The sequence below is a fragment of the Microcystis sp. M144S2 genome, from assembly GCF_020246065.1.
In the GTDB taxonomy this organism is placed as follows: Bacteria; Cyanobacteriota; Cyanobacteriia; order Cyanobacteriales; family Microcystaceae; genus Microcystis; species Microcystis ichthyoblabe_A.
Window position 1 is genome coordinate 1 of sequence record NZ_JADBTR010000102.1, and the last position, 57,671, is coordinate 57,671.

The following is a 57,671-nucleotide window of genomic DNA, read 5'->3' on the forward strand; positions in this document are numbered from 1 at the left end:
ACAGACATGGCTTTTTTTCTCCCCTCGCTCTACGGCACTCACTGCTTTCTGTCTTAAATCATCACTATAGGGTGCTGCCATGAAAGCTTCTCCTCATTTCTTTTTCTCTATTATGTCCTAACTATCCCGCTCTTTGCTATATTGGGTTATCTTCTCCACTGACCATCCATAATGCCTAAGTCGAATGATTTCGGCTCTCTCCTTGACCCTATAAGGAATTCCTGCAAGTTTTTGCAGTTCTAGCAGGTTTTTGTCTTCTTCTTCACTTAAATCAATTTTTAGAGGGGCTGGCAAGGTTTGATTCCTCCTCCACAAAGGGTTCTCTACTATTTTATAAGTTTTTTCGCCTACCTACTTAATTCGGCATTAACTAAAGACTTGATCGGGATTAATTTGACGGCACAAGCTTTTAATTCTGGTTGCAGGGAAATCGGACAAGCGGCCGAATGGGTGAGACTATTGGCCTCAGCATTTTCTGCCCATAAAGCCCCCCAGTGCATCGGCACAAAGACACAATTAGGAGCAATTGCTTTGGTAATTAAAGCGGGAAAACGGGCAGAACCGCGACGGGAACGCACCTCCACCCATTCCCCAGCTTCTATGCCCAATTTTGCCGCATCTTGGGGATGAATTTCCAGAAAAGGTGCGGGGTGCATTTTGACAATTTTCTCGATGCGGCCGGTGCGGGTTTGGGTGTGCCAGTGACCGTACAAACGCCCCACGGTCAAAACTAGGGGATAATCATCGTCCGGGGGTTCCGCTAGACCTTTACTGTGGTAAGCGGCGAAAACAGCACGACCATCGGCAGTATTAAATTTACCATCGGTATAAAGGCGTTTTGCGGCTGTTTTTTCGCTTTTATTTTCATCTTTAACTAAATTCCCTAGTAATTCCCCAGAATTAGCGGTTTTAGGGGCGGAAATTTCATCGATGGAATCGGGCCACGGTCGGGGAGTCTCGGCCAGGCGATCATAATTAATCGCCGTCATATCACAAGGACGTTTATATGTCAACCGGATAAACTCGGAATGTACCTCGGCCGAATCCTTAAAATTAAATTGTGCCTGAAAACCCAAACGGCGACCAACTTCGGCAAAAATTTGCCAATCGGCCTGAGCTTGACCGACGGGAGGACGAAAAGCCTTATTTAAAGTCACCATACGCTCAGAATTGGTCATTGTTCCGGTTTTTTCACCCCATTGGGCCGCTGGCAGTAATAAATGAGCGTAGGCGCTGGTTTCTGTGGGATAGTAGGCATCCTGATAAACAGTAAAAGGTGATTTTAACAGGGCCGCCTGGGTGCGTTTTAGATCAGGCATACTAACAGCCGGATTAGTGGCGGCAATCCAAAGCAATTTCACCTCTCCCGTCTCCAAACCAGTAATCATACTCCAAGCGTCGCGACCGGGGACGGGAGAAATCCGACCGGCGGGTAAACCCCAAGCTTGTTCCACTTCGGCCCGGTGTTGGGGATTTTTGACGGAACGATAACCGGGGAGAAGATGGCAGAGGCCGCCGGCTTCCCTTCCTCCCATGGCGTTGGGTTGTCCGGTTAGGGAAAAAGGACCGGCCCCGGGCTTACCGATATTAGCCGTCATTAGGTGTAAATTGATTAAAGTGCGGGCTTTGGCCGTGCCTTCGCTAGATTGATTAATACCCATCGACCAGAGGGAAAGCACTCTTTTCGATTCGGCCCAGTAGCGGGCAGCCTGTTCTAAATCCTCAATGGGGATACCGCATTTAGGGGCGACTATTTCGGGGGGATAATGGCGGATAATTTCGGCGTATTTGCGGAAATCCCGGGTACATTTATCGATAAAATAGGTATCGATCGCCCCCCAATTCAGTAACAGGTGAGCAATACCGTTAAATAGGTCAATATCGGTCCCCGGGTTAATGGCGAGGTGGAGATTAGCGGCCTCGGCGGTTTTTGTCCTGCGGGGATCGACGACGATTAATTTCGCTTGTTGGTTGCGTTTGAGATACTTGTGCAGACGGTTAAAGATGATGGGGTGACATTCGGCCGTATTTGTCCCCACCAAAAAGGCACAATCGGTTAATTCTAGGTCATCGTAACAGCAGGGGGGACCGTCGGATCCGAAACTGTCCCGATAAGCGGCCACGGCCGAGGACATACAGAGACGGGAATTAGCATCAAAGTTATTGACTCCCAGACAGCCTTTGACCAGTTTTTGGGCGATGTAGTAATCTTCGGTGTGAAATTGTCCCGAACCGTATAGACAGATACTTTCCTTTTCCCCCTGAGCGATTAAAGTTTGGATGCGGTTAACGATGCGATCGAGGGCTTCTTCCCAAGTACAAAGACGGAATTGATCTTGGAGGGAATCGCGGATCATCGGGGTTTTGAGGCGATTTTTATCGATTGATTCCGCTACGGTGGCCCCTTTAACACAGACCATACCTTGACTGGAGGGGTGGGACTTGTCCCCGAAGACTTTCCATGCTTGTCCGGCCGACGCGGGGGGGGTGACTGTCAAACCACAACCTACTCCACAGTAAGGACATTGGGTTTTTGTAGATTCAGTCATAAGCAGTTGGTCTGATTAGTGGCGCTGTCTTTAGGCATACTAAGATAGTCGTCAGGTTTTCTCGGCCAAATTGTAGTTATTAATACAATTTATTAGAAGCCTTAGCTAAATTGCCATTCTTGTGATGCAAATCGCGCATTACAACTGGCTAGATCAAAAGCATACACTTGTTCTCGTGTTGAAAAAGAATCGGGATAGGATAATAGTAGTCTCTAGGGTGCGGAAAAAGTTTTCAGCCAGTCATGACCTACGAACCTCTACATCATAAGTATCGTCCCCAAACCTTTGCCGATTTGGTGGGACAATCAGCGATCGCCACGACCCTGAGTAATGCCTTAATCAGTGAGCGAATCGCTCCTGCATACCTATTTACTGGACCCAGAGGCACGGGGAAAACCTCCTCGGCGCGAATTTTAGCCAAATCCCTCAACTGTCTGTCTAGTGACCATCCGACACCGATTCCCTGCGGTAAATGTTCCGTCTGTCAAGCGATCGCCAATGGTTCGGCCCTAGACGTGATCGAAATTGATGCCGCTAGTAATACCGGTGTGGATAACATTCGGGAAATTATCGAGCGATCGCAATTTGCCCCCGTCCAATGTCGTTATAAAGTCTATGTCATCGATGAATGCCATATGCTCAGTACGGCGGCCTTTAATGCTTTGCTGAAAACTCTAGAAGAACCGCCAGATCGAGTGATTTTCGTGCTTGCTACCACCGATCCTCAGCGTGTCTTGCCTACTATCATCTCCCGTTGTCAACGCTTTGATTATCGCCGTATTGCTCTCGATGCCATGGTGGCACACCTGCAAAAAATCGCCCAAATAGAAGCGATCGATATTAACCTAGAAGCATTAACCCTAGTGGCTCAGATCGCTAACGGTGGTTTACGCGATGCCGAAAGTCTCCTCGATCAATTAAGTTTACTCGCAGGAACGATTACGGCCGAGCGAGTCTGGGATTTGGTCGGTGCAGTCCCCGAAAGAGACCTCTTAACCCTACTTAAAGTCATTCATGGCAATATTCCCGATCAAGTTATCGAACAATGTCGCCATCTGATGAATCGCGGGAAGGAACCTTTAATCGTCTTGCAAAATCTAGCGGGATTCTATTTAAACCTACTTTTAGCCAAAACTGCCCCTAATCGTCCAGAAATGGTGGCTGTCACCGCTCCCACTTGGCAGGAATTATGTACGGAAGCGCGTACTTGGTCTTTAGAGGAAATTCTCCGCGGTCAACAACTTCTTAAAGACAGCGAAACACAACTAAAAAACACCACTCAACCCCGTCTCTGGTTAGAAGTCACTCTATTAGGACTGTTACCGCAAGCACAGGTGATTCCTCTAGTTGCCACGGCAGTGCCTTCCCGTCCCCAAACCAGCGCCGAGAGGCCCCCTGAAGTGATCACAGCGCCGGCGCCGGTTAATGAACCGATAAAACCGCCAGTTATTACCCCGACAACTAGCGTCGCAGTGCCGAAAACTGAGGTTAAAACTGTTGCTAGTGATGACAATAATGAACAAATTTGGCAGCAGGTTTTAGAAGTAATGGAACCCCCCACTACTCGCACTCTCCTACGTCAGCATGGCAGTCTTTTTAATATGGAAGAATCGAGTGCTTATTTAAGCATATCTTCGGAACAATTATTAAAAATGGCCCGGCTGCGCTTGACTAATATTGAGTCAGCTTTCGAGGCAGTTTTTCAGCGCCGGATTAAAGTTCATTTACAGGTAGGTTCCGCCACTGCTGCCATGGCTGCGGAAGTTTCCCAATCCCCGGCGGCTAGGATACAACCACCACCAGAAACCGCAGCAACTCCACCAATAACTCCCGAAAATAAAGTTATGACCGTGGTGGATATTCCCCCGGTCAAAGAAGCAATTATCGATAAAAAAGAAGCAAAGATCACTGCATCGGGAACCCCAAAAACTCCTAGCACAGAACTGCCCCAAAAAATCTTAAATTTTGATTCATCTTTAGAGACATTAGATCAAGATCTAGATATTAGTGAAATTTTGGCGGCCGCTCAAAAGTTAGCGAAATCTTTTGATGGTGAAGTGGTCAATATGGGTTATTCACTGCCAGAAAATTCGGCCGTAGAAACTAAAGTTAATAAGTCTCTGGAAAATATGACTATCGTGCGCGGGAGACCTGATGTTAACGAAATTTTAGAGAGTTTGGAGGAGGACGAAGACCTTCCTTTTTAAGGCTATCTCAACGGCTTGTGCTAAACTGATAGGATATGCCACGTCTCAGGATTGGCTATTCTTGCTCAAATTCTAGCTACTAGACCTATGACACCCGAAACTAAGGACAGAATCGATCAATTAGTTCAGAATAACAAAGTTCTTGTGTTCATGAAGGGCAATAAATTAATGCCTCAGTGTGGTTTCTCGAATAACGTCATACAAATTCTCAATATTCTGGGGGTTTCCTACGAAACTGTCGATATTCTCCAAGATCAGGAGTTAAGACAAGGAGTTAAGGAGTATTCCAATTGGCCGACTATTCCCCAAGTCTATATCAACGGTGAATTTATTGGCGGTTCCGACATTATGATCGAACTCTATCAAAATGGGGAACTACAACAAATAGTCGAGGTAGCCTTAGCTTCCTAAAAATTTTCTAGGTTAGGTTAGCTATCCTAACCTAGTTTAAATCTACCAAACAGTAATCAGTGATCAGTAATCAGTGAAAAGACGGCAATTTTCTACTTAAGACTGTTGGGTACATCTCAGTTTTGTAGAAATATCTATATGACATTTTTGTCCGACGCAGTTCGATAAACTCACTGACCACGATCATTGGTGTCAACTTAAGCAAGAGGCTTAATTATAAAGAGTACCTGATAATCCAAAAGGAAGATAGTAAAAAACGGTAAAATAACGAGAAGAAATCAGAGGTGAGTCGGTGAAAACGCGCTCTAAGCAACGACCTAGAAAAAAGGGGAATCCCGAATTACGCTGTCAATTTCAGTCGCCAGCCTTGCACATTCGGATATTCTCGACGCTGTGTGATAATCAGTGCTTATCATTCGTAGGAGTCTTGCTAGGCAAGGCTTTGAAGACTATATTTCCGAAAAATTATCCCTATTCTTCTTCTTTCCACACAGAAACAAGAAGAGCCGTTTTTTTACGGTTACTTCCAAGTACCTTCGTACACGACCAAATGAGGGCGGCAGTCAGTTTATGGAGTTGATGGAGTTGGAGGGAAATAAACCCAAATTTCAATCTTCCCATTAGGAGCATTCCAGTCCAGTAATTCTAGTAGATCCGATTCTAGTAGGTCTTTAGGTAAATTTATGTTTTTATTATTATTCACATAACTTTGAGTGAGTTCCTCTAGATTTTTAGCTCGTTCTCTATCCCCAGCATGAAAATATTTGATCCTACTGATTGGCTGATCATTCTTTAAAGAATATGTATTTTGAACATTTTCTTTTTTAATCGGGTTTAAACTAATTGCGTACTTTTTGCCCTGTAGATATTGCTTAAATTTATTCACTTCTTTCTCGTTCTCGTTATAGTAAATATCAACAACAAAATCAAAATTGTTAGTTATTTGTTCAACAATTTTCTCTCTAGGATCCTTGCTATTTTTGTAGCCTTCTTGAAGTTTTCTAAGCTCTTTAATAATCCCATTAGCTTGATTCGGATCCCTTTCGCCAATAATCATAAGAGCCGTAAAAGTATCTTGAAACTCTGGTGTTTGTCCTATAAATTCTTGATCTGTATTCGAGGGTTTAGACATTAACTCTTTAAATCTTGATCTATAAATTTGCGTTGCTATCTCAGCAATCATCTGCTTAGAGCTTTCATCATTGTCAGCTATCGTCCGATTCAAAGCAATTAAAGCGATATCTTTTTTTAATTGAGGGCTTTGTAAATCTCCAATCAATTTTTGAATTAATTCTGCCGTTTGAATGTTGGTTTTAAATCCTTCTAATTGATTCTCAATATTTTCGGTTTTCTGTTGCAGCTGAGAAGTCTGATATCCTATAAACCCATTGAGAATGGCAATAATCATTAAAACAAATGTCGATAAAGATGAGACACCTATACTTATTTTATCCAAGCTATCTTTAGGCTCATTATTCTTGTCAGACATAGTTAACTCCTTCCTTGTGTACTCACTTAAATATTCACACCACACCCCGCATCACCTGCACCAATTCCCCCACTACCTAATCCTGCTTACTCCTTGCCTCAACCAGTTGGTCATTCAACCCTGACTGCCTGACACATCTCAGTGAAGTCTAGGTCAATCGGGGGTGGCAAGTCAAAGAGCAAATGTGAGAAAACTAAATCCGTTCCTAGAAATATTCTCGGGCTAGGTTAGAGACAAAACAAGGCTGAGGAGCTTTGGGAAACAGAGGAATAGGGGCAAAAAGTTCTCGTCCTTTAGATAGAATACCCCAGACCTAACACAAGTCGATTCTAACCCACTTTCCCAGAAACATTGAATCTCCTAACAAAACTTTACATTTAAGGACATAACAACCCCAAAACGCCATTTTTCAATAGGTTATCACCATAAGTGGGAGAGAGTCGCTCCCCTTTAAAACTGTCCCTTGAATTGAATCTCCTAACAAAACTTTACATTTAAGGACATAACAACCCCAAAACGCCATTTTTCAATAGGTTATCACCATAAGTGGGAGAGAGTCACTCCCCTTTAAAACTGTCCCTTGAATTGTTCTCTATCTTGTGCTATCAGGAAACTTTGTTGGGGAATACCGATGTGAATTCCCTTCTCCTCAAAAGCAATTTTTAGACGACGACGATACTCTCTTTCTATGTCCCATTGTCGTAATCTTTTGACGACAATTCTGAGCATAATTTCCATTCCCGTGTGAGAAACCCGACTGACACCAGCAACCTGCACGGGATTGATGATATCTTCTTGCCATTGTGGATCTACAGCCATATTTTCAGCGATGGCTGCCATTAAAGCGATCGCCAGATCTGGCTCGGTCTGATAGGCGACTTCGATGGTAAAATCGACCCGCGCCCAATCTTTACTGAGGTTGTGTGCGGTGATAATTTGGTTATGGGCAATAGTGATTAAACGTCCGTCGGCGGCCCGCAATTGAGTCGCTCGCAAACTCATATTTTCCACCAAACCGATAAACTCCTGAAACTGGATCATATCACCGACAGTGTATTGGTCTTCAAAGATAATTAGAAAACCGTTAATCCAATCTTTTAAAAGATCCTGAAAGGCAAAGGTGAGCAATGCTCCCACTAAACCGGCTCCCGTGAGTAAAAAGGCGAAAGAAAGGCCCATCCAACTCAAAAAAACCAAAATTCCCAGAAAAATAGCGATAAATGTGATAATTTCTCGCCAAACTTCTAATAAAGTGGGAGCGCGCAGAATCCTCCTTTCCAAATTTTCCGAAAAAACCGCTCCTTCCTCTACCCACTCGCGTAGTCTGGAATTAACGTAGAGATTAACCATATTGCTCACTGATGTCATCAGCAACCAGATGATAAAAATCTGTAAAGGAATACGGATTATTCCGCGTCCTTCTAGCCTAGTTTCGGGAAATACATACAAAATCGCCGCTATTCCGCCAAACCAAAGCAGTATCAGTCCAATAAGAGCCAGTCTTTTCCAGAGAATATTTAACGTCAGTTGTCGCTGAATATCAGCCTGTTGACGGAAATTAGAGGAATCTTCTAGAGAGGCTAAAATCGGTTCTTGGGAGCGATCTTTTCTGGGGGGGGAATTTATGGGTAAATTTTGATCTGATTGCCTTTTAGCTTGTTTTTTGAGGAGATTGAAGCGATTTCTTAGGTGTTTCTGCCACCAAATTGATACCCAGCTTAAGAAAGTTAGCCCCAAAATAATTATAGTGGCAGTCATTACCTGTTGCCGACGAGGGGCGGGCTGACGTTCTTGCCAAGCTTGGAGCAAAGCTGTTTGGATGATTTTAACCCATCTGTCCGCTAAATCGCCAACCGAAGAAGAATCGATCAGGGCATCAACTTCTGTTACTGTCAGAATTACCTGTTGCGGTAAATTCTGGTTATCCTTGGCCACAATCACGGTTAAATTATTGAGAGTCGCCGTACTTACTTGCAGGGTTGTCGGATCGAAACCCCGATTGATAATATTATTTAAGCCCCTTTCAATGCGGCTAGCCCGTCTTTCTACCGGGGAGAGTTCCCGGGCTTCAGAAGCGGTAAAATCTTGGGAGGCAATCTGAAATAAGGCAAATCCATCTAGATGCACGGAAGCATATTCTATATCCCCGGCTACAAAAATCCTTGTTCCCGTGGGAGATGCAAATGGAACTAGAAAATTTTGGGCTAGGGATGGCAGGGAATTAAGAACAAATATACTAACCAAGAGGCAACCCGCCAATCCTTGAATGACCAGATTGAAAATTTTTCTCCGTTGCCGTCGTCCCATTGCCCAAGTTTCCTTTTTGATTAACAATGATCTTTACCCGCTTTCTCAGCTTATGGCAGTTATCTTAAGGGTGAGATCAAAAGTTTTCGTTTTGGGGAGTCGGTCGTCTCTCTCCCTTGTCCCCTCTCCCCACTGATTACTGATAACTGGAATCCCCAACCCCCAACATTAGTTAACTTCTCATGTCCAATATACCCCCACAGTGGCGCGAGGAAATAACCTCTTTACCTCCTTGGTTACGGCGTTCACTCGGCAAATCTAGCGAAATTTCCACGGTTCAGCGCATTATCAAACAAAGGAACATTCATACTATCTGCGAGGAGGGTCGCTGTCCCAATCGCGGCGAATGTTATGCCCAAGGTACGGCGACTTTTTTGTTGATGGGTCCCACTTGTACCAGGTCCTGTGGTTTTTGTCAAGTGGATAAGGGTCATGCACCCATGCCTCTCGATGTGGAGGAACCGCAAAAAGTAGCCGAAGCGGTGCAATTGTTAAATTTAAGTTACGTTGTCTTGACTTCTGTAGCTAGAGATGATATTGAAGACGGCGGGGCCGGTTGGTTTGTCCGGACGATGACGGCCATTCGCGAACTCAATCCTCACACTTTAATTGAAGTGTTAACCCCGGATTTTGCCGGAGGTAAGGGAAGTCAACAGGAACGGGTGGCGACGGTGGTGGGGGCAAAACCTGCCTGTTACAATCACAATATCGAGACGGTGCGCCGTTTGCAAGGACCAGTTAGACGCGGGGCTAAATATGATCGCTCTTTGGCGGTTTTGCGTTATGTTAAGGAAATCGATCGCTCAATTCCGACGAAATCTGGCTTAATGGTCGGTCACGGTGAGACAAAAGAGGAAATTATCGAGACTTTGGCAGATTTACGCGCGATCGACTGCGATCGAGTTACTATTGGTCAATATATGCGTCCTTCTCTGGAACATTTGCTCGTACAGAAATATTGGACTCCCGCAGAATTTAGCGAGTTGGGAGAAATTGCCCAAAAAATGGGTTTTTCCCAAGTTAGATCCGGCCCTCTAGTCCGCAGTTCCTATCATGCGGGAGAGTAAATCAGTTATCAGTTATCAGTTATCAGATGTAAGTTTTAAGTTAATTTTTGTAAATCTACCAAGTTGGGATTTTTACGGGGAAACTCTCGGCTAAAATTGGGCGTTACTTTCGATTTTATCACTCAATCCAAGCCTTTGGGGGGTTCTACCCCCCAAACCCCCCGTTGGGGGCGTGGCGCGGTCACTGAGCGTGTCGAAGTGCCGCCCCCAAACCCCCCGCGCATTAGTTTTTCGGTGGGATGCTTACACGCAGCTGCTGATACGTCTGTAATAATTTAAGAGTCACTGATAATTGCTGATTGTCGGTATTTTTGCAAATGTTAGATGCACCCTTCCTAATTCCCACTTCCTAATTCCCACTTCCCATTTCATAATTCCTAATTCCCACTTCCCATTTCATAATTCATAATTCATAATTCATAATTCCCTGATCAAAATGAATTTAGAAGCAATCATCCTAGAGGAAATTAAACAATCAGCGGCGGGTCGAATTAGCTTCGATCGCTGGATGGATTTAGCTCTCTATCACCCTGATTATGGCTATTACACCTCTGGAAAAGTAGAAATTGGCTCAAAAGGAGATTTTTTTACTTCCTCGTCCCTAGTGGCAGATTTTGGCCAATTGTTGGCAGAGCAATTTGTCGAGATGGCGGAATTTTTGGGCAATTCGCCTGGATTTACTTTAGTGGAAGTGGGAGCAGGTTCGGGAATTTTAGCGAAAGATATCCTTGATTATTTAAGTCATAGCTATGCTGATTTTTATGAAAATCTCAGTTATATAATTATCGAACAATCTCAGAAACTCAGGGAAAGACAAAGGGCAACTTTAGCGGGATATTCCCCGGTATCTTGGCAAAGTTGGCCGAATTTAGCCGATAATTCCCTTGTGGGTTGTGTGTTTAGTAATGAGTTAATCGATGCTTTTCCTGTCCATCGAGTTGTGATCGAGTCGGGAGAATTACGAGAAATTTATCTGGGATTGGGGGAACCTTTTCAGGAGATTATCGCAGATTTATCCACCGACAGAATCAAAGACTATTTTGATTTAGTGGGGATAAATATTCCCTCCCCACTTTATCCGGAGGGTTATCAAACCGAGGTAAACTTATTAGCTTTAGACTGGTTAGAAACGGTTAATCGGAAACTCGATCGAGGTTATATCTTAACCATAGATTACGGTTACACTGCCGAAAAATATTATCATCCCCAAAGAAGTCAAGGAACCCTACAATGTTATCGACAACACCAGCGTCATGATCATCCTTATTTGTGGGTAGGAGAACAAGATATTACCACTCATGTGGATTTTACTGCTTTACAACGTCAAGGGGAGAAATTAGGCTTAAAAAATCTCGGTTTTACTCAGCAAGGATTATTTTTAATGGCTTTAGGATTAGGGGATAGATTAAATCAACTTTCTCAAGGAAAAATCGATATATCAACTATATTTCAGCGCCGAGATGCCTTACATCAATTAATCAATCCCACTGGTTTAGGAGGATTTGGAGTGTTAATTCAGGGAAAAGAAGTAGAGGAAAGAATACTTAAGGGATTAAGTAGATAACTAAAAAATAGGGCTGAATGCTGTTAACTTTCAGCCCCAAAAATAATTAAGCTCCTACAGATTCTTTAGCGGCATACATTACCTCTAAAGTTATTTCACCAATACCTCGCTCCCGGGCAAATTTTTCGGTATTTCGTTTGACTTTCCCGCGCACAAAACCGGGTATTTTCTGCAATTCTACCGTAGCTTCCTTATTCCAATTTAGGTCAGAATCTGCCGAAATACCCTTAGTAATTACCTCTTTGGTATCATGACCACCGAATATCTCTAATAGGTGATCTTCCATACCCAAAGTAAAGGAATTATAGACCAAATCGGCGATCTGATTAGTGCCTTCGTAACCTAAGAAAGGTTTATAACCGAGGGGGAAATTTTGGATATGAATAGGTGCGGCAATTACTCCACAGGGAATATCTAAACGTTTGCCCACATGACGTTCCATTTGAGTACCAAATATCGCCGCTGGTTCTAATCGAGCAATAGCATCCCCTATCGCCCCATTATCATCACTAATTAACACTTCATCGCAATATTCACTCACTTGTTCCAGGAACCAATCCGCATCATACTTGCAATAAGTCCCCGCTAAAACCACATGAATTCCCATCTCCCTGGCAAGAATTTTTGTCATAGCGGCTGCGTGGGTATTATCACCAAAAACCACCGCTTTTTTGCCCGTTAAATTCTGACAGTCAATGGAACGAGAAAACCAAGCAGCTTGGGAGATATGCAGAGTTTGTTCATTGATAAAATCTTCGTAATCTACTGCCGCACCTTGGCCATTAATTACCTCTTGAATTTTGCGAATACAGCGGGCTGTTTCCACTACTCCCATGGGGGTAATATCAACGTAGGGCATGGCGAATTCACTTTCGAGATATTTGGCTGTCATTAATCCCACTTCTCGATAGGGAACCAGATTAAACCAAGCGCGGGGCAGATTTTTTAAGTTATCCACCGAGGCAGCTTCGGGGATAATTTCGTTAACTTCAATGTCCAAATCTGCCATTAACCGCTTTAATTCCGTGCGATCATGTTGGTTATGGAAACCGAGGGTGGTAATACCGATAATATTAACCGAAGGTTTAGGGGTTTTCTGGGAGATAATTTCCCCTTTTCTCTGGGCCTTATCGAGATAATATTTGATAATTTGATAGAGGGTTTTATCGGCCGCTTGTAGCTCATTATAGCGATAGTGGTTAACATCGGCCAGCAGCACATCCCCCTCGGCATCCTGTCGCGCTCTTTCGACAAAGTTTTGTAAATCCTCTTGGAGAATGCTGGAGGTACAGGTGGGGGTTAAAACGATTAAATCGGGACTTTCTTCGCGATCTTTGCGAACAATATTATCGACGACTTTTTCTTGGGAACCCCGGGCTAAAACATTACGATCGACAATACTAGCAGTGACGGGGGTAAAATTACGCTCCCTTTCCAACATCGAGCGCATGACGTTAAAATAATCGTCTCCCAGAGGAGCGTGCATGATAGCATGAACATTTTTAAAGGAACTGGCGATCCTTAAAGTGCCAATATGAGCGGGACCCGCATACATCCAATAGGCCAATTTCATAGAGGGTTCTCCTACAGTCAGACTTTTTTTGATTGTCTCAGACTTTACGGATTTAGGAGTGAACACTTAACGGAAGATTACAAAAAGTCCCCATGCAGATTAAGTATCTTTTCGGGGAAAAATGACACAAATATTAATGTTAACTTTTTTAACAATTTATGTCATTAGGGCAAAAATTTCTTTACCGACCGCTTGGTAACAAAGCCAACCGAAATTCGACCGGGGGTCGGGATAATCTTTGACGATGACTCCCTTTTCGGCCGCTCGTTCAAAAGCAACTAAACGGGGAATTTCTCGCTTAAATAGCGGTAATTTCGCTTCTTCTAGAGCTTTCCGCGCTTCCCGTCCTGTTTTTGTCCGTGAATCCACTTGGGTTAACAGAACTCGATAATTATCGGTCATCGTGGACAGCAATTCTGCCGCTTTAATGGTGACATCGATATCGAGATGATTGGGAGTGGTGGGTAAGATTAATAAATCGCTGCCCTGAGCTAAATCTTTTAACTCGTCTGGCTCTGGCCGGGCCTGGGTATCGACAATAATATGAGTGTATTGTTTCACCAGTCCCGTCGCTCCAGCTTGGGACGCTACCATAAAAGGAAGGGTATCTTCCCGGGACCAATGGAGAGCCGAACGATTTTTATCCGCATCAATCAATAAGGTGGGCGCTTTTTCTTGAAAATAGGCGGCCAAATGAATCGATGTGGTGGTTTTCCCGACCCCTCCCTTCAGTGCTACGACGGAAATAATCATGAACGGCTCGATCGAATAAGTGAGTATTTTCTAGTGTAATCCCAGACGGACTGAAAACCGTTTAAGTTTCCCCCCGGAAAGGCTATCTGTCGGGATTCTTGATTTTTGAGCCTGGCTCTCTCGAAATTATGGTGTAAAGTGTTTCTTAATGTTAGATTTTATGTTAGATTTTGGGCTTATGCTCTCCCGATCGATCACTTTTTCTGCTCACCACAACTACGGGAGCGTCTTCAATGTTGAAGCAATTCTTAGCAATAGCGATCGCTTTCATGATTGGGTTAACTGGTCAATTAGTCCTCTCTTTACCCACTACTCGTTTATCCGATCAAGAAATCTCCCAACAATTACAGACTATCCCGGGCTGGCAGTTACGAGATCAACGGATTGAAAAAACTTTTAAATTTAACAATTTTATCGAAGCGATCACTTTTGTTAATCGCTTAGTTACTCCGGCTGAATTACTAGGTCATCATCCTGATATTACCATCAATTACAATCGCGTTACTCTTTCCCTCACTACCCATGACGTGGGAGGTTTGAGTAACTTAGATTTTGATTTAGCTCAACAAATTGATCGTCTGATTCCCTAGTTTTAAATCAGCTTTAACCCACACATCTATTATCTTGGCGAATATCCCAACTACCATCAACACGGAATAAAAATAAACAGCGTTTGTCGGGTGTACCGGAAGCAACTAAAGTAATTCTGCCTAACTGTCCCCAAGAACCCCCTAAACCCCCCTTTGTATCGGCCCAACTAGCGCGATAAATTGTACCTTGATTACCCACAGGTCCACTAACTCGGCGTAGGGTAGAATTATTAGTATCGATGCTAACACCGCGAGTGATGGGAGTCCATTCGGTGACATTTTCACATTCGTCCCCCTGCACTTTGGCCACTTTAATCTGTTCGGTTTCACTTGCTGCCATGCACAAAGATAGGGGATAAGAACCTTCTCCCATGGCTTGGTAACGGGTATTTTTCCACTGCTGTGATATTTCAAAGGTGGCGATATTTAAGCGAATCCAAGCCATTAAACGCTGATAAACAGAAAGGGCAATGGTTAAGAGAATTCCTAATAAAATTAAGGTAACTAACATCTCGACTTGAGTTAAGCCAGAGGTGGATTTTTGCCGATGAAAAAGCTGTAGATTGCCAAAATGTTTTCGAGAAAGGTCGAAGATATTCATGAGCCTCATCTTGCCTTTTTATTTTCAATAAATTATGTAATTACAAAGGAGCAACAATTAATTTGCTCTAGGATAATCCACATAATTTCTTGCTGTTATTACGGACAAGATTGACTGCGATCACTATTTTTTCTGATATGGGCAAAAATCAGCTAAATAAAAGCAATTTTCTGATTTTTTGCTCAATTTAGTTTATTTGCTCTGTTTATATAGCCAAATGTCCCGCTAACGAGTAAATCCCAATTGTCGTCTGGCCTCGAATAATCCGATCGCCACACTAACGGAAAGATTTAAACTTCTCACCCCCGGTTCTGCCATGGGAATATAAACCGTGTCATCGCACTTATTTAATAAATCTGCCGGAATACCGTCGGTTTCACTGCCAAAAAGTAGCCAATCTCCGCTTTGATAGGTGTACTGGACATAACTGCTGCTGCCGCGCACGGTAAACCCGATCGCTCGTCCGCCGCTCTTTTGTTGATATGCACAGAAATCATCTATTGTCAAGTGGTACATAAGTTTTACATAGGGCCAATAATCTAAGCCGGCCCGCTTCAGATAGCGATCGCTAATTTCAAAACCCAAAGGACCGACTAAATGCAATTCTGTCCTCGTTGCGGCGCAGGTACGGGCAATATTCCCCGTATTTGGCGGAATTTGCGGATTAATTAAAACCACTCGTAAAATTGCTTCAGTCATCAGTTATCAGTTATCGGTTATCAGTTCACTGTTCACAGCAAAAAACTCCCCACCTCTCAATTCATAATTCATAATTTATAATTTATAATTCCCACTTCCCTTGGGTGAGGACTAACTATACCGGATTCTGCCCCACCCTAGTCAAACTTATTTTAAATTGGTATAACTATCCATACTCAACGGGACTAAATCGCCATAGATAGTCAAACCTAACAACATTGTTTCATTAGCGGGGATTAACTTGCCTGTGAGAGCGCAAATCTCATTTTTTCTAGCTGTAGCGTTAAATACTGCCCTTATATCACCAGCACAAAACTGAGGTCGATAATCTCCTGATTTCTGCTGAACGAAATTCCATAAGACATCGCGAATGAGTGCTTGATAACCTTGATTGCCGGAAATCTCTTTCAGCTTGTCTTTGAGGACTCTTTCCAGACGAATGCTGGTGACTTCCATCTCGGTAGTGGTGGTGCGTGTGATTGTCCGCATAATTTTTTCTCCCGAATACTAAACCTATTGGTGTTACAAGTGTAGTACAAGGAAGATACCTTTAACAAGCACAACCGGCGAAACCATCACCTCTGCTGCTCTTTGATTGTTACCTCATGGCTATTTTTCCCATTTTTGAACTCTCGAAAATTAATTATGCAACAAGTCCACTGTTATACTAAATCCGTTGAGTATGGGCTATGTATGAGAACAGGCAAAAGGCAATAGGCAATAGGGAGAATAAATAATCAGTTGTTAATAACCAGATTTAGTATTAATCCAGTTAGAGTTGAGCCTAAACAGCGAACGTATCGTTCCAATAATAACTATTCTTGATATACCCAAACCCCTAGAAAAAATTGTTATTGTTCCTCAGATTGACAATAACTCTAATTGTCTCCCCTGTAGGTCTTTAGCCCTGATATTTTCTTGAGAATCTCTGGATAAATCTAAAGCTTTAATCACCTCCTTTGCCACCGCTTTTACCACGGGAATGGCCACAGAATTACCGAACTGTTTATAAGCTTGGACATCGCTGACAACAATCTGAAAACTATCGGTAAATCCCTGTAATCTTGCCCATTCTCTGGGGGTCATTCTGCGGACGAATAATTTATTTACCTCTCCCTTAATGCGAGTAACGGGAGTAAAATTAGTCAGTCTTTGATCGATAACTAAATTTCTTTCTTTTCCCATACCTCCCACCACAATAGCATTAGCGATACCATCGGGAGAAATAATCTCATAACCGAACCCATTACCTTTATTTTGGTGTCTGGCCTTGTGTTTAAACAAAGTTTCTAAATACTGATTAGAGAGATAATATTTAACGCTGACTTCCTTTTCTTCTAGGATATCTTTGAGACAAGTTTCTTGATGGGTTGGTTGAGGATAGGAAAAATGGTAAATATTTAAATCTTCTCGAAAACCGACGATAAAAATTCGGGGACGGTTTTGAGGAACCCCAAAATATCTGGCATTTAAAATCTGGGGACTAGGGACAAAATAATGCAAATCCTTTTCTAATATATCTAAAATAGTTTTTAAAGTTTTACCTCCATCGTGGTGGACTAAACCCTGAACATTTTCTAAGATAAAAGCTTTCGGTTTCTTTTCGTGCAGGATCCGGGCAACTTCAAAAAATAAGGTTCCGCGTGCATCTTCAAAACCGTGTTTTCTGCCGGCGATACTAAAGGCTTGACAGGGAAAACCGCCACAGAGTATATCATGATCGGGGACAGTTTTTACCTCTAATTTTCTGATGTCTTGATTATCGGGTAAATGACCATAGTTAGCTAAGTAAACCTTTTGGGAGTGAGGATCGATTTCCGAGGAAAAAACGCATTGACAACCGAGATTTTCTAGGGCGATTCTAAATCCTCCTATACCAGCAAATAAATCAATAAAAGTCCACATATTTTATCTATTCTAAGCTTTTGTTTTGATCCCAGAGACGATATTAAACCGGCTACCTTAGATTTTAGTATAAATGCTCGCATCTTTCTCCTCGCCAAAAAAAATCAGGAGCAGAATTTCCACTCCCGATAACCTATTCACTTTAGACTTGCCAATTTATTGGAATATACTGGCAACTTTGGCGCTTACGTCGGGTTGAGTTTCAGCGTAGATATTTTGACGAGTAGCGGCGATTTCTGTGTAAGCTTGACGCACTTCCGAGTTAACTGCCACCGTTTTCACATCGTAGATACGGGTAGCGAGTTGGGGATAAAAACCGATAGCGACAATCAAAGCGAGGAAAGAGACAGCGATAAAGATTTCTCTGGGTTTAGCGTCAATATATTCTGATTCGTCAGGAAGGACACAGCTAGTACCAAAACAAACTGCTTGTTCGTTGCTTTTGTTGGGGGTAATGTTAGTAATATCGCAGGAAGAACCATCTCCGTAGAAAACTTGACGAAGCATGGAGAGTAGATAAATCGGGGTGAGGATTAAACCAACGGAAGCGAGGAAGACAGTCACAACCCGGAAGGTTTGGCTATAAACGTCACTGCTAGTGACACCGATGAATACAGTAATTTCGCTGGCAAAACCGCTCATTCCGGGTAAAGCTAGGGAAGCCATGGCGCCGGCAGTAAAGAGAGCGAAGACTTTCGGCATCGCTTGGGCAATCCCACCCATCTCGTTTAAAGCTAAGGTATGGGTGCGGTCGTAGGTGACACCAGCAAGGAAGAATAAGACGGCGGCAATTAAACCATGGGAGAGCATTTGTAACATAGCACCGCTAATACCCACATCGGTAAAGGAAGCAATCCCTAAAAGGACGAATCCCATGTGTGAAACCGAGGAATAAGCGAGACGGCGTTTCATGTTTTGTTGACCGAAGGAAGCGAAAGCACCGTAGATAATATTAACGACACCGAGAATCGCTAGAATCGGGGCAAAGTAGATGTGTGCATCGGGTAGAAGACCCATATTAAGACGGATTAAACCATAACCACCCATTTTAAGGAGAACACCAGCGAGAATCATCGATACAGGTGCAGAAGCTTCACCGTGAGCATCGGGGAGCCAAGTATGGAGGGGGAAGATAGCGAGTTTGACACCGAAAGCGATTAATAAACCGGCGTAAAGGACTAATTCTAAAGCGAGGGGATAATCTTTAAATCCTAATTCCGCCATATCAAAGGTCATCGCACCACCACCGTAAAGGGCCATGGCTAGACCGGCAACGAGGATGAAGATAGAAGCGGCGGCGGTGTAGAGTAAGAATTTAGTGGCGGCATAACGACGTTTTTGGCCACCCCAGATGGAAACGAGTAGATAAACGGGAATTAACTCGATTTCCCACATTAAAAAGAATAATAATAAATCTTGGGCGACGAAAACACCAATCTGAGCGGCGTAGAGCAACAGCATCAGGAAGTAGAATAAACGGGGTTTACGGTCCACTTGCCACGCGGCCAAGATAGAAAGGGTTGTCACCAATCCTGCTAATAAAACTAACGGTGCCGAGATACCATCCACCGACACCGCCCAACTTAAACCAATTTGGGGAACCCAATCGATTTTTTCCACTAATTGTAGGTTGGGGTTGCTTAAATCATATTTTTGTAAAAAGACGTAGCACATTAATATAAAGTCTGCTAGTCCGACTCCAAGAGCAAACCAACGAACGGTTTTTCCTTCCTTGTCGGGGATTACAGGGATTAGGAAAGAGGCAAGCAAGGGGAGCAAAATGATGGCAGTGAGCCAGGGGAAGTTAGCCGTTAGCATGGCAGTAAGAAAAAATACCTATTTCGTTATGTGTTCATTTTATGCGACTTTGTAAAATTTTGTGAATATTTTTTCTCCTACCTTTACTATAGAATTTTATCTATAGTTGCCGCATCATCATCGATTAACCCAAATAGGCCTGTTTGACCCGCTCATCCCTGAGTAAATCCCCGGCTTCTCCCGCAATAGTCAAGCGTCCCGCTTCCAAAACATAGCCGCGATTGGCAGTTTCTAGGGCTAAATTAGCGTTTTGTTCCACTAACAGGATAGTTACTCCCGATTCGTTTAATTTACGGATAATACTGAATATTTCTCGCACTATCTGCGGCGCTAGTCCTAAACTGGGTTCGTCTAGTAACAATAACTTGGGACGACTCATTAAAGCTCTAGCGATCGCAAGCATCTGCTGTTCCCCACCGCTTAGGGTTCCCGCTAACTGCTCTCGGCGCTCCGATAGTCGGGGAAAAAGTTGCCACTGCTCTTCGATATCGCTTTTTACTCCTAGGCGATCGCTTCTCGTATAAGCACCTAACTGCAAATTTGTCAAGACTGTTTGACGAGCTAAGATTCTTCTACCTTCCGGACTATGGGCAATTCCCCGTTTAACGATTTCATGGGGCGGTAAATGGGTAATATCTTGACCCTGATAAATGATTCGCCCCGTCTTTGCCGTTAAAATCCGAGATATCGTCTTTAGAGTCGTCGTTTTTCCTGCTCCGTTCGCTCCAATCAGGGTGACAATTTCCCCCGTTTCTACCCTTAAACTAACCTGCTGTAATGCCTTTATTCCGCCATAATTAACCGATAAATCGTTAATTTCTAACATAAACCCTGTCAAATCCCAATAGGATCACTATAGCAGTGATCACTGCCATAGTGATCAGTGATTATCTGCCTAAAACTTCCAAGACCACCGGGGCAACTCCCGATTGGAAGACACCGATAATCGCTGCCGCACCTCTGGAGAGGTCGATGACGCGACCACCGGTAAACGGACCGCGATCGTTAATTCGCACCACCACCGAGCGCCCGTTACGCAGATTAGTTACCCTAACCTTGGTGCCGAAAGGTAGATAGCGATGAGCGGCAGTTAAACCACCAGAGTTAAAAGTCTCACCACTAGCGGTGCGACGACCATGGAAACCGGGACCATACCAGGAGGCCATTCCCTTTTTACGGGGGCGACTGCTGGTTTTTACCGCTGGGCTTGTTTTCGGCTTCTCTGCTGGTGTCACCGAGGCAGGATTGCTGGCCGGGGCCGGCTTGACTTGATTGGGTTGTGATTGGGGTTGTCCCGTGGAAGGAATGGCCTCTTGGGTCCGGGGTGTAACGCTTGCAGGGACGGTATTTTCTTTGTCCACTAGGGACTCCAAAGTTTTTAGAATTTCGTTAGCATTATCTTGAACCGAACGTGATACTTTAATATCTGAATCGGATGTTCGACTATTAGAAAAAGCGGACAGAACGGTTTGAGTAGTTGACTCGATAACAGTTTGACGACCTACGCTAATATCCGTCAGGCTGTTGCTGTGTCCTGCTGTCTGGGAACAAATTATCGAGGCTGTAGTCCCCACTACGGTAAGGGCAGTTACAGCTTGTAGTTTGTTGATCAGTTGTTTATTCATAGACTTTCTTATTGTGCGTTAGCAAGTTCCCAATGCAAAGCTGAAGGAATTTGCTAACATTCCTTTTTGCTTGCAAAGCTAACTTGGTTGCGTTCTGTTCAACCCTATCACGGAAAATTGGTTGGTCATTACAAGAATTTATATCGTTATCGGGCAAGAGAATCAAAAATTTAAATAAAGGGTTGACTGGCGCTAAAAACCAAGTTAAGATAAAAGTTTTTTAATTTTTTGTCTCCTAGAGGGGGGCAAGGTTAGGAAAACTTGGGGAATTAGTGAAATTTCGAGAGGTAATAATGCTAGTATTGACAAGGCTTTCAAGGATTATCAGCCCTCCCCGATTTCCCTCTATAGCAGCAGATAATGGTTAATAAAACTGTTATCTTTGCTACAAAAAACCAGATTTTTAAGATCAATGTCAAATCGGGCTAAAGGTCAGAGATTAAAAATTATAATAGGGGATTGACAAGCAACTAAAAATAAGCTGTTATTAGCCAAACTTAACTATAGAATCAGAAATGCTGATACAGGCTAATACTAAATCCTGTTTAAAAGGTATAGGGGATTGGGGAAGTGGGGAAGTGGGGAGTATTTTGCTGTGAACAGTGAACTGAAAACCCGCATCTGAATACTGACTCCTAACCCCACGAAACGCTTTTTCGGCAAACCCTATATATATAGATGGCCGAGGTCCGAACGGGTGTGGGGTGTAGGGAAAGAAACCTCTTTCATCTGTGGTGGTGAAAATTTTTTCGTTGGGACTGACTGGAAAGAGGGTGTAGGGTGTAGGGTGTGGGGTGTAGGGAAAGAAACCTCTTTCATCTGTGGTGGTGAAAATTTTTTCGTTGGGACTGACTCCTAACCCCACGAAAAGCTTTTTCGGCAAACCCTATCTAATGTGTGTTGGGTTTCCTTGGGTCAATCCAACCGACAAGAGCGGCTATAAAATCTAATATAATCAAGACAGCAGGTCATCCCATAGGTAATTCTCAAATGAATTATAAGATTGAAATAGAACAAGAAGAAGATGGACGATATATTGCTGAAATCGTCGAACTTCCGGGAGTTTTAGTCTATGGCAATAGTCAACAGGAAGCTATTGCTAAAGTTCAAGCACTTGCCTTGCGTGTCTTAGCCGATCAACTTGAACAGGGAGAACTTCCAGAAAATCACCTAAATTTATCATTTGTTGCTCTATGAGTCAATGGTCAGCAACGAAAGCCAAACAAGTTTTAAAAGCATTAAAAAGCATAGGTTGGAAAATTAAACGACAGACAGGCTCTCATAAAATTTTAGAAAGGTCTGGCTGGAATGATGTCGTTTTTGCTTTCCATGATGGCGATGAAATTGGACCGAAAATGTTAGCAAGAATTGCTAAATTAACAGGATTAACTCCAGATGACCTCTAAGTATTATAATCATAACGCACCAATTTAATAATAAATTTGCTGCGTGGGATGCAGATTGTTAATTTTGGTTTTTCATCAAAATTAGTAACCGCCTAACGCAGCCTACAAGATTAGGCGATTGCAAGATGATGCGCTCACACTCAACTTAATATCAGCATACTTTCTGTTTCACTATTGTAAAATTTAATAACGATTAAAAAATTATCCCTTAAAATTTCGATAATCTTTGCAGTGGGACTATTGCCAATACGAAGATAGATAAATTTTGGTGGATGACCATATAATAGACTGCGCTGATGAAAATCGGCATCTTTAGAGACAATTACAAAATCGTTGAATTTGGCAAATTCCCAGATAAGTGCATCATCAGTATTGATCAGTCCTAAAGTCTTGACGTGCTGAGAATCAGAATATAAATCAATTATTTTATCAATAATCCGATCTAACAAATTTTCATCTAATAACAGTTTCATAAAGAGGTGATAAATAATTTTTTCTCTCGATCAGCAGCAAAAGCCAAACAAGCTTTGATATCCTCGGAAGTTAATTCTGAAAAATCCTCAAGAATTTCTGCTTCTGTCATTCCTGCTGCTAAATATTCTAGAATATCGTACACAGTTATACGCATTCCTCGAATGCAGGGTTTTCCGCTTCGTTTTCCAGGTTCAATGGTAATAATGTTTTGGTAACTCATAATGCTTTAACTATTTTTACCTTCCCAATTATATCTTATTCGATGACAGAGATCGCACTCCACCCCACCGACAAGAACGATCACCCTTCAACTTCGTACCACTCTTAGGGTGTGAAGTGCGAAAGCATAATGCACCAATTTAATAATAAATTTGCTGCGTCGGGTGCGGATTATTGATTTTGGTTTTTCATCAGAATTAGTAGCCGCAAACACGCACCCTACAAAATTAGCAGATTAGCTATCTTAATCGGGATTTCTCCAATCTCTGAAATTACTATAGTAAAGAAATTCTTGAAAACCTTCTTTGATTTTAGCATCTACATCCGTTCTAGCTAATATTGTTTCGATAATTGCTCCTATTTCCGAGTCAATTGTTATTCTAGCTAATGCCGTCAAAAGTCCAATAATTTCCCCTTCAGCCTTATTAGCTAGTTGTTGAATAATGGGTAAAGTTTGAGCGTGATCTCGCCAATGGTTTGCTAAAGCTTCAATTGCTCTATGTTCACCCTTATTAGCTTGTTGTTGAATAATGGGTAAGGTTTGAGGATTATCTCGCCAATGGTTTGCTAAAGCTTCAATCGCTTTTGATTGACCCTTGTTAGCTTGTTGTTGAATAATGGGTAAAGTTTGCGGATTATCTCGCCAATGGGTTACTAAAGCTTGAATTGCTAGACTTTTACCCTTGTTAGCTTGTTGTTGAATAATGGGTAAAGTTTGAGGATTATCTCGCCAATGGGTTGCTAAAGCTTCAATTGCTTCTGATTTACCCTGTCTAGCAAATTCCTGTAGATAAACTAACGCCTCAGAATGAATTTTAGCAATTCTAGATAATTGAATAACAGCTTGATCTTGAACATACCAAACATTTCTTTCAGTTGCTATAGCTTGAAGAACACTCCATCCTGTCCGATGATCTTGCCAAATTGCTCCAATTTTAGCAACTGTTTTTTCCTTAAAATCAGTATCAGCATACCTATAAGACGATTTAGTTAATGATTGAAGACTATCTAACAATCGCTGACTTAGTTTAACATAAATAGACTGATTTCGCAATTCTCCATAACAATCTGCTGCCAAAAAAAGATAAGCAAATTCCTGATCTTTTTCCTCCATATCAATGAGATAGTTAATTAATTCTTCAGCAACTTCTTTGGGAAATTCTGCACTTAGCATCCCCATCAATAAACATAAAACTTCTTTCCAAACAGGATCTGAATAATGTTCTCCAAATACTTTGGTTTTCAATTCCTCAAGAGTAATTCCGTCTGGGAATCCTCGGTTTTTAAATCTTTCATAAAACTCGCAAGCACAAAAGTATTCTAAAAAAGTTCGATGAACAAAAGCAAAAGCATTGCCACCTAAAGAACAAAGAATAAAATTACGATAGCGGAGTTGTTTGATAATTAAATCAGTCAGATCACTAGCATCTCGTTTGTTAATTCCTGTTTTTTCAAGATATTGAGTCAAAATATTTTCTAATTCTTCCTTATAGATTAAATTAGCATCTAACCCTTTTTCTCCTGCTTGCATGGCACTTGCGACTAAACGCAGAATGTCCCTTTTATCTCTTAGATCAATATTGTAAAGATATTTTTTCAGTTCAGGATCAATTAATCCTTCCTTGGTTTCAAAATCCCATTGATGTAATAACACCTCTGACGCTTTTTCATAAAGTTTTGAGCGATCTCTTGGTAATTCTTGAGTTCGATTTAGAATAGCCATCATCGTTAATAATAAAGGATTTCCTGCTAATTGCCGAATCGCTTTTGACTCCTTAATTGCCTTTTGTAAACGTTCTTGTTTTTGGGTTTTATCATCTCGATTTTCAAAAGCTAAATCATGCCAACGTTTGATAAAATCTTCAATCTGATCTTTATCTAAATCTTGGATCATAAAATGTTCAAAACCAGCATGATTTAATTCTTCTGCTTTATATCCTAACCAGCGAGAAGTTACTATAATCTGCACTTGAGGATATTGAATACTAAAACGTTTGATATCCGTGACAATTTCTTCTCTTAGTTGAGGATTAAAAACTTCATCTAAACCATCAAAAAGCACAAGAGCCTGACCTTTTTTAAGCTTATCATCTAAAGCAAGTTGATTGAGATGACAAATCAGATTACCTTGATGGAAAAATTCTAGAATATTCTTACACTTTTTTTCATCCTTATCTCTGGCATAAATACGCAATTCTATCAAAAGAGGAAGGGGAAGCAAAACACGCTGACTGAGTTCTTTTTCAGCCCAATTTAAAGCTAAATACTGCAATAAACTCGATTTTCCCGCCCCCGGATCGCCTAAAATTACAGTTCGTCGGTATTCAGAAGAATTGACGATATTCAAAACAGGATATAATTTTTCATTGACATATTCTTGCCGTTTTCGTTCTAGTTCTGCTTGAGTAATTTCTCCCCTATCTACAAGTTCCTGCAGCACTTCTTTAGGTAATTCATAAAGTTGAGGAATAAACTGTTTACATCGTCTCACATTTTGCGGCACAAACATTCGCCAGAGTTTGATTTGCTCATAAGTCGTTGTGTCTAAACATTCTAATTTAAGATGGCCATATTCCTTTTTTAAGCCTTCCGCATAGTTATCTAAATTATAATCTGTTTTAACTCCTGCTATTTCTTGAATATTTTGGCTATCTTTATTCTGTAACTTAACTAAAAAAACGGCTCTTAGCTTTTCAGAATTTTCAATAATTTCCTGAGTTTTTCTCAAATAAAATTTACCTAGTTTTTCCCAGTTAAATTCAGCAGGTAACGGGGGTAAATTAAGTCTTTGCCAAGATTGAGCTAACGTCAAAGTATCAAGAACTTGACAATCAATATCAAAAGCATCCCCTAAAATAGGTTCAACTTGTTCATCTTTAATAAAAGTATTGAGGGGTTTTTCAAAGTTTTTAATTTGATCATCCTCCAGATCCGCCATTTCTAACTGTTGCTGAAAGAGTGCTAAAAACTCCTTCATTGCTTTTCCATAAGCTTTTTTTTGAACATCTTTTTCAAGTAAGTGTGACACTTTACCTAGACGGTTTTTAAAAAATTCCTTTCCGTAATCTTTTGCACCCTCTTTTGCCAACTCTTGCATTACTGAAAGAACAAGCGAACCTGCGGATGCAGTAACCTCCCAGACAATTAACCAGTCAACCATGGCGATAAACTTAAGATTCTGTGGATACTATCTAAGCTTACCAACTTTAATCGTTTTTCGTCTATCATTCCGACAAATGAAGAGAACGATTTAAAATATCCTCAATACCGTAGGGACAAATGGGGGGAAACTCTAATCCCGTCTCTCTAAAGGCATCGCAACAAGCAACAGCATAGAGTTTAAATAGGCTTTCATCGGTTAAATATCGCTTTAAACTGGGGCTATCGTCCAAATAAAGCCTAATATTAGCTCTTTCTCGCTGAATAGTTCCCAACCAACCCCTGGATCGCCGTTGAGGTTGATAGTCCCACTTTAATAAATGATGCAAAATTAATCTGAGACTAGCAAGTAAGCGATCGCGCTCCCGTTTCGACAAATCCCGCACCTCTTCGACTAAATTCTCAATATCTAACTCGGAAAACCGACCGGAGGCTAATAAATCGGCCATTTGTTCGGCCCAAAGTCCAAAGTCTTGCTCATAGGATGCCGTCATCGATTTATCTCCTTCTAAGCTCAATTAAAATTATATTAAACCTCTTGCATAATTAATTTTTGATGGTTCAAAAACAGCAAAAACAAGGATTAAATTACCCAAAATCTGTAAATTATGATTCATTGATGACTGAGAAACCGGCATCGTTTCAAAGATTGCCGAACCATTAACGGGTTTTGCGTCTTCGGATGACATTATTAGAATAACGAGAAGGTTTTGGCCGGGGTTCTTTTCCCCCTCCCAATTCGCGACTAACTTGCTGAAAAATATCCCGTCGCAGCACAGGATATTCCCCTATCCACTGGTCGAGTTGGGGAAGATGGACATCAGAAAGCTGATTGATATCCCCTAAATCGGGGTCTCGAGACATTAACAAAGCTTCGGCCACCATCCCGGGACGGATCGATTTATGGATGCGTTTGAGGGGAGCGCGAACGATCGCCGAAAAGCCAGTTTGATCACCGATTTCTAGATTAATACAGCGTTGGCGATTTTCGATAATCTCTAATTCCCCGCGTTTATTGACCCTTTCTTCTTCCCCGATTAATTCCTCGGTGACAAAAGCATCGAAAACGCGACCGCGCCAAAACCCCCCATAGGGAAGACGACGATAGGTATTATTGCGAACACTGGCCCAGTAAACCGGACCCCAGAGCCAATATAAACCGGCGATAATGTCGAAAATCAGTTTAATTGTTAAACCACCGGGGCCGAATAAATTACCGATTAACCAAGCTGCGGTGAGAGCGATGATAGAAATGAATAAACGGCGCAGAAAATCAGACCATTTACCCCAATAGTGAGCGTACTGGGGGCCGGTGGCGATAATCGGGACAATTTGCTCGATCGATTGACGGGTAAGGGGAACCAACATTATCAGTTATCGGTTATTCGTGAACGGGTAGGCTCTAGGAGAGGACGTTTACCTTTCATTTAGGCTCGCTATATCAGTTATGACAGCGTTTCTCATAACTAGATGAAGTGTAACCTAATTTGGTATCGACCACCGACTTCGCAAAAGGAAAACTTTGTACCTCATCACTAAGATAAATGCTATAGTTTTGGGGAATTGTCTATCTGTTGGTCGCCATTCATTCCATCGCTAAAAGCTCAGGACTTCTGGCGAAATTTCAGCTAAAAGTTAAATCCCGCAAGAAGTCCGATGAAACAATCTATAATAAAATCAATGCTGTTTTGTTTTCAAAGACTGCCACCATGACTTCTTCCCCGGTTAAATACTTAAATTCTCAGGCTGTAACCACTCAACATTTACCCCCGTTAGAAAATGGGGATCGCTTAATTCGTACCGAATTCGAGCGCCGTTATCAAGCTATGCCAGGATTAAAAAAAGCCGAACTGATCGAAGGAGTTGTGTATATGGCATCCCCATTAAGGTTTAAATTTCATGCTGAACCCCATGGCAATCTTGTGGGTTGGCTATGGACATACAAAGTTGCTACCCCCCAAGTACAAATGGGTATTGAGCCAACAGTCCGCTTGGATATCGACAACGAACTACAGCCGGATGGGGTGTTATTAATCAGTCAAGAAAGCGGTGGAAAATCAACCCTAACTGTAGAGGGATACCTAGAAGGAGCGCCGGAATTAGTGGTAGAAATTGCCGCTAGTAGTGCCGCCATAGATTTAGGGGATAAAAAACGCGCTTATCGACGCAGTGGCATTCAAGAATATCTTATTTGGCAGGTATTTGACCAAAAAATTGATTGGTTTAGTTTACAAGATGGCGATTATATTTCTTTGTTACCCAACCAAGAAGGGGTGATTTGCTCTCTAGTATTTCCGGGTTTGTGGTTAGATATTTCAGCTTGCAGTGAGCTTGTCGAATCTGCCATGCTCAACGGCAATATGTCACGGGTGTTGGACATCTTAAAGGCTGGAATTAACTCGGTAGAACATCAAGAATTTATCCAAAAGTTAACCGCAACGCAGTCGGGGGAAGCCAAATGAAACCTCCAGCTATTCTGATTTTAGGAGAAACCAGTATCCCCGTTGCTCGTCAAGTGCAAATGGCCCTACCGGAAGCAGTGGTTTATGGGTTAATAAAGCGTACCCATTCGGCTGATTTTACCTATACTAATTTTGGTGAAACGGTGCGAGAATTTTTCCAGACGGGAACGCCAATTATTGGCATTTGTGCGGCGGGTATTTTGATTCGCACTTTAGCACCTTTATTAACTAATAAATGGCAAGAACCACCTGTATTAGCAATCGCAGAAGATGGCAGTGCCGTAGTGCCTTTGTTGGGGGGTTTACAAGGGGTTAATGATCTCGCTCGTCAAATTGCCTCGGTTTTGCAAATTTCCCCCGCAATTACCACCACTGGTGATATTAGATTTAAAACGACTTTATTATCGCCACCACCGGGTTATCAGTTAGTTAATCCCGATGATGCTAAGAAGTTTCTTGCCGATTTATTGGCTGGTGAAAAAGTAAAATTAATCGGTGAAGCGGACTGGTTAAAAAATAGTAATTTACCGATTTCATCAGCAGCAAAACTGAGCATTGAGATTATCGATAAAAGTAACTTAAACTTAGCACAACCTAGCAATACCTGTTTAGTTTATCTCTGGGAAGAAAGCCAGGAAATTAAGGAAAAATCTGGTTTACTACTGGGGGATTTAGACCTGGAAAGTCAAGGTAAATTAGCCATAGTTGGAACTGGACCGGGTGCGCTAAATTGGATGTCGCCGGAAGTTCGAGAAGTGTTGGAAAAAGCCACGGATTGGGTGGGTTATAAAACTTATTTGGATTTGGTAGAATCCCTGAGAAAACCAGAAATTGTCCGCCATGAATCGGATAATCGGGTGGAACTTGATCGCGCAGAAATAGCCCTAGATTTAGCGGCTAAGGGGCGATCGGTTGTCTTAGTTTCCTCCGGAGATCCGGGAATTTATGCCATGGCCGCGGCCGTGTTTGAGGTATTAGAAAAAAAAGCAAAACCGGCATGGGATGCGATCGCAATTCAGGTCTGTCCGGGGATTTCGGCGATGCAGGCGGCGGCGGCGAGGGTTGGCGCGCCTTTAGGCCATGATTTTTGTGCGATTTCCCTATCAGATATTCTCAAATCTTGGCAGGTGATTTCTCAGCGCATTGAGTTAGCAGCCCGAGCAGATTTAGCGATCGCATTTTATAATCCTGTGTCTCAAGAGCGCACTTGGCAATTGGAGAAGGCAAAAGAGATTTTATTACAATGGCGATCGCCGCAAACTCCCGTGGTACTAGCGCGTAATTTAGGACGAAAAGGGGAAACAGTGACGGTGAAATTCCTAGAGGATATGACTATTAACGATGCGGATATGCGAACCATAATTTTGATCGGATCTAGTAAAACTCGCCTGATTGAGCAGGGTAAAACCAAGCAATGGGTTTATACTCCACGTCACTATTAAAAGGATTAATGATACTCATACTAAATCCGTTGAGTACAGGCTAGTTATGAGGAGAGGCACTCATGCAAGAGGCAAAAGGGAATAAATAATCAGTTTTTAATACCAATTCTCCAAAGTCTGACTACAGAAGTTTAATCCCCCTAAATCCCCCTTAAAAAGGGTGACTTAAATTCGATGTGTAGTTTTCATTTAGAGAAATGGTATAATAACTGGATTTAGTATCAATCCCCCCAGCTACGATTGAATCATCTTAATCTGTAAGGGAAGTTGCCAAAAAGGAGACGATCGTGCGACGGGGAAGACATAAAATTTTTATCGGTATGGCTCCGGGGGTCGGGAAAACCTACAAGATGCTGGAGGAGGGGCATAGCCTCAGAAAGCAGGGAACCGACGTAGTGATCGGACTTCTCGAAACCCACGGCCGGAAAGAGACCGCCGAAAAAGCCGAGGGATTGGAAATCGTACCGAGAAAAATCCTAGAGAAAGAGGGATTCACTCTCTCGGAAATGGATACAGAAGCGATTATCGCCCGCTCGCCGCGGCTGTGTCTGATCGATGAATTGGCCCACACGAATGCACCAGGTTCGGAGCGAGAGAAACGTTTTCAGGATGTGGAGATAATTTTATCCCAGGGAATCGATGTTTACTCGACCGTGAATATCCAGCATATCGAGAGTTTAAACGATCTGGTCGCCCGAATCACTGGGGTGGTGGTGCGGGAGCGAATACCCGATCGAATTTTGGAGGAAGCTGATGAAGTGATCGTGGTAGATGTTACCGCCGAAACCCTAGAGGAAAGATTATTGGCGGGAAAAATCTACGCTCCCGAAAAGATACAACAATCTTTAAATAATTTCTTTCAACGGCGCAATTTAATCGCCCTCCGGGAACTGGCCCTGCGCGAGGTGGCCGATACGGTAGAAGAAGAAGCGAGTAATTCCACAAAATTTATCGGTCAATCCTGTCCCGTTCACGAACGGGTATTAGTCTGTGTTTCCACCTATCCCAACTCTTTACGATTATTACGTCGGGGAGCGCGGATAGCGGGGTATATGAACGCCGAATTTTTCGTCATTTTCGTCGATAACCCCGATCGCTTTCTCACGAAAGAGGAGGCTTTACATATCGAAACCTGCGAACGTTTATGTCGGGAATTCGAGGGGAAATTCTTACGGGTTAAAAGCTATCAGGTGGCGGCAGCGATCGCCGAAGTGGCCGAGCGCGAACGAATCACCCAGATTGTGATCGGGGAGAGCCTTCAATCGCGCTGGAAGCATTTCATCAAAGGTTCTTTCACCCAAAAACTCATGCGCCTGATCTGGCAGAAAAATATCGATCTTCACATCATCGCCACCGACCCGAAAGTACCGATTAAAAACGCGCGAGCCAAGGGGGTGAAAAGATAACTACCGCTCCGCTATTTACCAAGGAAGTTCTGGTGAAAGAATTTTCCTTAGTATAAGCTGTTGACTATCTAAATTATTGGTTAAGACTGTCTATGATCGGGGAGAAGGAGGCTGGGTCGAGGAAGTTCGATCATTTGTACTAAAATTTTCAGGACGCGGTTTAAATATAGTACAGCTTATCTATAGGAGGATTTCGGCAAAACATGAAAATTATCGCCTACACCTATACCAATCCCCTGCTCGATAGTCCCCCCGATGCCTCGATTTCGACCTATTCTCCCGAACAAGTGTATCAGGATTTTGGTGATCGCTCACAAAGGCAGCAACTGCTCCGCGATTGTCAAGGGACCCCCCCCCGACTGCTGATCCTGCGTCGCTTAGCAGAATTGGGAGACAATGGCACGGAAGTTAGCAAAATTTTACAATCTTTAGAAGCCCTCGACATAGATATAATTGCCCTAGAAGACCCAGATTATAAGCTGAATTTTGCCAATATTCTGCAAGAAATATCAAAAAACGAACTAAGTAATCGTTTAAAAGCAGGTCACGCTCACAATCGTCTGCAAGCTTTGCCTCCTCCCGGAAAAGCACCCTACGGTTATCGTCGTGGCAAGGAGCGTTATATACTCGATCGCAGTACCGCGCCAGTAGTCAAAGACTTTTTTGATCGCTTTTTGATTTCCGCTTCCCTGCGTTCCACGGTGCGCTATCTAGAAAAACGCTACGGTAAAAAGATATCGGTAGCTACTGCCCATAAATGGCTGACCAATCCCGTTTATCGCGGCGATTTGTGCTATCTCGGTCAAGATATTATCCCCGATACCCACACCCCGATTATCTCCCGGGAAGAAGCAGCCCAGATTGATCGCATCCTGAGAAATAATCGCAAATTACCCCCCCGCAGTGCCAGCGCCCCGCGTTCCTTAGCGGGTTTAGTCGTTTGTAGTCAATGTCAATCGGGGATGACGATTACCAAAGTGACAGCGCGAGGAAAAAGCCCGGAATACCTCTATTTGCGACCTTTGCAATGTCCCCGGACGAAAAAATGTTCGGCGATCGCTTATGAGAAAATTCTCGACAGCACAATCGAGCGCATTTGTCAAGACCTACCACCGACGATCGCCCAGATATCTTTACCGGATTTAGAGGGGATCAAACGGGGAATGAGCGAGGAAATAGGGCAAAAAAACGATATTTTGTCGCAATTGCCCTCCCTAGAAGCGGCGGGAATTTTAGATCAAGAAACGGCTAATCTACGGGCCTATAAACTGAAAAACGAGATCGCGCAGATTCAAGGACGTTTAGACCAATTACCCCCCGATAACCTGACTATTATCGCTCGTGCCGTTGCTTTTCCGCAATTTTGGCGAGATTTATCGGAAATAGAGCGCCGTTTTTATTTTCGTGAGTTTATCCGTCGCATCGAAATCGAGAGAGAAACGGCTAATAATTGGCATTTACGTTTAATCTTCGTTTTTTAACAGTCTTGGACAATCTTAAAGTTAGCTAAAAATTGAGGAATTTGTGAGGGATCAATGCTAAGAAAAAGGCCAACAGCGATCAATCTCAACTATGAGCAATAACAAAAGATTAACTAGGTATAAAAAAGGGCGAAAATCCTCCCAGACAAAACCCCACCTTTACGATTATCACTATAATCAACCCGGGACGATGCCGGGGTTAATCACCATCGATGAAAATGCCGTTGCTACCGAGATATTTTTAATTAATTATAATTCTCAACAAGCCACTATAGTTAATAATCTCTTACCTCAAGACTGTCTTAAATATTTATCCAATGATTCCATCTCTTGGGTTGATATCGTCGGTTTGGGTAATGAAGATAAACTGCAAGAGTTGGGGGAAATTTTTCATTTACATCCCTTAACCCTTGAGGATATAGTCAGTATTCCCCAAAGACCAAAAGTAGAAGAATGCGAGAATTATATTTTAATTATAGTGCCAATGGCTATCCTGATCGATCATCAGGGTTTTTTGCTAGAACAAATCAGTTTAATAGTCGGGAAGAATTATGTTTTAACCGTGCAGGAAGAAGGACAATACGATTCTTTAGAGGGAGTTAGGGAAAGAATCCGTTTAAATAAAGGTTCCATCCGGCAGCAAAAATCGGGTTATTTAGCCTACTCGATTTGGGATGCCATTATTGACGGTTATTTTCCTGTTTTAGAGTCCTACGGAGAAAGAATCGAGGAGTTAGAAAACGAAATTTTAGCTAGTCCCACGGAGCAGACTTTATCAAAAATTTACCAACTACGTCAGGAATTACTCTCCCTCCGACGAGCAATTTGGCCGCAAAGAGACATCCTCAATGCTCTTTTACGCGATGAGTATATTGTCATCGATATAACCATTAAACCCTATCTAAGGGACTGTTATGACCATGTGGTACAAATCCTCGATGTTATCGAAAATTACCGGGAATTTGCCAATGGTTTAATGGATTTTTACCTGTCTTCCGTGAGTAATAAAATGAACGAGATTATGAAAACTTTAACGGTAATATCGACGATTTTTATCCCTCTCACCTTCATTGTCGGTATTTATGGTATGAACTTTAATACTGATAAATCCCCCTATAATATGCCCGAATTAGAATGGTATTGGGGCTATGTGTTCGTCTGGGTATTGATGCTAACCGTTGCTTTCAGTTTAATCATTTTCTTTTGGCGACGCGGCTGGTTTAAGAACCTATCGACAGTGAAGAAAAGATAAACTGTTAAGCAGATTAGACAGACTGGATCTCATTGCTGGCATCTAGCAAGAGAAAATGGCTATTGCAGAGAAATCAATAATTTAGTGTCTGCGGTATTTTTTAACACTTTCAGTTGATGGCTTCTAATTTTGTCCAACCAACTATAGTGCTGGTTGCGACATTGATAGACGATATCGATGTCACCAATCTCTGACTTAACTTGAGCCAAGTAGTTTTCTAGTTCGCTAATTTTCATAATCAATCTCGCTTGCGCTGAAGGACATCAACCCCAAACCAAGAATTATCGCTAAAGGATAGGGGTGACTACAGTTACTATTATAGGCCGATCATAATTCTTAAAAAAGTTCTTATCTAACAAAGTTGGCTAATGTCAGGGTTAGATGATAAGCTGCCTGCGAATTTAAATTGCCTGTTGAGATGAGGTCCTCTTGCACTCTTGCAAAAGGCAACAGTAAAAGGATTGGGGAGATTAAGCTAATCTAAGGATAGGTGGTTAGAATGCGTCCTAACTTATCGGCGAAGTTTCTTTCTAGTCGTCCAGGGGGCAGCGCCATGACTAGGTAAACGGGCTAATTTACCGAAGAAAGGTCAAAGTAATGCCCAAGCAATGCCGATAATCGCGCCAAGTCAAGAAATAAAAAATTCTTCATATTGTCTTTTACTTCGCCCAGCTTCGATAATTAATTCGGATATTAGAACTCTTGCAAATTAATTATATGTTATAATTATAGGCTAACTAATTTTTTGGGAAAATTAGTTAATTGGTACCTTTGTAATGAATGAAAACCTGAAGTTTTACTTTTAACTCAAAACTCTTTAGATATGCTTGAATTTGGTTATCAAAACCTCTTTATTTAAGCGGCACAAACTATCTCAATTTTTATAATTGAGAATAATTATGGCTCTTCTGAGTTTGGTATGCTTCTCGGCGGTTTATCAGGAGCTTAAAGGATTGAAACACCTTCCAGATAAGTCTTTTGTGTTTTTTTCCAGATCTAAATTGAATTAATCCTTTGCCGGATAGGGTTTCCAGCTAATCAGATGAACCTTTCAGCTTTTATAAACAGTTCACTGACGACCTGGAATTTAAGGCCCTGCTCCTCGGTTTTCTCTTGAATCGATTCCTGCAGCGATCGAATACTTCCGAAGCTAAGACAGACTCAGTTTAACATTCGATCGAACTTTGCCGCCGATCCCTGACCAATGACAGGGTAAGAACGGGGGTCTTCCCCCGACATTTGAGATAAAATCGATCTAGTTAAAAATTTAATTCCGAAACTATGTTCGACGCACTGGCCGACCGCTTAGAAGACGCATGGAAAAAATTACGAGGTCAAGATAAAATCTCCTCGGCCAATATACAAGAAACCCTCAAAGAAGTCCGGCGGGCTTTATTAGAAGCAGATGTTAACCTACAGGTAGTCAAGGGATTTATTGCTGAGGTCGAGAAACAAGCCCTCGGCGCTGAAGTGATTTCCGGAGTCAATCCCGGTCAGCAATTTATCAAAATTGTCTATGATGAATTAGTCAAAATTATGGGGGAAAGCAACGTTCCCCTAGCTCAGGCCGATAAACCCCCCACCGTAATTTTAATGGCCGGGTTGCAAGGGACAGGAAAAACCACCGCCACCGCCAAATTAGCCCTATATCTCCGCAAACAGTCCAAAAGCTGCCTGATGGTGGCCACCGATGTTTACCGTCCGGCGGCCATTGACCAATTAATCACCCTCGGTAAACAGATAAATGTTCCCGTCTTCGAGATGGGTTCTCAGGCTAATCCCGTCGATATCGCCCGTCAAGGTGTGGAAAAAGCCAAAGAATTGGGCGTAGATACCGTTATCATCGACACCGCCGGTCGTTTGCAGATAGACACCCAGATGATGGGCGAACTAGCACAAATCAAGAAAATTGTCAAGCCCGACGACACTTTATTAGTGGTGGATGCGATGACCGGTCAGGAAGCGGCCAGTCTTACCAACACTTTTCACCAACAAATCGGCATCACGGGGGCAATTCTCACCAAACTTGATGGCGATACTCGCGGTGGGGCAGCCCTATCAGTGCGGCAAATATCGGGACAACCGATTAAATTTGTTGGGGTTGGGGAAAAAGTAGAAGCTTTAGAGCCATTTTATCCCGATCGCCTTGCCAGTCGCATCCTCAATATGGGTGATGTTCTGACGCTAGTGGAAAAAGCTCAGGAACAGTTAGACCTAGAAGACGCGGCCAAAATGCAGGCCAAGATTTTAGAGGCTAAGTTTGATTTTAATGACTTCCTCAAACAGATGCGGCTGTTAAAAAATATGGGTTCCCTGGGGGGAGTCTTAAAGTTAATCCCCGGTCTGGGCAAACTGAGCGGTACAGACATCGAAAAGGGCGAAAAAGAGTTAAAACGCACGGAAGCGATGATTAATTCCATGACCACGGAGGAACGCGCTAACCCCGATTTATTGGCTAAGTCTCCTAATCGTCGTCGTCGCATTGCCAAAGGTTCGGGACATCCGGAAACGGAAGTTAACAAACTAATTACTAATTTCACCAGAATGCGATCGATGATGCAACAGATGGGACGGGGACAAATGCCCGCTATGCCTGGGATGCCCGGTATGGGTGGCGGAATGTTTGGGGGGGGCAATCAACCGGGGTTCCGCGGTCAAGGTGGCAGCCCGAAAAAACCGAAGAAAATCAAGAAAAAGAAAGGTTTTGGCGATTTATAGGGGCTAAAAATGTTGAAATCCAGAGCTTAAACTGAGGTTTCTACCATCGGCCAATTTTATCTCTTTCCCCCGGACGATTTGACCGATTATCGCCCCCTCTTCCCCCACTTTCTCCAGCAATTCTCTGGCACTGTCCGGGGGCAAACACAAAACTAACTCAAAGTCTTCACCGCCGTATAAAGCCCATTCTAGAGCTTTTTCGGCTCCTACATATTCCTTCAGGGTTGGATGCAGGGGAATCCTCTCGATTTCAGCACCAACCCCACTACAGCGACAAATTTGGATGATAGCATCTGCTAACCCGTCACTGCTATCCATGCCCGCGATGGGAAATTGCTTGACAATTTTTTGTAAATGTGGTATGCAATCAAGTCTCGGTCGCGGCCGTTGATGGGCTTGGATTAATCGCTTTTTTTGGGCGGAATTTAAATTCCTGCCGGTTTCAGGGTGAAAGAGTAACTCTAATCCAGCCCGCGATAAACCGTGATAACCGGTAATAACGATACTATCGCCAACTTTTGCGTTAAAACGTCTAGTTTCTTCATTTTTTGCCACTTGTCCCAGGGCGGTGATGCTGATGTTAATCTCCGTGGCCCGACAGACATCGCCACCAACGATCGCCGTCTGATATACTTGCAGACAAGAGCTAAGACCCCGATAGAGTCCTTCTAGCCAATCGATGGCTAGATCGGGAGTTAAAGCCAATCCTACCGTAATTCCCAGGGGTTCTGCCCCCATAGCCGCTAAATCGGATAAATTAGCCGCCGCCGCTCGCCAGCCCACATCTTCCGGAGAGGTGGTAAGATCGCTAAAGTGGACGTTATTAACTAAAACATCAGTGGTGACGACGAGAGAGTAACCCTCTTTCAGGGATAAAATCGCCCCATCATCACCGATAATCTCCGCAGGACAATATTTTTGCAGAATCGGTAGCAATCCCTGTTCACCCAAGTCTTTAACGGTTAAATTCATAATTTCTGGGAATTGAACGATGCAGCTTCTAAAAAGTCTTTAGTTAAGAGGATTGGCGCTGATTTTTTCGTAGGCGCGATCGATAATTCCCAGACCACGCAAAAAGCCGGTATTAGCCCCCGGACAAAGATAGGAGAGGGTTTCCGGACTAAAACGGTCTAAAATGTCCTGTTGCGATCGCAATTGCCGCAGCCAGTGGAAAGTTTTCGCGGTCTGTAGGGGTCGCGGTTGACCCTTAGTGTCGGGGAGAAGATGACGACCGGTAAATAAAACCCCCCCATGACGGTTCCAGTAGAGACAGGAGGAGCCGGGAGAATGGCCAGGAGTCCAAAAACCGCTACAAGTGGGAGATAACTGGATTTGCTGCTGAAAAACGGTAATTTGACGGTGAGGAAGCAGATAAGCTTCCTGTTCCTGTAGAATAATCTCACAATCAAGCCAACTTTGCAGAGAATCGCTCTGTTTACCCTGACCCCCGCGATGGGTAAAAAATAGGTAACGGACTCCCTTTTCTCGGAGAAAATCCCGCTCGCTCTCGTCGCAGCTAGGACAATCCACCAGAATATTACCAGTATTTTCTACAATAAGATAAGAGGTTCCCCCTAGGGTTTCCCGATTAGGCGAGAAAGCGTATAAACCTTCTAGAATTAATCGAGGGGGTTTTGTGGTTTTGCTAACCTCTAAAGGAGACGATTCGGTTTCCGATCGCATGGTTTGCCTATCCAAATCACAATCAATGCGGTTTACAATCTAGCACGATCGATGACCGGGCCGGCTGAAATTAGCCGCCTTTTACTCAAGAGAAAAGAGCCGATATGGAAATGTGGTTGTTATTAGGGATTCTTGGCGGTTTCACTTATTTTATCGTCAAGCGTAGCGTGGCCAAAGTCACGACAACACCAATATGGTTAATTTGGTTAGTCCTGATGACTCCGGCTCTAATTTGGACCGGCTGGACGTTAATCTATGGAGAGGATACCCCCATGCCGGCATTTCTGCTCATCGGTCCCTTTGTGATCTGCCCTTTTTTGTATTGGTGGCTAGTACAATTGGGTCGGGTTACTCCCCAAGAAAGCCCCCCATCACCACCGGAAACAGCGAATTTAGTCCTAGAAAATATTGATAATCCTGCACCTAAAAGTGATTTAAAACCGATCACTGCTGAAGAGGAAAAATCCCTACGAGATTGTTTTCCTTGGGGTATTTATTATCTGCAAAATATCGATTATCGTCCCCAAGCAATTCTCTGTCGGGGCAAATTGCGAGCAGTTCCCGAAGAAGCTTATCAAGTGATTAAAAACAATGTGGAAAAGGTTTTTGGCGATCGCTTTTTATTGCTTTTCCAAGAAAGTTTTCAGGGACAACCTTTTTTCGCTCTTGTGGCTAATCCCTGGCAGCAAAAAACAGAAACCATAGAAACTGAAAAAATTACTCGCCCCTTTCTTGCCCTGGGTTTATTGTTATTAACTATCTTAACCACCACAGTGGTCGGTGCGGGATTAAGTGGCATTACCGCCCAACAATTAGAAAATAATTCTAGTTTATTATTGCAAGGTTTACCCTACAGTTTGGGCTTAATTGCTATTTTAGGACTGCATGAATTCAGCCATTATTTGACAGCAGTTAAATATAAAATTAAAACTACTTTGCCCTATTTTATCCCCATTCCTTTCTTCCTCGGCACCTTCGGGGCTTTCATTCAAATGCGATCCCCTGTACCCACCCGCAAAGCTTTATTTGATGTGGCGGTGGCCGGTCCTTTGGGGGGTATAATTATCGCTATTCCTCTACTATTTTGGGGATTGTCCCTCTCGGAAATAGTTCCCCTAACTAATCAAAGCAGTTTATTAAATTTTCAGGCCTTAAATCCGCAGTTTTCTTTTCTCTTGTCTATCGTAGCTAAACTAGCTCTCGGCAGTAATTTAATCGCGGGAAAAGCCATCCATTTACATCCTTTAGCGGTGGCCGGTTATGTGGGAATTATCGTTACAGCCCTAAATTTAATGCCTGTGGGTCAATTGGATGGTGGTCATATTGTTCACGCCATGTATGGGCAGAAAACCGCCATAATTATCGGACAATTAACTCGATTATTCATGTTTATTTTAGCCCTAGTGCAGCCAGATTTTTTACTCTGGGCGATTATCCTCTTATTAATGCCAGTCAGCGATCAACCAGCTTTAAATGATGTGACGGAATTGGATAATAAACGAGATTTATTAGGCCTATTTTCCCTGGCTTTATTATTAAGTATTTTGCTCCCCCTTCCCGAAGCGGTGGCCCGTTGGTGGGGAATGTAAGCGACTGCATCAATCCACCTGAGTTCCGGAAAAATTATCGGTCAGTTAGGGAATAAAATCCCCATCTCCTACGTCAATGTGAGTTCGATGATCCTCACCCTCGATCACTTTAATCCACAAAGCTGAAGGCTGACAACCGCTCACAGATCACTGATATATGGTTCTCAAGGCTAATTCTCGCAGAAAAAAGCGAGTTTCTCCGCAAGGGAGGTTAGGCAAATCTAGGTTAAAATTGCTGGCTATTCCGCTAATTTTGGCGAGTTTAGGCTGGTTATACCACGATTTACGTCAGCAGTGGCTAAAACCGGAAGCGATTTTTGTTTTGGGAGGTCATGCCGATCGAGAACGTTTTGCGGCAAAATTAGCTAAGGAATATCCCGATCTACCGATTTGGGTGTCTTCCGGTAGTCCGCGACGATATGTGAGAAAGATTTTTAAAAAAGCGGGAATTTCTCCAGAACGTCTCCATCTCGATTACAATGCGCGAGATACTGTCACTAACTTTACTAGCCTAGCCGATCAACTGAAAGCCGAAGGTATTGATAGTGTCTATCTAGTCACTTCCGATAATCACATGAGAAGGGCGCGATTAGTGGGAGAAATTGTTTTTGGTAGTCGCGGAATTATGATTAAACCGGTGACTGTTCCCTCCCAATCACCCCCCGAACCCCTAGAAAAGTCGCTCAGAGACGGTTTTAGGGCAATATTATGGATAATAACCGGTTCTACCGGGGAATTTTGGCTAGAATCCGATTCTAGTTCCCATCTCCGATCAAAATAAAATTATCTTGACAAAATTAGCCACTTTATGTTAAACAAAAACACCATTTTCGCCATCCTATTGATTTTTGTGCCTATATCGATCGCCGGTTCCCTGTTACACTGGGGCGGAACGGTAGTTTTTATCACCGCTTGTCTAGCCATTATCCCCTTAGCGGCCTACATGGGGGAAGCCACCGAAGCGATTGCGGTGGTGGTTGGACCAAATATTGGCGGTTTGATGAATGCCACCTTTGGCAATGCCACCGAATTAATTCTCGCCTATGTCGCTTTGCGGGAAGGTTTCATCGATGTGGTAAAAGCGACGATTACTGGCTCAATTATCGGTAATTTACTCTTAGTTATGGGATTATCGATGTTTTTAGGCGGTTTACGCTTCAAAGAACAGGAATTTCAACCGATAACCGCTCGTTTAAATGCCTCGGCCATGAATTTAGCGGTGGTGGCGATTCTTTTACCCACTGCGGTGGAATTTACCTCCACGGGAGTCGGGGAAGCAGTGCTGCAGCGTCTATCGGTGGCCGTGGCAGCGGTGTTAATTTTCGTCTATGGTTTAAGTCTCTTATTTTCCATGAAAACCCACACCTATCTCTACGATGTCGGGGTTGCCGGTATCGAGGAGGAAAGCGCTGGAGAAAGCACCGCAAGGCCGAAAATCTGGTTTTGGTCTTTGATTTTATTGATCGTTACCATCGCCGTGGCCGTAGAATCAGAGTTATTGGTGGCATCCCTAGAGGAGGCTACGGAACAGCTAGGTTTAACGGCGCTGTTTACCGGGGTGATTCTTTTGCCTATTATCGGTAATGCGGCCGAACACGCTACGGCTGTCACCGTCGCCCTTAAGAATAAAATGGATCTATCGGTATCTGTGGCCGTCGGTTCCAGTATGCAGATCGCCCTGTTTGTGGCTCCGGTTTTGGTTATCATGGGTTATATTATCGGTCAGCCCATGGATCTAAATTTTAATCCCTTTGAGTTGGTGGCAGTGGCTGTGGCGGTGTGGTTAGCTAATTCGATTAGTAGTGATGGGCGATCAAATTGGTTAGAAGGAATGTTACTCTTAGCTACCTATGCTATCCTGGCCTTGGCTTTCTTTTTCCATCCTCTCACCGCTTAGAGTTATCCCTTGCAGATATATAGACAATGACGGACGCTTTGGCTTAAGGGAGTGGTAAAACTGGCAATTTCGAGGATTTTACCGCCAGCTTTCCCTAGATTCTCCTCTAAACTCAAACTATCCTCCGACGACCACTGACCACGATAGAGAATAGCGATTCCGGTCTTTTTCAGGAAAGGCAAAGCATAGTTAACACAGATATCCACATTACCTACCGCTCGCAAACAGACGATATCATAAGCACAGTTATGTTTAAGGTTTTTCCCGACGATTTCCGCCCGACCTAAACGAGTTTTCGTGTTATTTAACTCTAATTTGTCAATAACTTCTTCAAGAAAATTAATCTTTTTTTGGGTGGAATCTAAGAGAGTCACCGACCAATGGGGATATGCGATCGCAATTGGCAGCCCCGGAAATCCGGCCCCGGTCCCCAAATCGATGACTGATAGGGATTTTGTCAATAGATCTGGCTGGGATTTTTGTAACCAAGCTAAACCCGATAAAGAATCCCAAAGATGTTTTTCCCAAAACTCCTCTGGTTGGGTAATTCGGGTGAGATTAAAACGTTGATTACCCTCTAAAATCAACTCATAAAGTTGTTGAAATCGCGCTTGTATGGCCCCATCGGGTTGCCATTCTAGGGTTTCTTGCCAAAGGTCAAATAATTCAGGAAGGATCATTAATTCAGTTATCAGTTATCAGTTATCAGTACAATTTAAGCCAATCCTTTCTCAGCTAACCATTGAGGATTATATAAACGAGATTGATAACGGGACCCACCATCACAAAGAACAGTAACGATGGTGTGGCCTGGTCCCATTTGTTTAGCTAAAGCTACCGCAGCACCAACATTAATACCCACAGAACCCCCCATAAATAAACCATCTTTTTGTAATAGTTGATAAACAACTTTAATGGCAGTGGGATCATCAATTTGAATGGCATCATCTATGGGTGCGCCTTCCATATTAGCCGTAATACGACTATTACCAATCCCTTCCGTAATTGAACTACCTTCCAGGGTAATTGTCCCAGTTTTCACATAACTATATAAACCGCTACCCATCGGATCCGCCACCACACAACGCACCTGGGGATTTTGGTCTTTTAAAAACATCGCCACCCCCGCGTAGGTTCCCCCGGTTCCTGTGGCAGCCACCCAAGCATCAATTTTACCGTCGGTTTGTTCCCAGATTTCCCGGCCGGTGGTTTCGTAGTGAGCGCGACGATTAGCTAGATTATCGAATTGATTGGCCCAGATAGCATTTTCCATCTCGCCAGCCAATCTCCCCGATAATTTAACGTAATTATTGGCATCTCGGTAGGGAACGGCGGGAACAGTACGCACTTCTGCACCCAATGTTCTCAATAGGTCGATTTTCTCTTGGGATTGGGTATCGGGAATGATAATCAGGCATTTATAACCTTTAGCATTGCAGATATGGGCCAAACCGATGCCAGTATTGCCGGCGGTTCCTTCGACAACGGTTCCCCCCGGTTGCAGAGTACCGGCTTTTTCCGCTTCTTGAATAATATATAAAGCGGCCCGATCCTTGACCGAACCACCGGGGTTAAGAAATTCGGCCTTACCGAGAATCTCGCAGCCGGTTTCCTCGCTAAAACTATTGAGACGAATTAGGGGAGTATTACCCACCGCATCGACGAAACCATGTTTAATATCCATAATCTGTTATTTTTCGTGCTGTTCCTAGGCTGAGACGATTTTTTGTACTAAGGGATGACGCACCACATCGGCCCGCGATAGGTAAGAAAAAGCGATCCCTTCTACTGATTTTAGGATTTTTTGAGCGGCAATTAACCCCGATTCTTGTTGTTGCGGTGAATCGGTTTGGGTGACATCTCCGGTTACTACCATGCGCGAACTGAATCCGAAGGGAGTTAAGATCATCAATGCGATCGCACTTTCTCCACTGGGGAATTGAATCGTTGGCCAAGTTCTACCACTTTAGCAAAATTGTTGTCTTAGCTGGAAATATTGATTAAATTGGAAGTTTTTAGCTGTTATTAGTTACTTAACCTAATATAGTGGTGGCGTTCTGTAAGGAGTCCCGCCGTGACTAACAATTCCCTCGATCCTTTGAATATTGGCAATACGATTAATACTGCCTTCCGTCTTTATCGTGATCGCTTCCAAACTTATGTATTCTTTGCTGTCCGCGCCTGTTTGTGGTCGCTTCTTCCCTTAATTTTGCAATTAATTCTCAGTCAATTACTTTATCAAACAATTACCCCCGAAGAAGGCAGCGATATCGGTTTACGTTTATTTCTTTTCCCAGTACAAATTTTCTCGGCCGCTAAGTATCTTTTCAATAGTGCGGTTATCTCACGATTAGCTTTTCAAGATATCATTTATCAGCCAGAAACTGCCGGACAAGCGGAAAAAAAAGTTAAGCCGAAAATGTGGCGCTTGTGGTGGATGCAGGTTTTGATCGGTTTGTTGGGAGCGGCAATAATCTTGCCGATAACGCTGTCTCTGGTGCTAGTCAGTTTTATCCCCATCCTTGGTGTATTGCTTATTTTACTGGCTTCTTTCTGTCTTGCTTTTTTCTTCCTTTGGTTATCTGCTCGCATTTACATTGCCGAATTGCCCTTAGTAATTGAAGATAATTTAGGCAGTTGGCAAGCAATCAAGAGAGGTTGGCATTTAACTAAAAACTCGGCTTGGAGAATTGTGGGAGTGATATTTATTGCCAGTTTATTAATTATTCCAGTTTATATTCTGTCAGTAGCTTTGGCTTCAATTCCCTTTTGGTTCAATTCTTCGGAGGACTGGCAAACGCTCGCGGAAAATCCTCTTTTTTTCCGACAAATGGCGATGTTTTCCTATGGTATGATTACTGTTTTTGTACTTCTGAGTACTTTATTAGTTCCTTTTTGGCAATCTCTCAAAAGTGTGATCTATAATCATCTTTTAGACCAGAAAAAAAATGATGGGGGAGAATACTAATAACTGAGCGGCTGTTGATGTATCTAAATTACTTGTTAAGACTGTCTATGAGAGGGGTTTCGAGCATTTGTACTAAAAACCCCAGTAGGTAGTTTAAATACAGTACAGCTTAACGGAATCATTAATTACTAAGTACCTAAGCAAAATTAATTAGACATCTTGCTAACCCTCTCGCAAGAGTACAAGAGCGACTATCTCAACAATCGGTTATTTTTCGTGCTGTTCGTAAGCTGAGACGATTTTTTGTACTAAGGGATGACGCACCACATCGGCCCGGGATAGGTAACAAAAAGCGATCCCTTCCACTGATTTTAGGATTTTTTGAGCGGCAATTAACCCCGATTCCTGTTGTTGCGGTAAATCGGTTTGAGTGACATCTCCGGTTACTACCATGCGCGAACCGAATCCCAAGCGAGTTAAGACCATTTTTAACTGTGCTGGGGTGGTATTTTGGGCCTCATCAACGATAACAAAAGCATTAGCTAGGGTTCGTCCCCGCATATAAGCTAAGGGTGCGATTTCGATTTTACCCCGTTCCATCAGGTCGGGAATTTTGGCCGCTTCGATAAATTCGTATAAAGCATCGTAGAGGGGACGCAAAAAAGGATCGACTTTTTGCTGTAAATCCCCCGGGAGAAAGCCTAATTTTTCCCCCGCTTCCACGGCCGGACGGGTGAGGATAATCCGTTCTACTTTATCTTCTAATAGAGCTTGTACGGCCAAAACGGCGGCTAAAAAGGTTTTCCCCGTGCCAGCAGGTCCAATACAAAAGGTGATATCGTGACTTTGAATCGCTTGGATATATTGACGCTGACGGAAGGTTTTCGCCCGAATTAGCTCCCCGCGACGGGTACGAGCGAGAATATCCTGCTGTAGTTCTTTATACTCGCTAGAACGCCCCGTATCGAGGGCATGGATAGCGGTCATAATATCGGCTTCGGCGATTAACTTGGCCTCTTGCCATAAAATACTTAAGGAGCGTACAATCGCTGTGGCACGCTCCACGGGGGTCGGTTGCCCCGCAATCCGCAATTCCATGCCTCTGAGGACTAAATTCGCCCCAGTTTGCCTGGCTATCAATTTGAGGTTAGCTTCTTGATGACCCGCTAAAGCGATCGCACTTTCTGAACTGGGGAATTGAATCGTTTGCCAAGTTTCCGTCATGCTCGGGGCTAAATTATCCTTTGGCTGTTTCTACCACTTTAGCAAAAGCGACGGGATCGAGGACAGCTAATTGGGCCAACATTTTCCGATTCAGGAGGATATTAGCTTTCTTTAATTGTCCGGTTAGTTGGCTGTAACTGATGCCCTGTTGACGAGCAGCCGCGTTAATGCGGGTAATCCAAAGACGACGAAAATCGCGTTTACGTTTGCGACGGTCTCTATAGGCATTCCGCAAGGCCTTCATTACCTGTTGGTTAGCTGTACGGAATAAGCGCGAGTGAGAACCGCGGAAACCTTTGGCTAATTTGAGAACTTTTTTGCGTCGCTTGCGGGCGACATTCCCCCGTTTTACTCTAGACATGATAATCCTTTAGACAATTTTTCTGGAAAATTTACAAATAGGGCAACATTAAGCGCACTTCCTTCTCGTCGCGCTCGTCCACTAGGGTAATCTGGGACAAACGACGGCGCTTGCGTTCGGCACTTTTATGATCGAGTAGGTGATTTTTGAAGGCTTTGCGACGTTTGATTTTTTTGCCGCTTCCCGTGGCCTCGAATCGTTTGGCCGCCGCCTTTCGCGTTTTTAGCTTGGGCATAAACTCCTTTTTATTAAATCGACACAATCACTAATACTATCACAAATAAAGGACTTTGGGCAAGAAGTAGCTAAAAGATTGCTGCGCTTATCCCGACTTTGGCCAGGTCTGTGCTTGGGAATTAAATCAATCGGGAATTTTCCCCTTCCTCTCGATCGAATCGCTAAGATCCAGATAAAGTCTTGCGTTAACACGCATCTGGAGAAGTTATGGCTAAAACCCTACTAGAACAATTACGCCAATTTACAGTGGTTGTTGCCGATACCGGCGATATCCAAGCGATCGAAGCTTTTACCCCCCAAGATACCACCACTAACCCCTCCCTGATCACGGCTGCGGCCCAAATGCCCCCATATCGGCCGATTGTCGATCAAACCCTGCAAGCGGCCAGAAAAGAATTAGGGCAGCAGGCCACCCCAGAAGATGTGGCCACATTAGCTTTCGATCGCCTAGCGATCGGTTTTGGTCTGCAAATCCTGCAAATCGTCCCCGGCCGCGTCTCCACCGAAGTGGATGCTCGTCTTTCCTACGATACCCAAGCTACCATCGACAAGGCCCGTTATCTCATTTCCCAGTATGAACAAGCGGGTATCTCTAGAGAAAGAGTCTTAATTAAAATTGCTTCGACGTGGGAAGGTATTAAAGCCGCAGAAGTCCTCGAAAAAGAGGGAATTCACTGTAATTTAACTCTATTATTCGGTTTTCATCAGGCGATCGCCTGTGCGGAAGCGGGAGTAACCTTAATTTCTCCCTTTGTCGGTCGGATTCTCGATTGGTATAAAAAAGAAACCGGTAAAGACTACGTTGGCGCTGAAGATCCCGGAGTCCAATCCGTTACCCAGATCTATAACTACTATAAAAAGTTTGGTTATAAAACCGAAGTTATGGGGGCAAGTTTCCGCAATATCGGCGAAATTTGCGAGTTAGCTGGTTGTGATCTTTTAACCATTTCTCCGAAACTTCTCGAGCAATTGCAGGAGACAGAAGCCGATTTACCCCGTAAGCTCGATCCAGATCAGGCCGCAACCCTTGATATTGTCAAAATTGCCATGGATCAAGCGACTTTTGAGAAAATGCACGCCGAAGATGCCATGGCTTCTGAAAAACTAGCGGAAGGTATTCAAGGTTTTACCAAAGCTTTAGAATTATTGGAACAATTGCTGATTCAACGTTTAACCCAGTTGGAAGGTCAGTCAACCCTAGAACACGCCGCCGAAGATATTTTCCGAGTCTATGATCATGATGGGGATGGTTTCATCACCCGGGAAGAATGGGCGGGAACCGATGCGGTATTTGATGCGATCGATATTAACCATGATGGGAAAATTTCTCCCGATGAGATCGCTGTCGGTTTGGGTGCGGCTTTTCGTTTAGTGGAAGCATAGAATTAGGGTTTGCGGCAAAAAGTTTGTTGGTGGGGGCAGGGTGTGGGCTTCGGCCGTGAGCTCAGCCGAACGGGTGTGGGGTGTGGGCTTCGGCCGTGAGCTCAGCCGAACGGGTGTGGGGTTTTACCAGTTTTGAGGACGTTCGGCGAAGCTCAGTCGAGCCGTGGCCAATTACCTAATTTTCAGGGGAAAAGTACCTGAATTTCCCCCCCGACCACTCCCATATCCGGTACTTTTTGATTGACAAAAGGTCTAAAAGTCTTATCCAACAAGGTTTTTAGATTTATTCAGCAAGCCCGAATTAGTCGTGAGTTGAACTAACCGGCATCAGTCCCCACCCGCACTCACCCCCACCAGTGGGGAAAGTGCAGGGAGTGGGGAGCTTTTTACTGTTCACTGGTAACTGATCACTGATCACTGATTAAGCTGTCTCTTGGGCAGCGGCTAATTCTGCCAGTTTTCCCTGTTGATCCTTGGCGATACAAGATTGGATCACCTCTTCGATGGCGCCGTCTAAAATGCGATCGAGGGAAAAATTCTGATTTAAGCGATGATCGGTGAGACGATTATCCTTATAGTTATAGGTGCGAATTTTTTCCGAACGCGAACCGGTTCCCACCTGAGAGCGTCGCATGGAACTGACCGCTTCCTGTTGTTCCTGTAACTTCATATCGTACAGTTTCGCCCGGAGAATCTGCATAGCTCGTTCCCGGTTTTGCAATTGCGATCGCTCCTCGGTGCAGAAAACCCGGATTCCCGTGGGTTTATGGATTAAATCGACGGCAGTTTCCACTTTATTGACATTTTGACCGCCTGCACCCCCGGATCTAGCCGTGGTTAACTCAATATCCTTGGGATCGATATGCACTTCCACATCGTCCACTTCCGGCATAATCGCCACGGTAGCGGTGGAAGTGTGGACGCGACCACTCGCTTCCGTCAAAGGAACCCGCTGCACCCGATGGACTCCCGCCTCAAATTTCAGCTTACTATAGACGTTATCGCCTTTAATCTCTAAAATTGCCTCTTTAAATCCTCCCATATCCGCCGGAGATTCACTCAAAAGGCTAACTTTCCAGTTTTGAGTTTCGGCATATTTTGAGTACAAGCGAACTAAATCCCCCGCCCAAATACTGGCCTCATCACCTCCGGTCCCGGCGCGAATTTCCAGCATGATATTCTTTTCATCGAGGGGATCCCGGGGCAGCAGCAGAATGGTTAATTGGTCTTCCAAAGTGGCGATTTTTGCCTCTAATTCTGCCACTTCTAGGGCGGCCATTTCGCGTAATTCGGGATCGCTGGCGGATTCTTTGAAGATTTGTTTCGCACCGATTAAATCCTCTTGACTTTTTTGCCAAATTTCGTAGGTGTTGACCGTTTCCTCTAGGGAAGCGCGGGATTTGGCCAGACGATGCAATTCACCCGGATTACTGGTGACATCGGGATCCGCTAGACGACGGGTTAATTCTTTGTAGGTCTGTTCTACAGATTGCAGTTTGTCTAGTAAATAACTTTCAGCCATGATCGATAATAAATAGGGTTAAACGGGGTTAATTTGAAGATAACCCGCAAATTCTTTGGATTAGAAGCGTCTGAGAGATAATAGAGACACAATCCTTTTAATTTTCTTAATTTTCTTTGTCTGGAGTTCTGCGAGCTAGGAAAAATCCCGCTCAACTGCTGACAGTCAGTCAGTTTTGCTAATACTTAGAAATATTTTTAGGCCAGCAAGCGGCAAGGGAAGACATTTTTTTTCTTAACCAGATTATTCCTATATCTGAAGCTATCATTTTTTGGCCGTTTTGAGCAAGTAATCTTAAATTCTGTTTAAAAGTGGGGAATTGGGGTGTGGGCTTCGGCCGTGAGCTCAGCGTTCGACCGAGCTCACGCCGAGGTCCGAACGGGTGTGGGGTAGTGGGGTAGTGGGGTAGTGGGGTGTGGGGTGTGGGCTTCGGCCGTGAGCTCAGCCGAACGGGTGTGGGGTGTGGGAAATTGGGGAAGTGGGGAGATCGGAGATGGAAGCAGGGAGAAAAAAGCTGATAACTGATAACTGATCACTGATAACTGATAACTGATCACTGATCACTGATAACTGATCACTGAATACTAAACCTGTCGGAAAGGGGGACAAAAAATGCTAGGATGGCGACAGCACAGAGAAAAGTGAAAGAAAGGAATATAGCTTTACATGGAAGAGTTTGACAAGTCAATATCCTTTGATGGCAGGGATATTCGACTAAAAATAGGGCTTTTAGCCCCCCAAGCTGGCGGTAGTGTTCTGATCCAATCGGGAGAAACGGCAGTTTTAGTGACAGCAACCACAGCCAAAGCCAGAGAAGGAGTAGATTTCCTGCCCTTAACCGTTGATTACGAAGAAAGATTATACGCCGCCGGGCGCATCCCGGGAGGATTTTTGCGTCGTGAAGGTCGTCCCCCGGAAAAAGCAATTCTGACCGGTCGTTTGATCGATCGCCCCCTGCGTCCCCTATTCCCCAATTGGATGCGGGATGATATTCAGGTGGTCGCTACGACCCTCTCGATGGATGAGGAAGTCCCCCCGGATGTTTTGGCCGTTACCGGGGCTTCCGTGGCGGTTTTGTTGGCGGGGATTCCCTTCCAAGGACCGATGGCAGCGGTGCGCGTCGGATTACTGGGGGATGAATTTATCATCAATCCCACCTACAAGGAAATCCATAACGGAGAATTGGATCTAGTGGTGGCCGGTAGTCCTGAAGGGGTAGTGATGATCGAAGCGGGAGCCAATCAGTTACCAGAGCGGGATATTATTGAGGCGATCGATTTTGGTTATGAAGCGGTCCGCGACCTGATCACCGCTCAACGGGAATTGATCGATCAGTTGGGTATTCCCCTCGTCACCCGAGAAGCGCCGGTAGTAAACGAAACCGTGCAGAATTTCCTAAAAGAACAAGCTAAAGAGGAAATTAAACAGATTCTCTGTCAGTTTACCCTCAGCAAAACCGAACGGGATGAGAAATTAGAGGCGATCGAAAATCGGCTCAAGGAAACTATAACCGCTCTCCCCGATGAAGATCCCTTAAAAGCTCCAACCCTGGAAGAGCCGAAGTTAATCGGTAATCTCTTTAAGGATCTGACCAAAAAACTGATGCGCGCCCAAATTATCGAGGATGGGGTGCGGGTTGATGGTCGCCAACTGGACGAAGTACGGCCGATTTCTTGCCGGGTGGGAGTTTTACCCCGTCGGGTTCACGGTAGCGGTTTGTTTAATCGCGGTTTAACCCAAGTGCTTTCGATCGCCACCCTTGGCACCCCCGGGGATGCTCAGGATTTAGGGGACGATCTCCATCCCGAAGACGAAAAACGCTATCTTCATCACTACAATTTCCCACCCTTTTCCGTCGGTGAAACCCGTCCGATGCGTTCTCCCGGCCGTCGAGAAATCGGTCACGGTGCTTTAGCGGAAAGGGCGATCGTGCCTGTCCTCCCCCCCCAGGAGGAATTTCCCTATGTGCTGCGGGTGGTGTCGGAAGTCCTCTCTTCTAATGGTTCCACCTCCATGGGTTCCGTGTGCGGTTCTACCCTGGCGCTGATGGATGCCGGTGTTCCCCTGAAAAAACCCGTTAGCGGTGCGGCCATGGGTTTAATTAAAGAAGGGGAAGAAGTGCGGATTTTGACCGATATTCAGGGTATCGAGGATTTTCTGGGAGATATGGACTTTAAGGTGGCTGGCACTGATTCTGGCATCACCGCTCTCCAGATGGATATGAAAATCCCCGGTTTAAGCATGGAAGTGGTGGCGAAGGCGATCGAACAAGCTTTACCGGCCCGCAAACATATCCTCGAGAAGATGTTAGCGACCCTAGAAAAACCCCGCACAGAATTATCTCCCCACGCACCCCGGTTATTGACGATCAAGATCGATCCGGATCTGATCGGGTTAGTAATCGGGCCGGGTGGTAAGACGGTTAAAGGGATTACTGAACAGACCGGCACGAAAATCGATATCGATGACGATGGTACTGTGACTATTTCCTCCACCGATGGGGAACAGGCCGAAAAAGCTAAACGACTGATTTACAATATGACCCGCAAACTCAATGAGGGTGAGGTTTATCTCGGTCGCGTGACTCGTATTATCCAAATCGGCGCTTTTGTGGAAGTTTTGCCAGGAAAAGAGGGAATGATCCATATTTCCCAATTGGCCGAGGGACGTGTCGGCAAGGTCGAGGATGAAGTGGCCGTGGGGGATGAGGTGTTAGTCAAGGTACGGGAGATCGATAGTAAAGGTCGTCTCAATCTCACCCGTCTCGGTATTCATCCCGATGAGGCCGCCGCTGCCCGTAAGGCTGCTACTGTAGTCTAGGTGAATTTTTTGTTCATGGTTAACTCTCGATCGCTCGATCGAGGGTTTTCGTTTGATCGCTAAAATTGCTCAAAAACAGCAATAGAGACGTAAAAAAAACGCCTCTATCCCGGTATTTTCCCTAGATATTGTTTCTGACTACCAGCTAGACTTGACCACACCGGGTAAAAGACCTTGGTGGGCCCATTCGCGTAAAACGTTGCGGGATAAACCAAAATCGCGATAGTATCCTCTCGGTCTGCCGGTCGTTAAACAACGGTTTCGGTGACGACTGGGAGCGCTATTGCGGGGTAATTCCTGTAATTTTTGGTGAATTGCCAGTTTTTCTTCAAAATCTTCGGCGGTGCGGAATTGTTCTTTTAGTTCCGCTCTTTTAGCTTCGTATTTTTGTCTGAGACGAGCGCGTTTTTTCTCGCGTTCTACCATCGATTTTTTTGCCATGGGGTTTCTCGAAAAAGATTTAACCTGTAAAGACAGCATTTTCCATTATAACCTGAAACACCGGTGACAAAGGTGACATTTCTTGATATTAATTCTTAAAGTCCTAGTTGCAAATTTTCTATGTCTGAACCGCCTCAATTTCTCCAACAACGTCTTTTTTATCAAGGTCGCGTCTTTCAATTTGAAGTCTCGAAACTGCGTTTACCTAACGGTGTCGAGGGAGAATGGGAATGTGTGCGTCATCCGGGGGGTGCTTTAGCAGTTCCAATCACCAAGGAAGGTCAATTAGTTTTAGTACGTCAGTATCGATTTAGTTTGCAAGCTCGAATTCTGGAATTTCCCGCCGGGACGATTGATGAAGGAGAAGACCCTGCTACAACGGTAAAACGAGAATTAGAGGAAGAAGCGGGCTACCGGGCGCACAATTGGCAATCTTTGGGTAAATTTGCCCTGGCACCGGGTTATTCCGATGAATATATCTATGCTTTTCTGGCCCAGGATCTGGAAAAATTAAGCTTGCCCCCCGCTCAAGATGCGGATGAAGATCTGGAAGTGGTTTTGATGAGTTTTGAGGAAATGGAATCGGCGATTGCCAAGGGAGAATCGATCGATGCTAAAACTATTACTAGCTTCTATCTGGCCCGTTTAGCCCTTAATTAATCTTTTCAATCACTGCTTGTCCCAGTTGAATCAACTCAAAACCGATAAAAAGGCTTAAAATCACGGTGACAGCCTGATTAAGCAGGGGTATATTGCCTTTACCTAGAACAGAAGCGACGAATTTGACCACAACTAAAACGAGAGCGCTAACAACGGCGATTTTGACGGCTATCATAGATTAATTTTTCCTCACGGTTAACCGAAGTATACTATTTCTACACTTTTTCTCGCTAGTTTCATCTTGGGTTTGATACAAAATTTAGCATTTTGGTGGAGAGCGCTCCTGTCATTGCCAAAAATGCCCAGTTTTTTGTTAAGAATTGTAAAATGTAGTTAGATTTATTTGATCAGAAGAGGATTCATGTCTAACCAAGAATCGATTTTTCCATTCCCTCAAAAACCAGTGTATTCCTCCCCATTTAAGTCGATGTTAGCGATAATATCAGTTATCTTAATTATGTTAGCAGTGATCGGCGGGTTAATGATGGTCAGTTTATCATTATCTTGGCCAGAACACAATATTTATCGATTACTCCTTGGTTTAGTAGAAGATTTTTTTAACCCCTTTGCTTGGATCAAAGTTCCCTCGGTTGCTCATAGCTATCAATTATTATTACCCACGGTTATCCTGCTAATTTTTACGCGGTTGATCATTTTCTTGTCTCCGCATCCGCAAGTTTGGTCAAGATTAGTCATTATTTCTATCACCCTCGCTATCACCCTGCGCTATCTAATCTGGAGGATTCTGGCTACTTTAAATTTTTCCACCCCTCTCAATGGCTTTTTTAGTTTACTACTTTTAGGCATTGAGATGATGGTTTTAAGTAGTAGCATGATTCAGTTATTTTTAGTCTTAACCACGAAAGATAGACGAAAAGAAGCTGATTTTTATAGCCAAGCGGTGATCGATAAACAATATTTACCGACGGTAGATATTCTGATTCCCACCTATAATGAGCCAGCCTTCATTTTAAAAAGAACTATTATCGGTTGTCAAGCCCTTAATTATCCTCATAAAAATATTTATATTCTCGATGATACCCAGAGGTCAGAAATTCATCAATTGGCAGAAAAATTAAATTGTCATTATCTGACTCGTGAGGATAGAAAAAACGCTAAAGCAGGTAATTTAAACCATGCTCTCAGACAAACACAAGGGGAATTAGTGGTAGTTTTTGATGCAGATTTTATCCCTTGTCGGAACTTTCTAGAAAGAACTGTTGGCTGGTTTCAAAACCCCAAAATTGCCCTAGTGCAAACGCCCCAAAGCTTTTATAATGCCGATCCTATCGCCCATAACTTAGGTTTAGAAAATATCGTTACTCCCGACGAAGAATTATTTTATCGTCATATCCAACCAGCTAAAGATGGGGTGGGTAGTCCTGTCTGTGCTGGCACTTCTTTTATTGTCAGAAGAAAAGCCTTAGAGGAAGTGGACTACTTCAATACAGAATCTATTAGTGAAGACTATTTCACTGGGATTGCTATCTCTGCCCAAGGTTATGAAGTTATTTACTTAAATGAAAAACTCAGTGCTGGTTTATCTGCTGAAAGTTTATCAGCTTATTTACTGCAAAGATTGCGCTGGGCAAGGGGAACTTTACAGGCCTTTTTTATCAAAGCTAATCCCCTAAAAATTGCGGGACTAACTCTACCTCAAAGATTGGGACACTTAGAAGGAATTTTATCTTGGTTTTCTCCCTTAGCTCGTTTATTTTCTCTGCTTGTTCCTCTCCTTTATACCTTTGGTTATATAGTACCTTTGAACATTACCATCGATGAGACAATCTATATATTTTTACCCTACATGATGCTGCAGTTAGCCACTTATCACTGGTTAAATTGTCGCTCGCGCTCGATTATTTTTTCTGAGGTACTATCGATGATTATTTGTGTACCTACAGCCCTAACAGTTCTCCATATTCTTTGGAAACCCTTTGACAAAGGATTTCAGGTGACACCGAAGGGAATTGCTCGCCAAAATTATCAATATAATTGGCATTTATCCTACCCATTGCTGTTTTTTATTACCATTACCTTAATTAGTATTTTCTTTAATTTACACCATCACAATTATCAAGCAAGTCCCCTAAATTTTGGCTTGATTTTGGCTATATATAACGTGGTTATTATCATGACTGCTTTAGTGGCTTTATTGGAAGCTCCCCTCACCCTAGAAACTCAATATCAAGTGCTGGAATCTCCTGTTAACTTGATCACAGAATCGGATATAATTATACAGGGCAATCTCAAAAAACTTTCGGAAATAGGAGCAGAAATTCACCTAGGGGAACCCATCTACTCAGAAAAATTACTCCTAGATATTTTAGGCGAAGATTTGCGCCTATCGGCTCATCTAGTCAATCTAGAAAAACGAGGAAAAATCTGGCAAGCGACCCTTAAATTCCAGCCACTTACCCTATCAGAGCAGAGAAAGCTAATTACTTTTTTATTCTGTCGTCCCCTGCGCTGGCAACCGAAAAATACGGCGGGAGAATTACAATCACTTTGGTTGTTAATTATCAGCTTTTGTCGGGGGATAGGCTTGATTTGGCGGGCAATTCTGAATCGAAAAACAGCCCTTTAGTTTAGTCAAAAGTCGAAAATACTTAAGTAGCTGGTTATAATTAAATTAAAAATAGATTTTAGGTTCGATCCCCCCTGCCCACCCTTGATAAGGGTGGTGCCGATCCCCCTTAATAAAGGGGGCATCTGATAATTTTTAACGCCTAGCTACTTATCGAAAAATTACTGGCTGACTATTCTATTAACTGGCTTTTGTTTGTGATTTTACTCACAGTGCTATTCTTGTATTATCACAGTTGTCACTTGACCAAAACTTGACAGTATTATAATAAAAGTAACCATTCTTAGATGGACTGGCCCATGAACAATTGTTTATACCTTCACCTGATGGCTAATAGGGAAAAAGGGTTTGCCTTGGCTCTTGCCCTGTTAATTGGAGTTATCATAATGGGAACAGGAATAACTATGATGATGCGCGTCCAAGGAGACCAATCGAAAATAATTGCCCAAAAAGCCCGGGCTGATAGTTTAACAAGTTCCGAAGCTGGGCTGGCTCGCGTGCAGGATTTACTGAATAGCGTTCGAGTTATGGCGAAGTTTAATAGTAATTGTCCTTCTGGGGACTGTTGGCAGACCGCCCAAGTAGTTCCTACTCCCAGTCCAGGTTTACAAAAAGATTTAAAAAAATTATACACTGCCGCCACCTGTAGTGATCCCAACGCTGCTGCTACCCTGAGCGCAAAAATCGATGAATTAAGAGGTTTGAGCGGGGGTCAATGGTTTGATCTCGGTAATAATCGTTATTATCGCGTGGTTGGATACAATTTCGATGATACCAATCCCCCCCCTGACGGTTTGGGTTGGGGAGTTCTCACCCTCGAAGGACTTTCCCTCAGTCCAACAGGAGACCTAAATAACATCGATGGCGACAATGCCGCCTCGCGTAACCGCGTGGTGGTAACTATCCCTATTTTTCCTTCCCTTCCCCTCGCATTTACTCGCACCACGGTTCCCGCTTTGTGGATAAGGGAGGGAGCCACAGAAGATCTAAGTCAAACTAGCCAGATTACGGTCAGCAATCCGAATTATTCTGGCGGTGCTAAATTTCAGGGGGATGTGGTTATGAGCGACACCACGGTGGCGACGGGATTTGTCGAGGAGACAGGAACTTTGCAACCGAACCTAGAATGTCATATTAACCAAAATAATATTCAACAGCCCGAACCCCCCGAACCTGCACCCA

51 protein-coding genes and 1 pseudogene (1 of these 52 running past the window's edge) are annotated in these 57,671 nt (G+C 43.5%); 23 read left to right on the forward strand and 29 right to left on the reverse strand.

Annotated elements, in window-relative coordinates; genetic code table 11:
* Positions 1-347: 347 nt before the first annotated feature.
* Entirely contained in the window at positions 348-2,549 is a 2,202-nt protein-coding gene (locus IM462_RS12350) for a molybdopterin oxidoreductase family protein (protein ID WP_287703208.1), read from the reverse strand.
* A 242-nt stretch (positions 2,550-2,791) separates the two neighbouring features.
* On the opposite strand from IM462_RS12350, the gene IM462_RS12355 reads away from it, so the two are divergent.
* Both IM462_RS12355 and grxD read left to right on the forward strand, forming a co-directional pair.
* Complete coding sequence (locus IM462_RS12355) at positions 2,792-4,756, forward strand: DNA polymerase III subunit gamma/tau (protein ID WP_287703210.1); 1,965 nt, start codon at positions 2,792-2,794, stop codon at positions 4,754-4,756.
* Positions 4,757-4,843: 87 nt separating this feature from the next.
* Complete coding sequence (grxD, locus tag IM462_RS12360) at positions 4,844-5,167, forward strand: Grx4 family monothiol glutaredoxin (RefSeq protein ID WP_002770648.1); 324 nt, start codon at positions 4,844-4,846, stop codon at positions 5,165-5,167.
* 568 nt (positions 5,168-5,735) lie between these two features.
* Here the strand turns inward: grxD and IM462_RS12365 are convergent.
* Positions 5,736-6,656: a hypothetical protein gene (locus IM462_RS12365; RefSeq protein WP_287703212.1), complete on the reverse strand. Its 921-nt coding sequence runs from the start codon at positions 6,654-6,656 to the stop codon at positions 5,736-5,738.
* A gap of 567 nt (positions 6,657-7,223) precedes the next feature.
* On the reverse strand, positions 7,224-8,963 hold the full coding sequence (locus IM462_RS12370) for a mechanosensitive ion channel family protein (RefSeq protein ID WP_287703218.1): 1,740 nt from the start codon (positions 8,961-8,963) through the stop codon (positions 7,224-7,226).
* Positions 8,964-9,145: 182 nt separating this feature from the next.
* Here IM462_RS12370 and lipA point away from each other — a divergent pair, with 182 nt between their 5' ends.
* From lipA to IM462_RS12385, 3 genes are all read left to right on the forward strand, one after another.
* Entirely contained in the window at positions 9,146-10,030 is an 885-nt protein-coding gene (gene lipA / locus IM462_RS12375; protein ID WP_287703214.1) for a lipoyl synthase, read from the forward strand.
* 63 nt (positions 10,031-10,093) lie between these two features.
* Entirely contained in the window at positions 10,094-10,309 is a 216-nt protein-coding gene (locus IM462_RS12380; RefSeq protein ID WP_287715242.1) for a hypothetical protein, read from the forward strand.
* Positions 10,310-10,466: 157 nt separating this feature from the next.
* Complete coding sequence (locus IM462_RS12385) at positions 10,467-11,594, forward strand: class I SAM-dependent methyltransferase (protein WP_287699973.1); 1,128 nt, start codon at positions 10,467-10,469, stop codon at positions 11,592-11,594.
* Positions 11,595-11,640: 46 nt separating this feature from the next.
* Here IM462_RS12385 and bchB read toward each other — a convergent pair whose 3' ends face one another.
* Both bchB and IM462_RS12395 read right to left on the reverse strand, forming a co-directional pair.
* Positions 11,641-13,167, reverse strand: a complete 1,527-nt coding sequence (bchB, locus tag IM462_RS12390; RefSeq protein ID WP_287699974.1) for a ferredoxin:protochlorophyllide reductase (ATP-dependent) subunit B — start codon at positions 13,165-13,167, stop codon at positions 11,641-11,643.
* Between the two features lie 156 nt (positions 13,168-13,323).
* Positions 13,324-13,920 carry a nucleotide-binding protein gene (locus IM462_RS12395; RefSeq protein WP_002740297.1) on the reverse strand — a complete coding sequence of 199 codons (597 nt, stop codon included), beginning with the start codon at positions 13,918-13,920 and terminating at the stop codon, positions 13,324-13,326.
* Positions 13,921-14,153: 233 nt separating this feature from the next.
* On the opposite strand from IM462_RS12395, the gene IM462_RS12400 reads away from it, so the two are divergent.
* Positions 14,154-14,510: a 4a-hydroxytetrahydrobiopterin dehydratase gene (locus tag IM462_RS12400; protein WP_287699975.1), complete on the forward strand. Its 357-nt coding sequence runs from the start codon at positions 14,154-14,156 to the stop codon at positions 14,508-14,510.
* Between the two features lie 13 nt (positions 14,511-14,523).
* Here IM462_RS12400 and IM462_RS12405 read toward each other — a convergent pair whose 3' ends face one another.
* From IM462_RS12405 to IM462_RS12435, 7 genes are all read right to left on the reverse strand, one after another.
* Positions 14,524-15,111, reverse strand: a complete 588-nt coding sequence (locus IM462_RS12405; RefSeq protein ID WP_287699976.1) for a prepilin-type cleavage/methylation domain-containing protein — start codon at positions 15,109-15,111, stop codon at positions 14,524-14,526.
* A gap of 225 nt (positions 15,112-15,336) precedes the next feature.
* Entirely contained in the window at positions 15,337-15,810 is a 474-nt protein-coding gene (locus IM462_RS12410; protein WP_149106574.1) for a tRNA (cytidine(34)-2'-O)-methyltransferase, read from the reverse strand.
* A gap of 147 nt (positions 15,811-15,957) precedes the next feature.
* On the reverse strand, positions 15,958-16,299 hold the full coding sequence (locus IM462_RS12415) for a hypothetical protein (protein ID WP_287699977.1): 342 nt from the start codon (positions 16,297-16,299) through the stop codon (positions 15,958-15,960).
* 372 nt (positions 16,300-16,671) lie between these two features.
* Positions 16,672-17,715 (reverse strand): DNA cytosine methyltransferase, encoded by a 1,044-nt coding sequence (locus IM462_RS12420; protein ID WP_287699978.1) that lies wholly within the window; start codon positions 17,713-17,715, stop codon positions 16,672-16,674.
* 156 nt (positions 17,716-17,871) lie between these two features.
* Positions 17,872-19,533 (reverse strand): NAD(P)H-quinone oxidoreductase subunit 4, encoded by a 1,662-nt coding sequence (locus tag IM462_RS12425; protein ID WP_066029950.1) that lies wholly within the window; start codon positions 19,531-19,533, stop codon positions 17,872-17,874.
* Between the two features lie 124 nt (positions 19,534-19,657).
* A complete protein-coding gene (locus IM462_RS12430) occupies positions 19,658-20,359 on the reverse strand; it encodes an ABC transporter ATP-binding protein (RefSeq protein WP_287662446.1) in 702 nt (233 codons plus the stop codon).
* Positions 20,360-20,420: 61 nt separating this feature from the next.
* Entirely contained in the window at positions 20,421-21,158 is a 738-nt protein-coding gene (locus IM462_RS12435; protein WP_287699979.1) for a septal ring lytic transglycosylase RlpA family protein, read from the reverse strand.
* Positions 21,159-22,148: 990 nt separating this feature from the next.
* On the opposite strand from IM462_RS12435, the gene IM462_RS12440 reads away from it, so the two are divergent.
* On the forward strand, positions 22,149-22,355 hold the full coding sequence (locus IM462_RS12440; protein WP_008197619.1) for a type II toxin-antitoxin system HicB family antitoxin: 207 nt from the start codon (positions 22,149-22,151) through the stop codon (positions 22,353-22,355).
* Positions 22,352-22,564: a type II toxin-antitoxin system HicA family toxin gene (locus IM462_RS12445; RefSeq protein WP_079206058.1), complete on the forward strand. Its 213-nt coding sequence runs from the start codon at positions 22,352-22,354 to the stop codon at positions 22,562-22,564. The genes IM462_RS12440 and IM462_RS12445 overlap by 4 nt, the downstream gene beginning before the upstream one ends.
* A gap of 140 nt (positions 22,565-22,704) precedes the next feature.
* Here IM462_RS12445 and IM462_RS12450 read toward each other — a convergent pair whose 3' ends face one another.
* From IM462_RS12450 to IM462_RS12470, 5 genes are all read right to left on the reverse strand, one after another.
* Complete coding sequence (locus IM462_RS12450) at positions 22,705-23,037, reverse strand: DUF5615 family PIN-like protein (protein WP_287699980.1); 333 nt, start codon at positions 23,035-23,037, stop codon at positions 22,705-22,707.
* Positions 23,034-23,258 carry a DUF433 domain-containing protein gene (locus tag IM462_RS12455; RefSeq protein WP_002745983.1) on the reverse strand — a complete coding sequence of 75 codons (225 nt, stop codon included), beginning with the start codon at positions 23,256-23,258 and terminating at the stop codon, positions 23,034-23,036. The genes IM462_RS12450 and IM462_RS12455 overlap by 4 nt, the downstream gene beginning before the upstream one ends.
* Before the next feature lie 243 nt (positions 23,259-23,501).
* The gene (locus IM462_RS12460) at positions 23,502-26,417 is read right to left on the reverse strand and encodes an NACHT domain-containing protein (RefSeq protein ID WP_287699981.1); all 2,916 of its coding nucleotides are present in this window, start codon (positions 26,415-26,417) and stop codon (positions 23,502-23,504) included.
* 64 nt (positions 26,418-26,481) lie between these two features.
* A complete protein-coding gene (locus tag IM462_RS12465; protein WP_287699982.1) occupies positions 26,482-26,910 on the reverse strand; it encodes a DUF29 domain-containing protein in 429 nt (142 codons plus the stop codon).
* Between the two features lie 166 nt (positions 26,911-27,076).
* Positions 27,077-27,784 (reverse strand): DUF8619 family protein, encoded by a 708-nt coding sequence (locus IM462_RS12470; RefSeq protein ID WP_002740014.1) that lies wholly within the window; start codon positions 27,782-27,784, stop codon positions 27,077-27,079.
* Between the two features lie 341 nt (positions 27,785-28,125).
* Between IM462_RS12470 and IM462_RS12475 the strand changes: the two genes are divergently transcribed.
* From IM462_RS12475 to corA, 5 genes are all read left to right on the forward strand, one after another.
* Entirely contained in the window at positions 28,126-28,878 is a 753-nt protein-coding gene (locus tag IM462_RS12475) for a Uma2 family endonuclease (protein ID WP_287699984.1), read from the forward strand.
* Complete coding sequence (cobJ, locus tag IM462_RS12480) at positions 28,875-30,320, forward strand: precorrin-3B C(17)-methyltransferase (RefSeq protein WP_287699985.1); 1,446 nt, start codon at positions 28,875-28,877, stop codon at positions 30,318-30,320. Before IM462_RS12475 ends, cobJ begins: the two co-directional genes overlap by 4 nt.
* 287 nt (positions 30,321-30,607) lie before the next feature.
* Positions 30,608-31,726 carry a universal stress protein gene (locus IM462_RS12485; RefSeq protein ID WP_287699986.1) on the forward strand — a complete coding sequence of 373 codons (1,119 nt, stop codon included), beginning with the start codon at positions 30,608-30,610 and terminating at the stop codon, positions 31,724-31,726.
* 203 nt (positions 31,727-31,929) lie between these two features.
* Positions 31,930-33,207, forward strand: coding sequence for a recombinase family protein (locus tag IM462_RS12490; protein ID WP_287699987.1), 1,278 nt, complete (start codon positions 31,930-31,932; stop codon positions 33,205-33,207).
* A gap of 91 nt (positions 33,208-33,298) precedes the next feature.
* Positions 33,299-34,459, forward strand: a complete 1,161-nt coding sequence (corA, locus tag IM462_RS12495; protein WP_287699988.1) for a magnesium/cobalt transporter CorA — start codon at positions 33,299-33,301, stop codon at positions 34,457-34,459.
* 59 nt (positions 34,460-34,518) lie between these two features.
* On the opposite strand, the gene IM462_RS12500 is transcribed toward corA, so the two are convergent.
* On the reverse strand, positions 34,519-34,695 hold the full coding sequence (locus IM462_RS12500; protein ID WP_008199960.1) for a hypothetical protein: 177 nt from the start codon (positions 34,693-34,695) through the stop codon (positions 34,519-34,521).
* 1,045 nt (positions 34,696-35,740) lie between these two features.
* On the opposite strand from IM462_RS12500, the gene ffh reads away from it, so the two are divergent.
* Complete coding sequence (gene ffh, locus IM462_RS12505) at positions 35,741-37,177, forward strand: signal recognition particle protein (protein ID WP_004268212.1); 1,437 nt, start codon at positions 35,741-35,743, stop codon at positions 37,175-37,177.
* Positions 37,178-37,180: 3 nt separating this feature from the next.
* Here ffh and thiL read toward each other — a convergent pair whose 3' ends face one another.
* Complete coding sequence (gene thiL, locus IM462_RS12510; RefSeq protein WP_287699989.1) at positions 37,181-38,149, reverse strand: thiamine-phosphate kinase; 969 nt, start codon at positions 38,147-38,149, stop codon at positions 37,181-37,183.
* 39 nt (positions 38,150-38,188) lie between these two features.
* Positions 38,189-38,860: an MBL fold metallo-hydrolase gene (locus IM462_RS12515; protein WP_287700005.1), complete on the reverse strand. Its 672-nt coding sequence runs from the start codon at positions 38,858-38,860 to the stop codon at positions 38,189-38,191.
* Positions 38,861-38,964: 104 nt separating this feature from the next.
* Between IM462_RS12515 and IM462_RS12520 the strand changes: the two genes are divergently transcribed.
* From IM462_RS12520 to cax, 3 genes are all read left to right on the forward strand, one after another.
* Entirely contained in the window at positions 38,965-40,449 is a 1,485-nt protein-coding gene (locus IM462_RS12520; protein WP_287699990.1) for a site-2 protease family protein, read from the forward strand.
* Positions 40,450-40,606: 157 nt separating this feature from the next.
* Positions 40,607-41,230 carry a YdcF family protein gene (locus tag IM462_RS12525; RefSeq protein ID WP_287699991.1) on the forward strand — a complete coding sequence of 208 codons (624 nt, stop codon included), beginning with the start codon at positions 40,607-40,609 and terminating at the stop codon, positions 41,228-41,230.
* A 27-nt stretch (positions 41,231-41,257) separates the two neighbouring features.
* Positions 41,258-42,346 (forward strand): calcium/proton exchanger, encoded by a 1,089-nt coding sequence (gene cax / locus IM462_RS12530; protein ID WP_287699992.1) that lies wholly within the window; start codon positions 41,258-41,260, stop codon positions 42,344-42,346.
* A 2-nt stretch (positions 42,347-42,348) separates the two neighbouring features.
* On the opposite strand, the gene rsmG is transcribed toward cax, so the two are convergent.
* The 3 genes and pseudogenes from rsmG to IM462_RS12545 form a co-directional block, all read right to left on the reverse strand.
* Positions 42,349-43,026 carry a 16S rRNA (guanine(527)-N(7))-methyltransferase RsmG gene (gene rsmG / locus IM462_RS12535; protein ID WP_287699993.1) on the reverse strand — a complete coding sequence of 226 codons (678 nt, stop codon included), beginning with the start codon at positions 43,024-43,026 and terminating at the stop codon, positions 42,349-42,351.
* 35 nt (positions 43,027-43,061) lie between these two features.
* Complete coding sequence (locus tag IM462_RS12540; RefSeq protein ID WP_287699994.1) at positions 43,062-44,030, reverse strand: cysteine synthase A; 969 nt, start codon at positions 44,028-44,030, stop codon at positions 43,062-43,064.
* Positions 44,031-44,054: 24 nt separating this feature from the next.
* Positions 44,055-44,255: pseudogene (locus IM462_RS12545) on the reverse strand (PhoH family protein); the annotation flags it as partial.
* A gap of 165 nt (positions 44,256-44,420) precedes the next feature.
* Between IM462_RS12545 and IM462_RS12550 the strand changes: the two are divergent.
* Complete coding sequence (locus IM462_RS12550; protein WP_287699995.1) at positions 44,421-45,314, forward strand: hypothetical protein; 894 nt, start codon at positions 44,421-44,423, stop codon at positions 45,312-45,314.
* 207 nt (positions 45,315-45,521) lie between these two features.
* On the opposite strand, the gene IM462_RS12555 is transcribed toward IM462_RS12550, so the two are convergent.
* Genes IM462_RS12555 through rpmI form a run of 3 tightly spaced genes read right to left on the reverse strand, consistent with a single transcriptional unit; the run spans position 45,522 to position 47,074 of the window.
* A complete protein-coding gene (locus tag IM462_RS12555) occupies positions 45,522-46,478 on the reverse strand; it encodes a PhoH family protein (protein ID WP_002772048.1) in 957 nt (318 codons plus the stop codon).
* A 13-nt stretch (positions 46,479-46,491) separates the two neighbouring features.
* Positions 46,492-46,839: a 50S ribosomal protein L20 gene (rplT, locus tag IM462_RS12560; RefSeq protein WP_002739593.1), complete on the reverse strand. Its 348-nt coding sequence runs from the start codon at positions 46,837-46,839 to the stop codon at positions 46,492-46,494.
* Positions 46,840-46,870: 31 nt separating this feature from the next.
* On the reverse strand, positions 46,871-47,074 hold the full coding sequence (gene rpmI / locus IM462_RS12565; RefSeq protein ID WP_002740108.1) for a 50S ribosomal protein L35: 204 nt from the start codon (positions 47,072-47,074) through the stop codon (positions 46,871-46,873).
* A gap of 209 nt (positions 47,075-47,283) precedes the next feature.
* On the opposite strand from rpmI, the gene IM462_RS12570 reads away from it, so the two are divergent.
* Positions 47,284-48,459, forward strand: a complete 1,176-nt coding sequence (locus tag IM462_RS12570; RefSeq protein WP_104396367.1) for a transaldolase — start codon at positions 47,284-47,286, stop codon at positions 48,457-48,459.
* Positions 48,460-48,880: 421 nt separating this feature from the next.
* Here the strand turns inward: IM462_RS12570 and prfA are convergent, their stop codons facing one another.
* Complete coding sequence (gene prfA / locus IM462_RS12575; protein WP_104396368.1) at positions 48,881-49,981, reverse strand: peptide chain release factor 1; 1,101 nt, start codon at positions 49,979-49,981, stop codon at positions 48,881-48,883.
* 666 nt (positions 49,982-50,647) lie between these two features.
* Here prfA and IM462_RS12580 point away from each other — a divergent pair.
* Positions 50,648-52,801 carry a polyribonucleotide nucleotidyltransferase gene (locus tag IM462_RS12580; protein WP_287699996.1) on the forward strand — a complete coding sequence of 718 codons (2,154 nt, stop codon included), beginning with the start codon at positions 50,648-50,650 and terminating at the stop codon, positions 52,799-52,801.
* Positions 52,802-52,939: 138 nt separating this feature from the next.
* Here IM462_RS12580 and rpsN read toward each other — a convergent pair whose 3' ends face one another.
* A complete protein-coding gene (rpsN, locus tag IM462_RS12585) occupies positions 52,940-53,242 on the reverse strand; it encodes a 30S ribosomal protein S14 (protein WP_002740009.1) in 303 nt (100 codons plus the stop codon).
* Between the two features lie 120 nt (positions 53,243-53,362).
* Here rpsN and IM462_RS12590 point away from each other — a divergent pair, with 120 nt between their 5' ends.
* A complete protein-coding gene (locus IM462_RS12590; RefSeq protein ID WP_287699997.1) occupies positions 53,363-53,902 on the forward strand; it encodes an NUDIX hydrolase in 540 nt (179 codons plus the stop codon).
* On the opposite strand, the gene IM462_RS12595 is transcribed toward IM462_RS12590, so the two are convergent.
* On the reverse strand, positions 53,895-54,077 hold the full coding sequence (locus IM462_RS12595; RefSeq protein ID WP_002769951.1) for a hypothetical protein: 183 nt from the start codon (positions 54,075-54,077) through the stop codon (positions 53,895-53,897). The two genes, IM462_RS12590 and IM462_RS12595, sit on opposite strands and share 8 nt — an antisense overlap.
* A 186-nt stretch (positions 54,078-54,263) precedes the next feature.
* On the opposite strand from IM462_RS12595, the gene IM462_RS12600 reads away from it, so the two are divergent.
* Positions 54,264-56,489 (forward strand): glycosyltransferase, encoded by a 2,226-nt coding sequence (locus tag IM462_RS12600; protein WP_353737339.1) that lies wholly within the window; start codon positions 54,264-54,266, stop codon positions 56,487-56,489.
* A gap of 299 nt (positions 56,490-56,788) precedes the next feature.
* Positions 56,789-57,671, forward strand: the 5' portion of a protein-coding gene (locus tag IM462_RS12605) for a hypothetical protein (protein WP_287699999.1). It continues 713 nt past the right edge of the window; only the first 883 of its 1,596 coding nucleotides appear in the window; it begins with the start codon at positions 56,789-56,791; its stop codon lies beyond the right edge, outside the window.

Excerpts from the sequence above, each read along its gene's own strand:
- grxD (WP_002770648.1), top strand. The coding sequence starts at position 4,844 with ATGACACCCGAAACTAAGGACAGAATCGATCAATTAGTTCAGAATAAC.
- IM462_RS12580 (WP_287699996.1), top strand. The coding sequence starts at position 50,648 with ATGGAAGAGTTTGACAAGTCAATATCCTTTGATGGCAGGGATATTCGA.
- IM462_RS12435 (WP_287699979.1), bottom strand. The coding sequence starts at position 21,158 with ATGAATAAACAACTGATCAACAAACTACAAGCTGTAACTGCCCTTACC.
- rpmI (WP_002740108.1), bottom strand. The coding sequence starts at position 47,074 with ATGCCCAAGCTAAAAACGCGAAAGGCGGCGGCCAAACGATTCGAGGCC.
- bchB (WP_287699974.1), bottom strand. The coding sequence starts at position 13,167 with ATGAAATTGGCCTATTGGATGTATGCGGGTCCCGCTCATATTGGCACT.
- rplT (WP_002739593.1), bottom strand. The coding sequence starts at position 46,839 with ATGTCTAGAGTAAAACGGGGGAATGTCGCCCGCAAGCGACGCAAAAAA.
- IM462_RS12450 (WP_287699980.1), bottom strand. The coding sequence starts at position 23,037 with ATGAAACTGTTATTAGATGAAAATTTGTTAGATCGGATTATTGATAAA.
- rpsN (WP_002740009.1), bottom strand. The coding sequence starts at position 53,242 with ATGGCAAAAAAATCGATGGTAGAACGCGAGAAAAAACGCGCTCGTCTC.
- IM462_RS12555 (WP_002772048.1), bottom strand. The coding sequence starts at position 46,478 with ATGACGGAAACTTGGCAAACGATTCAATTCCCCAGTTCAGAAAGTGCG.
- prfA (WP_104396368.1), bottom strand. The coding sequence starts at position 49,981 with ATGGCTGAAAGTTATTTACTAGACAAACTGCAATCTGTAGAACAGACC.
- IM462_RS12520 (WP_287699990.1), top strand. The coding sequence starts at position 38,965 with ATGGAAATGTGGTTGTTATTAGGGATTCTTGGCGGTTTCACTTATTTT.
- IM462_RS12445 (WP_079206058.1), top strand. The coding sequence starts at position 22,352 with ATGAGTCAATGGTCAGCAACGAAAGCCAAACAAGTTTTAAAAGCATTA.
- thiL (WP_287699989.1), bottom strand. The coding sequence starts at position 38,149 with ATGAATTTAACCGTTAAAGACTTGGGTGAACAGGGATTGCTACCGATT.
- IM462_RS12540 (WP_287699994.1), bottom strand. The coding sequence starts at position 44,030 with ATGGATATTAAACATGGTTTCGTCGATGCGGTGGGTAATACTCCCCTA.
- IM462_RS12400 (WP_287699975.1), top strand. The coding sequence starts at position 14,154 with ATGTTGAAGCAATTCTTAGCAATAGCGATCGCTTTCATGATTGGGTTA.
- IM462_RS12350 (WP_287703208.1), bottom strand. The coding sequence starts at position 2,549 with ATGACTGAATCTACAAAAACCCAATGTCCTTACTGTGGAGTAGGTTGT.
- IM462_RS12370 (WP_287703218.1), bottom strand. The coding sequence starts at position 8,963 with ATGGGACGACGGCAACGGAGAAAAATTTTCAATCTGGTCATTCAAGGA.
- IM462_RS12405 (WP_287699976.1), bottom strand. The coding sequence starts at position 15,111 with ATGAATATCTTCGACCTTTCTCGAAAACATTTTGGCAATCTACAGCTT.
- IM462_RS12500 (WP_008199960.1), bottom strand. The coding sequence starts at position 34,695 with ATGAAAATTAGCGAACTAGAAAACTACTTGGCTCAAGTTAAGTCAGAG.
- IM462_RS12420 (WP_287699978.1), bottom strand. The coding sequence starts at position 17,715 with ATGTGGACTTTTATTGATTTATTTGCTGGTATAGGAGGATTTAGAATC.
- IM462_RS12385 (WP_287699973.1), top strand. The coding sequence starts at position 10,467 with ATGAATTTAGAAGCAATCATCCTAGAGGAAATTAAACAATCAGCGGCG.
- IM462_RS12425 (WP_066029950.1), bottom strand. The coding sequence starts at position 19,533 with ATGCTAACGGCTAACTTCCCCTGGCTCACTGCCATCATTTTGCTCCCC.
- IM462_RS12570 (WP_104396367.1), top strand. The coding sequence starts at position 47,284 with ATGGCTAAAACCCTACTAGAACAATTACGCCAATTTACAGTGGTTGTT.
- IM462_RS12590 (WP_287699997.1), top strand. The coding sequence starts at position 53,363 with ATGTCTGAACCGCCTCAATTTCTCCAACAACGTCTTTTTTATCAAGGT.
- IM462_RS12455 (WP_002745983.1), bottom strand. The coding sequence starts at position 23,258 with ATGAGTTACCAAAACATTATTACCATTGAACCTGGAAAACGAAGCGGA.
- ffh (WP_004268212.1), top strand. The coding sequence starts at position 35,741 with ATGTTCGACGCACTGGCCGACCGCTTAGAAGACGCATGGAAAAAATTA.
- IM462_RS12460 (WP_287699981.1), bottom strand. The coding sequence starts at position 26,417 with ATGGTTGACTGGTTAATTGTCTGGGAGGTTACTGCATCCGCAGGTTCG.
- IM462_RS12355 (WP_287703210.1), top strand. The coding sequence starts at position 2,792 with ATGACCTACGAACCTCTACATCATAAGTATCGTCCCCAAACCTTTGCC.
- IM462_RS12470 (WP_002740014.1), bottom strand. The coding sequence starts at position 27,784 with ATGTTGGTTCCCCTTACCCGTCAATCGATCGAGCAAATTGTCCCGATT.
- IM462_RS12515 (WP_287700005.1), bottom strand. The coding sequence starts at position 38,860 with ATGCGATCGGAAACCGAATCGTCTCCTTTAGAGGTTAGCAAAACCACA.
- IM462_RS12430 (WP_287662446.1), bottom strand. The coding sequence starts at position 20,359 with ATGTTAGAAATTAACGATTTATCGGTTAATTATGGCGGAATAAAGGCA.
- cobJ (WP_287699985.1), top strand. The coding sequence starts at position 28,875 with ATGAAACCTCCAGCTATTCTGATTTTAGGAGAAACCAGTATCCCCGTT.
- IM462_RS12410 (WP_149106574.1), bottom strand. The coding sequence starts at position 15,810 with ATGACTGAAGCAATTTTACGAGTGGTTTTAATTAATCCGCAAATTCCG.
- IM462_RS12365 (WP_287703212.1), bottom strand. The coding sequence starts at position 6,656 with ATGTCTGACAAGAATAATGAGCCTAAAGATAGCTTGGATAAAATAAGT.
- IM462_RS12595 (WP_002769951.1), bottom strand. The coding sequence starts at position 54,077 with ATGATAGCCGTCAAAATCGCCGTTGTTAGCGCTCTCGTTTTAGTTGTG.
- IM462_RS12440 (WP_008197619.1), top strand. The coding sequence starts at position 22,149 with ATGAATTATAAGATTGAAATAGAACAAGAAGAAGATGGACGATATATT.
- IM462_RS12490 (WP_287699987.1), top strand. The coding sequence starts at position 31,930 with ATGAAAATTATCGCCTACACCTATACCAATCCCCTGCTCGATAGTCCC.
- corA (WP_287699988.1), top strand. The coding sequence starts at position 33,299 with ATGAGCAATAACAAAAGATTAACTAGGTATAAAAAAGGGCGAAAATCC.
- IM462_RS12395 (WP_002740297.1), bottom strand. The coding sequence starts at position 13,920 with ATGATTATTTCCGTCGTAGCACTGAAGGGAGGGGTCGGGAAAACCACC.
- IM462_RS12465 (WP_287699982.1), bottom strand. The coding sequence starts at position 26,910 with ATGACGGCATCCTATGAGCAAGACTTTGGACTTTGGGCCGAACAAATG.
- IM462_RS12415 (WP_287699977.1), bottom strand. The coding sequence starts at position 16,299 with ATGCGGACAATCACACGCACCACCACTACCGAGATGGAAGTCACCAGC.
- cax (WP_287699992.1), top strand. The coding sequence starts at position 41,258 with ATGTTAAACAAAAACACCATTTTCGCCATCCTATTGATTTTTGTGCCT.
- rsmG (WP_287699993.1), bottom strand. The coding sequence starts at position 43,026 with ATGATCCTTCCTGAATTATTTGACCTTTGGCAAGAAACCCTAGAATGG.
- IM462_RS12600 (WP_353737339.1), top strand. The coding sequence starts at position 54,264 with ATGTCTAACCAAGAATCGATTTTTCCATTCCCTCAAAAACCAGTGTAT.
- IM462_RS12475 (WP_287699984.1), top strand. The coding sequence starts at position 28,126 with ATGACTTCTTCCCCGGTTAAATACTTAAATTCTCAGGCTGTAACCACT.
- lipA (WP_287703214.1), top strand. The coding sequence starts at position 9,146 with ATGTCCAATATACCCCCACAGTGGCGCGAGGAAATAACCTCTTTACCT.
- IM462_RS12525 (WP_287699991.1), top strand. The coding sequence starts at position 40,607 with ATGGTTCTCAAGGCTAATTCTCGCAGAAAAAAGCGAGTTTCTCCGCAA.